The organism is Methyloversatilis universalis EHg5, assembly GCF_000378945.1.
GTDB classification, from domain to species: domain Bacteria; phylum Pseudomonadota; class Gammaproteobacteria; order Burkholderiales; family Rhodocyclaceae; genus Methyloversatilis; species Methyloversatilis universalis_A.
Genome location: NZ_KB900539.1, coordinates 78168 through 134777, shown reverse-complemented (window position 1 = coordinate 134777; position 56610 = coordinate 78168). Strand labels below are relative to the sequence as shown.

General features: G+C 67.3%; 54 protein-coding genes (1 of these 54 cut by a window edge). 33 read left to right on the top strand and 21 right to left on the bottom strand.

All coding sequences use genetic code 11. The annotated features are described in order from the left end of the window. Positions 1–315, top strand: the 3' end of a protein-coding gene (locus METUNV2_RS0100620; RefSeq protein WP_018227580.1) for a cryptochrome/photolyase family protein. The gene continues 1137 nt to the left of window position 1, outside the view; 315 of the gene's 1452 nt are visible here — the last part of the coding sequence; its start codon lies beyond the left edge, outside the window; the stop codon is at positions 313–315. On the opposite strand, the gene METUNV2_RS0100615 is transcribed toward METUNV2_RS0100620, so the two are convergent. Further along, a complete protein-coding gene (locus METUNV2_RS0100615; protein ID WP_018227579.1) occupies positions 316–1110 on the bottom strand; it encodes a BPSS1780 family membrane protein in 795 nt (264 codons plus the stop codon). It abuts the gene before it with no gap. A 171-nt stretch (positions 1111–1281) separates the two neighbouring features. On the opposite strand from METUNV2_RS0100615, the gene METUNV2_RS0100610 reads away from it, so the two are divergent. From METUNV2_RS0100610 to METUNV2_RS0100600, 3 genes are all read left to right on the top strand, one after another. Beyond that, complete coding sequence (locus METUNV2_RS0100610) at positions 1282–1644, top strand: hypothetical protein (protein WP_018227578.1); 363 nt, start codon at positions 1282–1284, stop codon at positions 1642–1644. A gap of 46 nt (positions 1645–1690) precedes the next feature. Next, positions 1691–2200, top strand: a complete 510-nt coding sequence (locus METUNV2_RS0100605) for an acyl-CoA thioesterase (RefSeq protein WP_026187748.1) — start codon at positions 1691–1693, stop codon at positions 2198–2200. A gap of 78 nt (positions 2201–2278) precedes the next feature. After that, the gene (locus tag METUNV2_RS0100600) at positions 2279–3217 is read left to right on the top strand and encodes an MBL fold metallo-hydrolase (protein WP_018227576.1); all 939 of its coding nucleotides are present in this window, start codon (positions 2279–2281) and stop codon (positions 3215–3217) included. A gap of 112 nt (positions 3218–3329) precedes the next feature. On the opposite strand, the gene METUNV2_RS0100595 is transcribed toward METUNV2_RS0100600, so the two are convergent. From METUNV2_RS0100595 to METUNV2_RS0100580, 4 genes are all read right to left on the bottom strand, one after another. Beyond that, the gene (locus tag METUNV2_RS0100595; protein ID WP_018227575.1) at positions 3330–5951 is read right to left on the bottom strand and encodes a DNA topoisomerase III; all 2622 of its coding nucleotides are present in this window, start codon (positions 5949–5951) and stop codon (positions 3330–3332) included. A 187-nt stretch (positions 5952–6138) separates the two neighbouring features. Next, complete coding sequence (locus METUNV2_RS0100590) at positions 6139–6600, bottom strand: DUF494 family protein (RefSeq protein WP_018227574.1); 462 nt, start codon at positions 6598–6600, stop codon at positions 6139–6141. A gap of 82 nt (positions 6601–6682) precedes the next feature. Next, positions 6683–7774 carry a DNA-processing protein DprA gene (gene dprA, locus METUNV2_RS0100585; protein WP_018227573.1) on the bottom strand — a complete coding sequence of 364 codons (1092 nt, stop codon included), beginning with the start codon at positions 7772–7774 and terminating at the stop codon, positions 6683–6685. A gap of 22 nt (positions 7775–7796) precedes the next feature. After that, the gene (locus METUNV2_RS0100580) at positions 7797–8813 is read right to left on the bottom strand and encodes a LysM peptidoglycan-binding domain-containing protein (RefSeq protein ID WP_026187747.1); all 1017 of its coding nucleotides are present in this window, start codon (positions 8811–8813) and stop codon (positions 7797–7799) included. 256 nt (positions 8814–9069) lie between these two features. Between METUNV2_RS0100580 and def the strand changes: the two genes are divergently transcribed. From def to METUNV2_RS0100535, 9 genes are all read left to right on the top strand, one after another. Further along, positions 9070–9573 (top strand): peptide deformylase, encoded by a 504-nt coding sequence (gene def, locus METUNV2_RS0100575; RefSeq protein ID WP_018227571.1) that lies wholly within the window; start codon positions 9070–9072, stop codon positions 9571–9573. Continuing rightward, positions 9573–10529, top strand: a complete 957-nt coding sequence (gene fmt, locus METUNV2_RS0100570; protein ID WP_018227570.1) for a methionyl-tRNA formyltransferase — start codon at positions 9573–9575, stop codon at positions 10527–10529. Before def ends, fmt begins: the two co-directional genes overlap by 1 nt. Positions 10530–10614: 85 nt before the next feature. Further along, complete coding sequence (gene htpX, locus METUNV2_RS0100565) at positions 10615–11466, top strand: zinc metalloprotease HtpX (RefSeq protein ID WP_018227569.1); 852 nt, start codon at positions 10615–10617, stop codon at positions 11464–11466. A gap of 108 nt (positions 11467–11574) precedes the next feature. Then, on the top strand, positions 11575–11964 hold the full coding sequence (locus METUNV2_RS0100560; protein ID WP_026187746.1) for a DUF2237 family protein: 390 nt from the start codon (positions 11575–11577) through the stop codon (positions 11962–11964). Between the two features lie 167 nt (positions 11965–12131). After that, positions 12132–13364, top strand: a complete 1233-nt coding sequence (gene rsmB, locus METUNV2_RS0100555) for a 16S rRNA (cytosine(967)-C(5))-methyltransferase RsmB (protein ID WP_018227567.1) — start codon at positions 12132–12134, stop codon at positions 13362–13364. Then, the gene (locus METUNV2_RS0100550) at positions 13315–13926 is read left to right on the top strand and encodes a DUF4390 domain-containing protein (protein ID WP_018227566.1); all 612 of its coding nucleotides are present in this window, start codon (positions 13315–13317) and stop codon (positions 13924–13926) included. The genes rsmB and METUNV2_RS0100550 overlap by 50 nt, the downstream gene beginning before the upstream one ends. Beyond that, positions 13923–16025: a sensor histidine kinase gene (locus METUNV2_RS0100545; RefSeq protein WP_018227565.1), complete on the top strand. Its 2103-nt coding sequence runs from the start codon at positions 13923–13925 to the stop codon at positions 16023–16025. Before METUNV2_RS0100550 ends, METUNV2_RS0100545 begins: the two co-directional genes overlap by 4 nt. Before the next feature lie 15 nt (positions 16026–16040). After that, a complete protein-coding gene (locus METUNV2_RS0100540; protein ID WP_018227564.1) occupies positions 16041–17288 on the top strand; it encodes a sigma-54-dependent transcriptional regulator in 1248 nt (415 codons plus the stop codon). Positions 17289–17513: 225 nt separating this feature from the next. Beyond that, on the top strand, positions 17514–19013 hold the full coding sequence (locus METUNV2_RS0100535) for a YifB family Mg chelatase-like AAA ATPase (protein ID WP_018227563.1): 1500 nt from the start codon (positions 17514–17516) through the stop codon (positions 19011–19013). Positions 19014–19027: 14 nt separating this feature from the next. On the opposite strand, the gene METUNV2_RS0100530 is transcribed toward METUNV2_RS0100535, so the two are convergent. Together METUNV2_RS0100530 and pyrE are read right to left on the bottom strand one after the other, a co-directional pair. Beyond that, a complete protein-coding gene (locus METUNV2_RS0100530; RefSeq protein WP_018227562.1) occupies positions 19028–19654 on the bottom strand; it encodes a DUF4124 domain-containing protein in 627 nt (208 codons plus the stop codon). A 44-nt stretch (positions 19655–19698) separates the two neighbouring features. Next, positions 19699–20334, bottom strand: coding sequence for an orotate phosphoribosyltransferase (gene pyrE, locus METUNV2_RS0100525; RefSeq protein WP_018227561.1), 636 nt, complete (start codon positions 20332–20334; stop codon positions 19699–19701). 53 nt (positions 20335–20387) lie between these two features. Between pyrE and METUNV2_RS0100520 the strand changes: the two genes are divergently transcribed. The 7 genes from METUNV2_RS0100520 to METUNV2_RS0100490 all read left to right on the top strand — a co-directional run bounded on the left by METUNV2_RS0100520 (position 20388) and on the right by METUNV2_RS0100490 (position 25807). Beyond that, positions 20388–21182, top strand: a complete 795-nt coding sequence (locus tag METUNV2_RS0100520) for an exodeoxyribonuclease III (protein WP_018227560.1) — start codon at positions 20388–20390, stop codon at positions 21180–21182. Between the two features lie 32 nt (positions 21183–21214). Further along, positions 21215–22243: an SGNH/GDSL hydrolase family protein gene (locus tag METUNV2_RS0100515; RefSeq protein WP_018227559.1), complete on the top strand. Its 1029-nt coding sequence runs from the start codon at positions 21215–21217 to the stop codon at positions 22241–22243. A gap of 62 nt (positions 22244–22305) precedes the next feature. Further along, entirely contained in the window at positions 22306–22626 is a 321-nt protein-coding gene (locus METUNV2_RS0100510) for a DUF883 family protein (protein WP_018227558.1), read from the top strand. A 7-nt stretch (positions 22627–22633) separates the two neighbouring features. Beyond that, entirely contained in the window at positions 22634–23014 is a 381-nt protein-coding gene (locus METUNV2_RS0100505) for a phage holin family protein (protein ID WP_018227557.1), read from the top strand. Continuing rightward, complete coding sequence (locus METUNV2_RS0100500) at positions 23011–23298, top strand: YqjK family protein (protein ID WP_018227556.1); 288 nt, start codon at positions 23011–23013, stop codon at positions 23296–23298. Before METUNV2_RS0100505 ends, METUNV2_RS0100500 begins: the two co-directional genes overlap by 4 nt. A 195-nt stretch (positions 23299–23493) precedes the next feature. After that, complete coding sequence (locus METUNV2_RS0100495) at positions 23494–24348, top strand: HDOD domain-containing protein (RefSeq protein ID WP_018227555.1); 855 nt, start codon at positions 23494–23496, stop codon at positions 24346–24348. A 76-nt stretch (positions 24349–24424) separates the two neighbouring features. Continuing rightward, on the top strand, positions 24425–25807 hold the full coding sequence (locus METUNV2_RS0100490) for an AmpG family muropeptide MFS transporter (RefSeq protein ID WP_018227554.1): 1383 nt from the start codon (positions 24425–24427) through the stop codon (positions 25805–25807). A gap of 43 nt (positions 25808–25850) precedes the next feature. On the opposite strand, the gene metW is transcribed toward METUNV2_RS0100490, so the two are convergent. The 4 genes from metW to METUNV2_RS0100470 all read right to left on the bottom strand — a co-directional run bounded on the left by metW (position 25851) and on the right by METUNV2_RS0100470 (position 28858). Continuing rightward, entirely contained in the window at positions 25851–26453 is a 603-nt protein-coding gene (gene metW / locus METUNV2_RS0100485) for a methionine biosynthesis protein MetW (protein WP_018227553.1), read from the bottom strand. A 7-nt stretch (positions 26454–26460) separates the two neighbouring features. Continuing rightward, complete coding sequence (metX, locus tag METUNV2_RS0100480; RefSeq protein WP_018227552.1) at positions 26461–27603, bottom strand: homoserine O-succinyltransferase MetX; 1143 nt, start codon at positions 27601–27603, stop codon at positions 26461–26463. A gap of 187 nt (positions 27604–27790) precedes the next feature. Beyond that, positions 27791–28108, bottom strand: coding sequence for a heavy metal-binding domain-containing protein (locus tag METUNV2_RS0100475; RefSeq protein WP_018227551.1), 318 nt, complete (start codon positions 28106–28108; stop codon positions 27791–27793). Between the two features lie 18 nt (positions 28109–28126). After that, on the bottom strand, positions 28127–28858 hold the full coding sequence (locus METUNV2_RS0100470) for a YebC/PmpR family DNA-binding transcriptional regulator (protein WP_018227550.1): 732 nt from the start codon (positions 28856–28858) through the stop codon (positions 28127–28129). 136 nt (positions 28859–28994) lie between these two features. On the opposite strand from METUNV2_RS0100470, the gene METUNV2_RS0100465 reads away from it, so the two are divergent. From METUNV2_RS0100465 to METUNV2_RS0100440, 6 genes are all read left to right on the top strand, one after another. Continuing rightward, complete coding sequence (locus tag METUNV2_RS0100465) at positions 28995–30212, top strand: signal protein (protein ID WP_232415573.1); 1218 nt, start codon at positions 28995–28997, stop codon at positions 30210–30212. Positions 30213–30220: 8 nt separating this feature from the next. Then, complete coding sequence (locus METUNV2_RS0100460; protein ID WP_036271237.1) at positions 30221–30646, top strand: hypothetical protein; 426 nt, start codon at positions 30221–30223, stop codon at positions 30644–30646. Between the two features lie 64 nt (positions 30647–30710). Beyond that, positions 30711–32261 carry a sensor domain-containing diguanylate cyclase gene (locus tag METUNV2_RS0100455; protein WP_018227547.1) on the top strand — a complete coding sequence of 517 codons (1551 nt, stop codon included), beginning with the start codon at positions 30711–30713 and terminating at the stop codon, positions 32259–32261. Between the two features lie 84 nt (positions 32262–32345). Next, positions 32346–33887 (top strand): helicase HerA-like C-terminal domain-containing protein, encoded by a 1542-nt coding sequence (locus METUNV2_RS0100450; RefSeq protein WP_018227546.1) that lies wholly within the window; start codon positions 32346–32348, stop codon positions 33885–33887. Further along, positions 33887–34786, top strand: a complete 900-nt coding sequence (locus METUNV2_RS0100445) for a DMT family transporter (RefSeq protein ID WP_018227545.1) — start codon at positions 33887–33889, stop codon at positions 34784–34786. The genes METUNV2_RS0100450 and METUNV2_RS0100445 overlap by 1 nt, the downstream gene beginning before the upstream one ends. Positions 34787–34856: 70 nt before the next feature. Continuing rightward, positions 34857–36758: a M48 family metallopeptidase gene (locus METUNV2_RS0100440; protein ID WP_018227544.1), complete on the top strand. Its 1902-nt coding sequence runs from the start codon at positions 34857–34859 to the stop codon at positions 36756–36758. A gap of 6 nt (positions 36759–36764) precedes the next feature. On the opposite strand, the gene METUNV2_RS0100435 is transcribed toward METUNV2_RS0100440, so the two are convergent. From METUNV2_RS0100435 to METUNV2_RS0100395, 9 genes are all read right to left on the bottom strand, one after another. Next, the gene (locus METUNV2_RS0100435) at positions 36765–38351 is read right to left on the bottom strand and encodes a sensor histidine kinase (RefSeq protein WP_018227543.1); all 1587 of its coding nucleotides are present in this window, start codon (positions 38349–38351) and stop codon (positions 36765–36767) included. Continuing rightward, entirely contained in the window at positions 38351–38719 is a 369-nt protein-coding gene (locus METUNV2_RS0100430) for a response regulator (protein ID WP_018227542.1), read from the bottom strand. Before METUNV2_RS0100430 ends, METUNV2_RS0100435 begins: the two co-directional genes overlap by 1 nt. After that, the gene (locus METUNV2_RS0100425) at positions 38716–41685 is read right to left on the bottom strand and encodes an ATP-binding protein (RefSeq protein ID WP_018227541.1); all 2970 of its coding nucleotides are present in this window, start codon (positions 41683–41685) and stop codon (positions 38716–38718) included. Before METUNV2_RS0100425 ends, METUNV2_RS0100430 begins: the two co-directional genes overlap by 4 nt. Before the next feature lie 83 nt (positions 41686–41768). Continuing rightward, positions 41769–42773 carry a septal ring lytic transglycosylase RlpA family protein gene (locus METUNV2_RS0100420; RefSeq protein ID WP_018227540.1) on the bottom strand — a complete coding sequence of 335 codons (1005 nt, stop codon included), beginning with the start codon at positions 42771–42773 and terminating at the stop codon, positions 41769–41771. A gap of 1 nt (position 42774) precedes the next feature. Beyond that, the gene (gene rodA, locus METUNV2_RS0100415) at positions 42775–43935 is read right to left on the bottom strand and encodes a rod shape-determining protein RodA (protein WP_026188289.1); all 1161 of its coding nucleotides are present in this window, start codon (positions 43933–43935) and stop codon (positions 42775–42777) included. Beyond that, on the bottom strand, positions 43916–45805 hold the full coding sequence (gene mrdA / locus METUNV2_RS0100410; RefSeq protein WP_018227538.1) for a penicillin-binding protein 2: 1890 nt from the start codon (positions 45803–45805) through the stop codon (positions 43916–43918). The genes rodA and mrdA overlap by 20 nt, the downstream gene beginning before the upstream one ends. 24 nt (positions 45806–45829) lie before the next feature. Continuing rightward, positions 45830–46354 carry a rod shape-determining protein MreD gene (mreD, locus tag METUNV2_RS0100405; protein ID WP_018227537.1) on the bottom strand — a complete coding sequence of 175 codons (525 nt, stop codon included), beginning with the start codon at positions 46352–46354 and terminating at the stop codon, positions 45830–45832. Beyond that, positions 46351–47271: a rod shape-determining protein MreC gene (gene mreC, locus METUNV2_RS0100400; protein WP_018227536.1), complete on the bottom strand. Its 921-nt coding sequence runs from the start codon at positions 47269–47271 to the stop codon at positions 46351–46353. Before mreC ends, mreD begins: the two co-directional genes overlap by 4 nt. Positions 47272–47374: 103 nt before the next feature. Next, a complete protein-coding gene (locus tag METUNV2_RS0100395) occupies positions 47375–48418 on the bottom strand; it encodes a rod shape-determining protein (protein ID WP_008063379.1) in 1044 nt (347 codons plus the stop codon). 265 nt (positions 48419–48683) lie between these two features. On the opposite strand from METUNV2_RS0100395, the gene gatC reads away from it, so the two are divergent. Genes gatC through gatB form a run of 4 tightly spaced genes read left to right on the top strand, consistent with a single transcriptional unit; the run spans position 48684 to position 52411 of the window. Beyond that, a complete protein-coding gene (gene gatC / locus METUNV2_RS0100390; RefSeq protein WP_018227535.1) occupies positions 48684–48971 on the top strand; it encodes an Asp-tRNA(Asn)/Glu-tRNA(Gln) amidotransferase subunit GatC in 288 nt (95 codons plus the stop codon). Continuing rightward, positions 48968–50425: an Asp-tRNA(Asn)/Glu-tRNA(Gln) amidotransferase subunit GatA gene (gatA, locus tag METUNV2_RS0100385; RefSeq protein ID WP_018227534.1), complete on the top strand. Its 1458-nt coding sequence runs from the start codon at positions 48968–48970 to the stop codon at positions 50423–50425. Before gatC ends, gatA begins: the two co-directional genes overlap by 4 nt. Next, entirely contained in the window at positions 50425–50934 is a 510-nt protein-coding gene (locus tag METUNV2_RS0100380) for a hypothetical protein (protein WP_018227533.1), read from the top strand. Before gatA ends, METUNV2_RS0100380 begins: the two co-directional genes overlap by 1 nt. Positions 50935–50953: 19 nt before the next feature. Continuing rightward, positions 50954–52411, top strand: coding sequence for an Asp-tRNA(Asn)/Glu-tRNA(Gln) amidotransferase subunit GatB (gatB, locus tag METUNV2_RS0100375; protein ID WP_018227532.1), 1458 nt, complete (start codon positions 50954–50956; stop codon positions 52409–52411). 47 nt (positions 52412–52458) lie between these two features. On the opposite strand, the gene METUNV2_RS0100370 is transcribed toward gatB, so the two are convergent. Continuing rightward, positions 52459–53466 carry an integron integrase gene (locus METUNV2_RS0100370; RefSeq protein WP_026187743.1) on the bottom strand — a complete coding sequence of 336 codons (1008 nt, stop codon included), beginning with the start codon at positions 53464–53466 and terminating at the stop codon, positions 52459–52461. A 145-nt stretch (positions 53467–53611) separates the two neighbouring features. On the opposite strand from METUNV2_RS0100370, the gene METUNV2_RS20290 reads away from it, so the two are divergent. From METUNV2_RS20290 to METUNV2_RS18745, 3 genes are all read left to right on the top strand, one after another. After that, positions 53612–53833: a DUF6980 family protein gene (locus METUNV2_RS20290; protein ID WP_081618488.1), complete on the top strand. Its 222-nt coding sequence runs from the start codon at positions 53612–53614 to the stop codon at positions 53831–53833. Between the two features lie 580 nt (positions 53834–54413). Next, the gene (locus METUNV2_RS0100365) at positions 54414–55952 is read left to right on the top strand and encodes a transposase (RefSeq protein ID WP_018227530.1); all 1539 of its coding nucleotides are present in this window, start codon (positions 54414–54416) and stop codon (positions 55950–55952) included. A 188-nt stretch (positions 55953–56140) separates the two neighbouring features. Then, on the top strand, positions 56141–56563 hold the full coding sequence (locus METUNV2_RS18745) for an Imm50 family immunity protein (RefSeq protein WP_157281235.1): 423 nt from the start codon (positions 56141–56143) through the stop codon (positions 56561–56563). The last annotated feature ends 47 nt before the right edge of the window (positions 56564–56610 follow it).

The window sequence follows — 56610 nt, the reverse complement described above, 5'->3', positions numbered from 1 at the left end:
GCCAACAACGGTGGCTGGCAGTGGGCCGCGTCGACCGGCTGCGACGCCCAACCGTGGTTCCGCATCTTCAATCCGGTCACGCAGTCGGAAAAGTTCGACGCCGACGGTCAGTTCATCCGCCGCTACTGCCCGGAACTGGCGAAATTCGACAAGAAACGCATCCACGCGCCCTGGCTGGCCACGCCGCTGGAACAGAAGATGGCCGGCTGCGTGATCGGCAGCGACTACCCGGCGCCCATCGTGGACCACGCAGCGGCGCGCGAAGCGACGCTGGCGCGCTTCAAGGTGGTGAAGGGCGCCGCGGAAGAAGGCTGATCAGGACGGGCTGAACACGTCGCGGTAGCTGGCGTACATCGCGCCGAAAGTGACCGGCAGCAGCACCAGCCAGCCCAGCATGGCCGGCACCGAAGCCAGCACCACCAGCACCACGTAGAGCAGCGAAAACACGACGAAGGCGGGCGCATTGCGCAGGCTGGCGAAGAAGCTCAGCTTCATCGCGTCCAGCGCCTTCATGTCGTGGAACACCACCAGCGCCGGCGCGAACCATACCGCCATCAGCACCGGCGCCATCAGCATGATGGCGACGATGAACATGGCCGGAATCGCCGCCATCAGCATGGCCAGCCCAGCCACCGCTGCCAGCCCGGCCAGACCTGCGCCGATGGCCGACAGCAGCACCACCAGCATGCCGATGGCCAGCGAAGCAAGCAGGTAGAGACCGCCCAGCAGCAGCAGCGGATTGATCTGCTCGCCGAAACCGGCCCACAGATGATGCACGCCGAACGGTTCGCCACGCGACAGCGCCCGGCAGCCGGTCATGAGACCACCCACCGTCACCATCGCGAGCAGCGTGGCGGCGATCATGCCGAACAGCGGCACCAGATTCAGCACCACCACTGCGGTCACCCACAGCAGCGTGATCACCACCCACACGCCGGGCGCGGCGGTGAAGGCCTGCCAGCCCTGGCGCAGCCATTCCAGGCCCTGGCCGGCATCTACCGTGCGGGAGTCGGGTTCGCCGGCGACCGGCCGGACGCCGGACTCGTCGGCAGGCGCCGGGCGCGCGGTGTCCGGGGCGGATTCGAAAGGATTGCGGTCATCAGGATTCATGGGCGCATCATTCCACAAGCCGGCGCATCCATCACGGGGGCGGCGCAGGCTGTGGCGCGCAATCCACACTCCGTGCCAGCGATCGCGGCCGTGTCGGGCTGCGCAGGGCCGGCACCGCCTTTGGCACTACACTTGAATCATCCAGTCGTGCCACCGGACCGGGAGGTCGCCATGAACATCCACAGCCTGCTCGCAGCCACACTGCTGACCGTTTCACCGCTGATTTCCGCCGCCGGCGGCAGCGGCCATGTGCCGGTCACCCCGCTCGGGCCGGAGGGCTACGGACAGGGCATGACCGGCGCCAGCCCGGGCGGCATGATAGGGCAGCACCCGCGCGAGCTGATCCGGCCGAACGCGCGCAGCCGCACCACGGACATCTACCCGACCGTGCGCGGCACCCAGATCCGGGACTACTCGAAACCGGGCGTACGCATCGAAGAGGATGCAAACGGCACCCGCGTCTATCAGATGCGGCCGTACAGCAACGTCCGCGACTACGACCAGCCGGGCTTGCGCATCGAACGGCGCGAGTGACGGCACCGGGTTGCGGGCACCGATCGACATCCACGCTCTGAACGCGATGAACGAACTGCCCAAACACCAGCTCACCATGACGGTGCTGATGACGCCCGACATGGCCAACTTTTCCGGCAACGTGCATGGCGGCGCCCTGCTCAAGCTGCTCGACCAGGTCGCCTATGCCTGTGCCGCGCGCTATGCGCAGTCCTATGTGGTCACGCTGTCGGTGGACCAGGTCATCTTCCGCTGCCCCATCCATGTCGGCGAACTGGTCACCTTCTTCGCCTCGGTCAACTTCACCGGCACCAGTTCGATGGAAGTGGGCGTCAAGGTGGTGACCGAGAACATCCGCGAACACACCACCCGCCACACCAACACCTGCTACCTCACCATGGTGGCGATGGACGAGGACCGCCGGCCGCACCCGGTGCCGCCGCTCATCCCGCATTCGCCCGACGAACAGCGCCGTCATACCGCGGCCCAGGTCCGGCGCCAGCTGCGCAAGGAATTCGACGCCCGCTTCCAGGAACTGATGGAAGAGGAACAGGCCAAGGCCGGCCGCGGCTCCTGAGACGACGGCACAGCGGACCGACGAAGCCGGCCGGACAGTGATTCATACTGTCCACCGGTTTTCACCGGAGTCCGCTGCATGATCGATTACGACCACGACATTTCGGCCATCGACGCCGACCTGATCCGCCACGGCATGGCGTCCATCCATCTCGTCCGCGCCGGTGAGCAGGCGGCGCTGGTCGATTGCGGCACCGGCCACTCGCTGCCCAGGGTGCAGGCCGCGCTGGCGCAGAAAGGCATCGCGCCCGCGGCGCTGCGCTACATCATCCTGACCCACGTGCATCTGGACCACGCCAGCGGCGCTGGCGCCATGATGCGCGCCTTCCCGAACGCGCAGCTGGTGGTGCATCCGCGCGGCGCGCGCCACATGATCGACCCGTCGAAACTGATCGCCGGCGCCACCGCGGTCTATGGCGAACAGGCGATGGCCGACATGTACGGCGACATCCTGCCGGTGGACGCCGCGCGGGTGATCGAAACGCATGACGGTTTCGTGCTCGACTTCAACGGCCGGCCGCTGGAATTCATCGACACCCCGGGCCACGCCCGCCACCACCACTGCATCTGGGACGCCCGCTCGCAAGGCTGGTTCACCGGCGACACCTTCGGCCTGGCCTACCCCGAATGCACGGTCGATGGCCGCGCCTTCATCTTCCCGACCAGTTCGCCGGTGCAGTTCGAACCGGCAGCCATGCAGGCCTCGGTCGAACGCATGCTGGCGCGCGATCCGCAGGCGATGTACCTGACCCACTACGGCAAGGTGACCGGTGTGCCCGCGCTGGGTCGCGCGCTGCTGGCGCGCATCGCGGCCCACGTGGCGATCGCGAAGGCCTGTGCCGGCGCAGGCGAAGGCCGCAAGCAGGCGCTGCTGGACGGTCTGGAAAAGCTGCTGCTCGACGAACTGCGCGCGCACGGCAGCACGCTCAGCCGCGATCAGGCGATGGCGGTGTGGGGACTGGACATCGAATTGAATGCCCAGGGGCTGGAGGTGTGGCTGGACAGCGCGGCGGCGTAGGCCCGACACAGGCCGCAGGGCCGGTCATGGATGGCCCCACCGCCGGCGCCTGAAGGGCCGGCCGACGTCGGGCGCAGCCGCCTTTCGCGGCGGGCGCCCGTGACCGGCCGGTTCAGGCCGACTTCTTGCGCGCCGTGGCCTTGGTGGCCGGCTTCTTGGCCGCCGCGGTGGTTTTCTTCGCCGCAGTCTTCTTCACCGGCGCTTCGGCTTCAGCCTCGGGCGCCGCGTCGGCGGCCGCAGCCTTGGTCTTGGCACCGGCCTTCGGCTTGGCCGCGCGCGGCTCGAATTCGAAACCGACCTTGCCATCCGCCTGACGCACCAGGAAGGCCGAGAACTTGCGCTTGGTGCGCGAGGACACGAAGCCCTTCAGCAGATCGGTGCGGCCGGCGGTCAGCAGCTTCTGCATCTGTTCCGGCTCGATCGGCTGCTGCAGGATGATCTTGCCCGAGCGGAAGTCGCAGCTCTTTTCCGGGCCGACCGACTTTTCGCAGAGGTAGGACATCGGCTGTTCGAACACGCTGGCCGCACACTTCGGGCAGGGGCCGAGCGGCGTCTGCTGCGAGAAATCGACCGGCTCGGCGTTCTCGTCCTCGCGCGGCTGGCCGAAATCGAATTCCGGCTCCAGCGAATCGTTCAGCTTGATCACCGCGTTGAACGGACGACCCATCTTGTTGCGGAAGCCGGTCAGCGGGCCGATCTGACGGTCGCGCAGCAGCGTGTCGATCTCGTGCGTTTCGAACTGGCGGCTGGCGACAATCTTCCACAGCGAAAAGTCGCAGCTCTGGCACTGGAATTTCTTGTAGTTCTCCTTCACCACGCCGCCGCAGCGCGGGCACTTCTCGTGCAGCGTCGCGAAGTCGCCCGGGATGGTGTCGCTTTCGTAGCTCTTCGCCTGATGCACGATGTGCTGCGTCATGTCGGCGATTTCGCGCATGAAGGCGTCACGCGACAGTTCGCCGCGCTCGATCCGCGACAGCTTGTATTCCCACTCGCCGGTCAGTTCCGGCGAGCTCAGTTCGTCGATCTTCAGGCCGCGCAGCGCAATCATGAGCTGGAAGCCCTTGGCCGTCGGAATCAGTTCGCGGCCTTCGCGCAGCATGTAGTTCTCGAGGATGAGGTTCTCGATGATCTGCGCGCGCGTGGCCGGCGTGCCGAGACCGCGCCCGGCCATGGCGGCGCGCAGTTCCTCGTCGTCTATGGTCTTGCCGGCACCTTCCATCGCGGTCAGCAGCGTGGCTTCGGAATAGCGCGCCGGCGGCTTGGTCTGCAGCGCCTTCAGCAGCATGTCCTCGACCCGCGCGCTTTCGCCCGGCTTGACCGGCACCAGACTGGCGGCGGCGGTTTCGCCGCCCTTGCCGTCTTCTTCCAGCTGCGCTTCCTTGCCATACACCGCCAGCCAGCCGGCATTGACCAGCACCTTGCCTTCGGTCTTGAACGCTTCGCCTTCCACCCGCGTGATGCGGGTGGTCACGCGGTACTCGGCGGCCGGGAAGAACACCGCCAGGAAGCGGCGGGTGACCATGTCGTAGATCTTCGCTTCCGCCTCGGACAGCGACTTCGGCTCGGTGCCGGTCGGAATGATGGCGAAGTGGTCGGAAATCTTGGCGTTGTTGAAGATGCGCTTGTTCGGGCGCACCCAGCCCTGCTTGACGATCTCGTTCGCGTGCGGCGCGTAGGTGTGCGGCAGCCGGGCCAGCACGTCGTTCACCGTCGGCAGATAGTCCTCCGGCAGCGCGCGCGCGTCGGTACGCGGGTAGGTCAATACCTTGTGCTTTTCGTACAGCGCCTGCGCGATCTGCAGCGTCACGCGGGCGGAGAAGCCGAAGCGGCCGTTGGCTTCACGCTGCAGCGAGGTGAGGTCGTACAGCAGCGGCGACAGCTGGGTCGAGGGCTTGGCTTCTTCCTCGACCGTGCCGGTCTTGCCAGCGCACTTGGCCTGGATGGCTTTCGCCTTCGCCTCGTCCCACAGCCGTTCGGCGCGGGCGTGCTCGTCGCCTTCCGGCTTCTTGAACTTCTCGTCGAACCAGCGGCCGGCGTATTCGCCGGCGGCAACGCCGAAGCGGCCTTCGATTTCCCAGTAGTCACGCGACTTGAAGCGGCGGATCTCTTCCTCGCGCCGCACCACGATGGCCAGCGTCGGCGTCTGCACGCGACCGACCGTGGTCAGGTGGAAACCGCCGGTCTTCGAGTTGAACGCGGTCATCGCCCGCGTGCCGTTGATGCCGATCAGCCAGTCGCTCTCGGCGCGCGACATCGCCGCCTGGCGCAGGCCTTCGACCTCCTGCGCCGAGCGCAGGCCGGCAAAGCCGTCGCGGATGGCGGTCGCCGTCATCGACTGCAGCCACAGCCGCTCGATCGGCTTGTTCGTCTTGCTGTGCTCGACGATGTAATTGAAGATGAGCTCGCCCTCGCGCCCCGCGTCACAGGCGTTCACCAGGCCATCGACGTCCTTGCGCTTGATCAGCCGGGTGAGCAGACGCAGCCGCTCAGCGGTCTTGTCGATCGGGTTCAGCGTGAAGCGGGGCGGAATGACCGGCAGGTGCGCGAACGACCACTTGCCGCGCTTGACCTCGTATTCCTCCGGCACTGCCAGTTCGAGCAGGTGGCCGACCGCCGAGGACAGCACATAGTCCTCGCTCTCGAAATAGTCGCCCTCGCGCGTGAAACCGCCCATGGCGCGCGCAATGTCCTGCGCGACCGACGGCTTTTCCGCGATGATCAGTTTCTTGCCCATGCCTGCCCGATACCTGCCGCCGGCTTGTGCGCGCAGGATGCGCGCCGGTTCAAGCGACGTGAAAGCGGCGCATGATAGGGACAAAAAATCGGAACAGGCAAGACACGTCGCAACGACGCCATATTTATTGCATGACGTGATTCACCCGGCGACACGGCCTGTGCCGCCGGCGCAACGGCGTCCGGACTCAGTGCGGCGCGCGTGGTTCGTCGTCGTCGGACAGCAGTTCTTCCAGTACCAGCGTGTCGGTGGTGACCTGCTGGTTCCACAGCACCATCAGCACGATCACCTTCAGCTGGGACAGGGACACATCCTCGTCCTCGAGCGCCAGCGCGCGTTCGACCACGATTTCACGGGTGAGCGCATTGATCGCGCCCGCCTCTTCGAGGAAGGCGAGGAAGCCGCGGCACTCGGTGTCGAGACGCGACATCTCTTCCGGCGAATACAGACGGATGGAGCGGCTTTCGGCCTCGATCAGCGGCTTGTCCGCGCCGCCGGCACTTTCCAGGCCGGACAGCCAGCCCATGGCTTCTTCGATTTCGTCCTGCTCGAAACCGGCGGCCGACAGCTTGCGGGCAAGCTGGTTGGGCTCGGGATAACTGTCCAGATGCGCGTAAGTTTCGAAAAGATAGACCAGAACGTCGATCATGATTCGGCTCCGCGCGAGCCGGTCGGCGGGGAAGCCCACCGGCGGGTTTGTCACCCGGCGATGCGCAGTGCGCGTCGCCGTGCTACTTCAATCGCTGGAACCGCCCGTCAGGCAGCGTAGCCACCCGATCTTCGAGTTCCAGTGAGAGCAGCATGGCGGAGAGGGTGTCCGCCGTCAAGCCGGTATGTTGCGACAGCAAATCGATTCCGACCGGGTCGAAACCCATCGCGTCGAGCACGGCACGCTGTGCGTCGCCGGCCGGTGCCGCGGCCGGCGGCTCCGCTGGCGCGGGCGATGCCGGCTGCAGTTCCGACAGGATGTCGCGCGCGTCATCGACCAGCTTGGCGCCCTGGCGGATCAGCTGATGGCAGCCCTTGGACAGCGGCGAGTGGATGGAGCCGGGAATGGCGAACACCTCGCGCCCCTGTTCACCGGCCAGCCGCGCGGTAATCAGCGTGCCGCTGCGTGCGGCCGCCTCGACCACCAGCACGCCGCGCGCCAGGCCGGAAATGATGCGGTTGCGGCGCGGAAAGTTGTCGCGCAGCGCCGGCGTGCCGAGCGGAAATTCGGTCACGACCGCGCCCTGTTCGGCGATCCGGCGGGCGAGTTCCTGATTGCGTGATGGATAGATACGGTCGGCGCCGGTGCCAATCACCGCAATCGTGCTGCCGGCCCCCTCCAATGCTCCGGCGTGGGCCGCCGCGTCGCAGCCCAGCGCGAGCCCGCTGACGATGGTGAGCCCACCGCGCGACAGCTCTCGGGCGAACTGTTCGGCGTTCGATGCCCCCTGCGCTGTGGCGTTGCGCGCGCCGACGATGGCCAGCGCACGGGCATTCAGCAGTTCGACCCGGCCCTTCACGTAGAGCAGCGTGGGCGGATCGGCAATTTCCAGCAGGGCCTGCGGGTAGGTAGGATCGGCCAGCGTGACGAGGTGGTTACCCGGCTGGGCAGCCCAGTCCAGCGTGCGGGCGATCTGATCGTCGCCGTCGAAGCTGGCCAGCGCGCGCGCGATGCGGTCTCCGACCACCGCGCGCACCGCGGTGCCCGTGGCGGCGAAGAGGCGTTCCGGCGGGCCGAAGGCGGACAGCAGGCGACGCTGCGATTCCAGCCCGACACCGCGGGTCAGCGTGAGCCGCAGCCAGGCTGCGGCGGAGGCCGGTTGCTCTATCGGCACGCGGTCGCGCGTCGGAACCGGATCAGGGCTTGCGGAAGCGGTCGCCGACCGTGATCGGACGCTTGGCGTCCATCACCAGCGCGTAGGAAATGGTGTCGTACACCCGGAACACGAACACCAGGCCGGAACGTTCGTCCGGCAGCTGGTAGGTGTCGACCTTCTGTTCTTCGCGGATATCGACCTTGGCACCGGCCAGGAAGGCGGCGAACACGTGGCCCACCTCGACGCCATCGGCCGCGCCGCGGTTCAGCAGCACCACGTTGTGGCGGCCGGACGATGCGACGCCGCCGACGATGCGCGCCACGCTGCCCTGGATGTCCTTCTCCGGCGCACGCGGCGCGTAAGCCACCAGTTCCGGCGGACGCGCCGGCACCAGCCGGTCGCCCTTTCCGATCTCGTACTGCGAGGACACGACCTGGAAAGTGGCCGGTTCGCCCTCGCGCACCAGCTTCAGTTCGCCAAGGTATTCCGCCTCGTAACCGATCACCTGCGTGGATTCCGGATCGCGTATCGGCGCCGCCGGGCGGTATACGTGCCAGTTCAGCGCCTTGTCGGTCACGCCGCTCACGTAGGCGGTATCGCCGGTGCTCAGATAGACCCGGCCCTCTTCGGTACCGACGATACGCGGCGCGGTGTCGTTGAAGCTCGCTTCGACCGCGATCGGCTTGGCCAGGAAAGGCTCGATCGCCTTGTGCGGAATCGACGCGATCGGCTCCTTGACCGCCTCTTCATAGGTCTTCGGGCTCAGCTTTACCGGCTGGGCCACGCGCAGCCGCGGCGACCCGCCGAAATCCTCGAGATAGACGATCTGGCCCGGATAGATCAGGTGGGGGTTGCGGATCTGGTCCTTGTTCAGCCGCCACACCTCGGGCCAGCGCCACGGCTCCTTCAGGAACAGACCGGCGATGCCCCACAGCGTGTCGCCCGGCTTGACGACGTGGCGATCGGGCGCGTTATTGGCCAGGGCCGGCGCTGCCGACTGGGCGAAAGCGGTCGCGCTTGAAAGGGCGACCAGCAGGGAGCATATAATCTTGCGCATGGTGTGGCCTCGCACGGACGGGCCGGAAACCGCGCACATGCGCGCCTCCGGAACCTGCCTCGGGTTTGCCTTTCAATATGGTCGTTACGAACCTGATGTTACGTACTGGCCCAGCCTGACCTGAAGGGCCGCGTGCATGCGTTATGCACACCGGCCACCGTCACGCCAAGCGCATGCCGAAGTGTAGCAAGCAGCGTCATCTAATGACAGTCTGCATGAAAATACCCCGCTAATCCATTAAATCAGCACGACTTTTATGGCCCTGCTTCCGATTCTGAAGTTTCCCGACCCCCGCCTGCGCAAGAAGGCTGCGCCGGTCACTGCGGTGGATGACGCCCTCCGCAGGCTCGCCGCCGACATGGCCGAAACCATGTACGCCGCGCCGGGCATCGGGCTGGCGGCCACCCAGGTGGATGTACACAGACAGTTGATCGTGATCGACATCACCGAAGACAAGTCCGGGCTGATCACGCTGATCAACCCGCGCATCGTCGAGCGCGACGGCGAACAGGTATACGAAGAGGGCTGCCTGTCGGTGCCCGGCATCTACGACAAGGTGACCCGTTCCGAACACGTGAAGGTACGCACGCTGACGCTGGACGGCAGCGAAACCGACATCGACGCGCACGGCCTGCTGGCAGTGTGCATCCAGCACGAAATGGATCACCTGCAGGGCAAGGTGTTCGTCGACCACCTGTCGCAGCTGAAGCAGACCCGGATCAAGACCAAGCTCGCGAAGCAGGCGCGCGAGAGCGCCTGATGCCAGCGAGTGCCACCGCCCGGCCGCGCATCGCGTTCGCCGGCACGCCCGAATTCGCCGCCCGCGCGCTCGACGCGCTGGCCACCTTCGATTGCGACATCCCGCTGGTGCTGACCCAGCCGGACCGGCCGGCCGGCCGCGGCATGAAGCTCATGCCCAGCCCGGTGAAGCAGCGCGCACTGGCCCACGGCTTCGCGGTCGCCCAGCCGGACACGCTGAAAACGCCGGAACTGCGCGCGCCGCTGATCGACGCCGCGCCCGATCTGCTGGTGGTGGTGGCCTACGGCCTGCTGCTGCCGCGTGCGGTACTCAACATCCCGCGCCTGGGCTGCATCAACATCCACGCCTCGCTGCTGCCACGCTGGCGCGGCGCCGCGCCCATACACCGCGCGATCGAGGCGGGCGACGCCCGCACCGGCATCACGCTGATGCAGATGGACGAAGGCCTGGACACCGGCCCGATGCTGGCCGAGCGCACGATCGACATCGCGCCGGACGACAGCACCGGCTCGCTGCACGACAGGCTGGCCGCCACCGGCGCGCAACTGTTGCTCGATACGCTGCCCGCGCTGCTGGCCGGCCGCATCACGGCAGTGCCGCAGCCGGCGGAGGGCGCCTGCTACGCCGCCAAGATCGGCAAGGCCGAAGCGGCGCTGGATTTCCGCCGGCCGGCAAGCGAACTGGCCTGTGCCATCCGCGCCTTCGACCCCTTTCCCGGCGCGCTGATGACGGTGGACGGCACACCGGTCAAACTGTGGCGCGCCGCGCTTGAGGCGCAGGACGGCGAGCCCGGCCGGATACTGGACGCCAGCGACCGCGGCGTACTGATCGCCTGCGGCCGGGGCAGCCTGCGCGTGACCGAACTGCAGAAGGCCGGGGGCAAGCGCCTGCCAGCGGCCGAATTCCTGCGCGGCCACCCGCTGCAGGCCGGCCAGCGGGCACAGCTGGCCGACTGAGGACCTGATCGAAGCCGATCGCTTGAATTTTCTGCTTCGCGCGCAATCTATATTGCGTTCTCACCTTCACTGAAAGGCATTCCGCATGTTCGGCAACTGGCTCAAAACCTCGATCCTGATGGCGGGCATCGTCGCGCTGTTCGGCGTCGTCGGTGCGGCCCTCGGCGGCAAGCAGGGCATGCTGCTCGCCCTGCTGTTCGGTGGCGCCACCAATCTCTGGGCCTACTGGTTTTCGGACAAGATGGTGCTGCGCATGTACAACGCGCGCGAAGTCGACGCTGCCAGCTCGCCCTATCTGTACAACATGGTGGCCGAGCTGGCGCAGCGCGCCCAGCTGCCGATGCCGCGCGTCTATCTGATCGACGAAGCCCAGCCCAACGCCTTCGCCACCGGCCGCAACCCGGAAAACGCGGCGGTCGCGGCCACCACCGGCATCATCCAGATGCTGTCGGCGCGCGAGCTGCGCGGCGTGATGGCGCACGAACTGGCACACGTGAAGAACCGCGACATCCTGATCTCGACCATTTCGGCCACGGTGTCCGGTGCCATTTCGGCGCTGGCGCAGTTCGGCATGTTCTTCGGCGGTCGCGATTCGGAAGGGCGCCCGACCAATCCAGTCATGGGCATCATCGTCGCCATCCTGGCGCCGATCGCCGCCATGCTGATCCAGATGGCGATCTCGCGTACCCGCGAATTCGGTGCCGACCGCGGCGGCGCGGAAATTTCCGGCGACCCGGAAGCGCTGGCCAGCGCACTGGCCAAAATCGATGCCTACGCCCGCGGCATTCCGATGCCGACCGCCGAAGCGCATCCGGAAACCGGCCAGATGATGATCATGAACCCGCTGTCCGGCGGCGGCCTGCGCGGCCTGTTCAGCACCCACCCGGCGACCGAGGAACGCATCGCGCGGCTGCGCGAACTGGTGCGCGGTCGCTGAGCCGCGCGACACCTCCGCCTCATTGCGGCATCATTCCGCAGTGCGCGCTGCCCTGACCGGCGGCACGCACTGCGGTTTTTCTTTGTACCCACACAGGACGGCATGGCCATGGACAGAGGCTGGAACGGCGGCGGCGGTGCCCGCAACGTACTGGGCGGACCGCTCGAACCCTGCTCGTTCAAGCCGATCACCGGCTTTTTCCGCGACGGCTGCTGCAATACCGACGAGAACGATTTCGGCTCGCACACGGTGTGCGCGGTCATGACCGACGAATTCCTCGCGTTCTCTCGCGGCCGCGGCAACGACCTGTCCACGCCGCGGCCGGAATACGATTTTCCCGGCCTGCGCGCAGGCGACCGCTGGTGCCTGTGCGCCGCACGCTGGCGCGAAGCCTACGAAGCCGGCCACGCCCCACAGGTCATTCTGGTCGCCACGCACGAATCGGCCTTGCGCTACGCACCGCTCGACGCACTCAAGGCCCACGCCTGGACCGGCTGAGCCACCTACAATCCGCCTCCCGCACTCACACCTTCCGCGTCTTGAATTCCGATCACCGCCCCTCCGGACGTCCGTCACCGGGCCCGTCCGCCCACCAGCCCTCACGCCTGCCTGCCCGTCTGCCTGCAGACTCGCTGGCCGCCGCCCTGGTTGACGCCGCCCACGCAGTGGCCGCGGTCAGCACCGGCGAAACGCTGGACGACGCTCTGGCACGCATGCAGGACGGCCTGTCCGACAACGGTGCGGCGGTGCGCGACCTCGCCTACCAGTGCCTGCGCGCGCACGCCGGCATCGACCGGCGACTGGCGGTGCTGGTACCCAAACCGCTGCGCGAAACCGACCGGCAGGCGCTGCTGCGGGTTGCACTGTGCCGGCTGGAAGCGCGGCCGGACGGCGCGCACACCACGGTGAGCCAGGCGGTGGACGCCGCCCGCGCACTCGGCGGCGACCGCTTCGGCGGACTGATGAATGCGGTGCTGCGCAACGCGCAGCGCCGTCACGCCGAACTGGATGCTGCAGTCGCGGCCGACGAGCCGGCGCGCCTGCAGCACCCGGCCTGGTGGCTGGAGCGGCTGCGCGCCGACCACCCGGACGACTGGGCCGGCATCGCCGCCCAGGGCAACAGCCATCCGCCGATGGCGCTGCGGGTGAACCGCCGGCGCAGCACGGTAGCCGCCGCACAGGCCGCACTGGCCGACGCCGGCATCGGCGCCCGCGCGCACGGCGATGATGGCCTGCTGCTGGACAGGCCCTGTCCGGTGTCGCGCCTGCCCGGCTTCGCCGAAGGCGTGCTTTCGGTGCAGGACCTGGGCGCGCAGCAGGCGGCCGCGCTGCTCGACACAGCCACCGGCCAGCGGGTGCTGGACGCCTGCGCCGCCCCCGGCGGCAAGGCCTGCCATCTGCTGGAAAGTGCCGACCTCGATCTGCTGGCACTGGACCACAGCGCGACGCGGGCACAGCGCATCGCCGACAATTTCGCCCGCCTGGGCCTCGCCGGCCGCATCGCCACCGGTGACGCAGAACGGCCGGAAGACTGGTGGGACGGCCGTCCCTTCGACCGCATCCTGGCCGACGTGCCGTGCAGCGCCTCAGGCGTGGTGCGCCGCCATCCGGATGCGAAATGGCTGCGCCGCCCGAAGGACATCGCTCAATTCGCGTCACAGCAGCGTGCCATCCTGGACGCGCTTTGGCGCGTGCTGGCACCGGGTGGTAAATTGCTCTATGCCACCTGTTCGGTGTTCCGCACCGAAAATCAGGATCAGGTGGCCGCCTTCGCTGCCCGCCATCCCGACTGCCGACGCCTGACCCTTTCCGGTGCGCCCGACCTGTCCCTGTTGCCGACCGCCGAGCATGACGGCTTCTACTACGCCCTGCTGCAGAAAGCCGCGGACGCTGCGTGAAGCGGCGCGCGCGCTGTTCGGCGCCCTGCTGCTGGCCGCGCTGACCGCGCACGCGCTGGCGGCCGGCGTGCTGATGCGCGACGTGCGGCTGGACCACGGCGATGACGGCTACCAGCTGTCGACCGACATCGGCGTCACGCTGACGCCGCGGCTGGCCGACGCGGTCATGCGCGGCGTGCCGCTGTATTTCGTGCTGGAGTTCGAAATCAGCCGGCCGCGCTGGTACTGGCTGGACGAGGACGTGATCGAGCGCAGCCAGACCTATCGCCTCAGCTACCACGCACTGACCCGGCAGTACCGGGTGTCCACCGGCGCACTGCACCAGAGCTTCGAAACGCTGGACGAAGCACTCAAGCTGATCGGCCGGCTGCGCAGCTGGACCGTGGTCGACTATGGCCGGCTCAAGGCGGGTGAAAGCTATGTCGCCGCGCTGCGGCTGCGGCTGGACGTGACCCAGCTGCCGAAGCCCTTCCAGCTCAGCGCCATCGGCAACCGTGACTGGACGCTGGAATCCGACTGGCAGCGCTGGGGCTTCACCGCCCAGCCGCAGGAGCCGCGATGAGAGCTTTCATCATCGCCACCACCGCGATCAGCGGCGTGCTGCTGCTGCTGCTGTCGCTGGCCAGCGAGAACACCCAGCTGTTCGCGCGCAACTATCCGCTGCTGCTGGGACTGAACATCACGGTGGCGGTCGGCCTGATCGGCCTGGTCGCGTGGCTGGTGACCCAGCTGCTGCGCGAACATCGGGCCGCGGTGTTCGGCTCCCGGCTCAAGCTGCGGCTGTTCGCCGCCTTCGCCGCACTGGCGGTGGCGCCGGGCGCGCTGATCTATGTGCTGTCGGTGAACTTCGTATCGCGCTCGGTCGATTCCTGGTTCAACGTGCGCATCGAGGCAGCGCTCGAAGGCGGTCTCAACCTCGGCCGCAATACGCTGGACTACGTGTCCGCCGATCTGCTGGAAAAGGCCCGCGCGATGGCACGCGAACTGGCCGACACCCCGCTGATCCGGCGCGACGCCCGGATGGACCTGCTGCGTGAACAGGCCGGTGCCGCCAGCGCCACGCTGTTTTCGTCCGCCGGCCGCGTGCTGTCGACCAGTTCCGCCGCCACCCGCCTGGTGCCGCCGCTGCCGTCGCCGTCACAGCTGCGCCAGGCGCGCCAGGGCGCCGGCTTCGCCACGGTAGACCCCGACAGCGGTGATGGCCTCACGGTGCGCGCGCTGGTATTCGTCGGCAGTGCCTCGCTCGCCTCGGACGCACCGGTGCTGCAGCTCACCCAGCCGCTGCCGGCTTCGCTGGCGCAGAACGCCGAGGCGGTGCAGAGCGCCTACCGCGACTACGAAGAACTGTCGCTGGCGCGTGCCGGCCTGAAGCGCATCTTCGCGCTGACCCTGACCCTGGCCCTGCTGCTGGCGCTGCTGTCGGCGCTGGCGGTGGCCTTCGTGATCAGCCGCCGCATGTCGGCGCCGCTGTCCATCCTGGCACGCGGTACCGACGCGGTGATGCAGGGCGACTTCAGCCCCATCCCTGCCGTTGCGTCGCGCGACGAGCTGGGCACGCTCACCCAGTCCTTCCGCCGCATGACGCAGCAGCTGGAAGACGCCCGCGCGCAGGCCGAACGCAGCCGGGCGGAAACAGAGGCCGCACGCACCTATCTGGAAGGCGTGCTCGGCAACCTGTCGGCCGGCGTGCTGGCGTTCAGCCCGTCCACCAAGCTGCGCGCAGCCAACCAGGGCGCGATGGCCATCCTTGCCGACACGCTGGACGGCTGGGAAACGCTGACGCTGTCCCAGTGGCCGCGCCACCCGGAACTGCGCGACACCATCGTGGCGGCGATCGACGAGGGGCAGGAATCGTGGAGCCGGCAGATCGACATTCCCGACCCCTTCGGCCCGGCCAAAACCCTGCTCATCCGTGGATCGCAGCTGCCGGCAGCCGGCGGCGGCGGCTTCGTGGTGGTGTTCGACGACATCACCCAGCTCATTTCCGCCCAGCGCAGCGCCGCCTGGGGCGAAGTGGCGCGCCGGCTGGCGCACGAGATCAAGAATCCGCTGACGCCGATACAGCTGTCGGCCGAGCGGCTGCAGTTCAAGCTGTCGGACAGGCTAGACGCCGATGGGCAGAAGCTGCTCGCGCGTGCCACCACCACCATCGTCGACCAGGTCGAGGCGATGAAGAACATGGTGAACGCCTTCCGCGACTACGCGCGACTGCCATCGCCAGCGCTGGCGCCGCTGGACCTCAATCATCTGGTGGATGAAGTGCTCGGCCTGTACGAAACGTCGGCCGCACGCATCGAGCGCCAGCTCGCCAGCGACCTGCCCGATGTGGCGGGCGATGCCGGCCAGCTGCGCCAGGTCATCCACAACCTGCTGCAGAACGCGCAGGACGCGCTGGCGGAAGCCGACACGCCCTGCATACAGATACAGACCCGGCGCCGGGGGGGGCGTGCGGAACTGTCGGTGCGCGACAACGGCAGCGGCTTCCCGCCGCAGGTGCTGGCGCGCGCCTTCGAGCCCTATGTCACGTCCAAGGCGCGTGGCACCGGGCTGGGCCTGGCCATCGTGAAGAAGATCGTCGATGAACACGAAGGCCGCATAGAAATAGAGAACGTCGCGCCGCATGGCGCGGAAATCCGCATATCACTGCCGCTGGCGGCATGAAGGAAGCAGGCAACAATGGCTCGCATACTGGTCGTAGATGATGAGATGGGGATCCGGGAGCTGCTGTCGGAAATCCTCAGCGACGAAGGACACGACGTGACGCTGGCGGAGAACGCCGCCGCGGCACGCAGCGCACGCGCCGCGCAGAAGCCGGATCTGGTGCTGCTGGACATCTGGATGCCCGACACCGACGGCATTTCGCTGCTGAAGGAATGGGCCTCGGGCGGCCAGCTCACGATGCCGGTCATCATGATGTCCGGCCACGGCACCATCGATTCGGCGGTCGAAGCCACCCGCATCGGCGCCATGGACTTCCTGGAGAAGCCGATCGCGCTCGCGAAGCTGCTGGCTGCGGTCAAGCGCGCGCTGGCGCGCGGCAGTTCGCCGGAACAGCGCCCGGCCGCGCCTTCGCTGGCGGCGGTCGGACGCAGCGGCCAGCTGCGTGACCTGCGCCGCAAGGTGGAACAGATGGCGGCGCGCTCGCGCGTGCTGCTGCTGCGCTGCGGGCCGTCCAGCTTCGGCGAACTGGCGGCGCGCACGCTGGCCGCGCCCGGCCGGCGCTGGCTGGAACTGGCCAGCCTGAGCGGTCCGATCACCCAGGAACAGCTCGATGCCGCGCGCGGCGGCGTCATCCACACCGGCGATCTCGGCCACCTGTCGCGCATGCAGCAAAAGAACCTCGCCTTCGCGCTGGACCGGCTGGACCGGCTGGACGCCCGACTGATCGCCAGTTCTGCGCTCGGCCCGGCCGAGCTGCAGGCGGCCGGCTGGGAAGACGCACTGCTGGCCCGACTGTTCGAAATCGTGCTGCCGCTGCCGCCACTGGCCGAGCTGCGCGACGAGATCGGCGACCTGGCCGAAGACGTGCTGAAACATCTGGTCGACGCGGGCGAGGTACCGCCCCGTCGGCTGCCGGAGTCGGTCAGGCCGCTGCTGCGCCAGCACGCCTGGCCCGGCGGCTATGTCGAACTGGTGGCGGCGCTGCGCTCGGCCGCGCTTGCCGCGCTCGACGACGAACTGGACGCCGCCTCGCTGCGCACGCTGCTGCGCCCGGGCAGCGCACCGGCACTGCCCGGTCTGGATCAACCGCTGCGCGAAGCGCGCGAGGCGTTCGAGCGCATGTACTTCGAGCACCACATGGAACGGGAAGGCGGCAACATGACCCGGCTGGCGGAGCGCTCCGGTCTGGAACGCACCCACCTGTACCGCAAGCTCAAGCAGCTGGGCCTGCCGGTCGGCCGCCGCGGCGAGCACCACGACTAGGTCTTTCGTGCGGCGCCCGGTCTGATCAGACCGGCCAGCGGCAGGCCGACGTCGTGGGAGCGGCGCCCCCGCCGCGATACGACCCTGAAACGGAAACCGCGCGTACTCGCAGGCGCCATCGCGGCAGGCGCATTGTCTGCCAGCCTGCCATCCCCGGACAATCCGCAGCGCCATGCCTTCGGCATTTACAGCTAGACTTCCGCCGTCACATTCCATGACGGAAGAATGTCACTCGCCATCCTGCGCAGCCGCGCCCTGGCCGGCATGCACGCCCCGGAAGTCGCGGTCGAGGTTCATGTCGGCAACGGCCTGCCCGCCTTTTCACTTGTCGGCCTGCCGGATGTCGAGGTGCGCGAGGCGCGCGACCGGGTCCGCGCGGCCATCCTCAGCTCGGGCTTCGACTTCCCGGCCCGGCGCATCACGGTCAATCTGGCGCCGGCCGACCTGCCCAAGGAATCCGGCCGTTTCGACCTGCCGATCGCGCTCGGCATCCTGATCGCGGCCGGCGCCCTCGACGCCCCCGATTGCGACCGCTATGAATTCGCCGGTGAGCTGTCACTGAACGGGGCACTGCGCCCGGTACGCGGCGCACTGCCGATGGCGCTGGGCGCCCGCGCGGCCAGCCGCGCCTTCGTGCTGCCCGCCGCTTCCGCCGCCGAAGCGGTGATGGCCGGCGGGCTCACGGTGCTGGCGGCCGGATCGCTGCTCGAGGTGTGCGCCCACCTGTGTGGCCAGTCGGCCCTGTCACCGGCACAGCCGGCAGCGATGGCGCCGGTTGGCGACGGCCCCGATCTGGCCGACGTGCGCGGACAGCTGGAAGCGCGACGCGCACTCGAAGTGGCCGCGGCCGGCCAGCATTCGCTGCTGCTGTCCGGCCCGCCCGGCACCGGCAAATCCATGCTGGCCGCGCGCATCAGCGGCCTGCTGCCGCGGCTGTCCGAAGCGGAGGCACTGGACACCGCGGCGGTGCTGTCGGGCGCCGGCCTGTTCGACCCGACGCAGCTGGGCCGACGGCCCTTCCGCGCACCGCATCATTCCGCCAGCGCCGCTGCGCTGGTGGGCGGCGGCGCGGTGCCGCGACCGGGCGAAATCTCGCTGGCACACAACGGCGTGCTGTTTCTCGACGAGCTGCCGGAATTTGACCGCCGGGTGCTGGAGGCGCTGCGCGAGCCGCTGGAAACCGGTCACGTGACGATTTCACGCGCCGCGCACCGGGCCGAGTTTCCGGCCCGCTTCCAGCTGGTGGCGGCGATGAATCCCTGCCCCTGCGGCCATCTGGGCCACCCGTCCGGCCGCTGCCGCTGCACGCCTGACCAGGTGGCCCGCTACCGCGCCCGGCTGTCCGGCCCGCTGCTCGACCGCATCGACCTGCAGGTGACGGTACCGCCGCTGCCGGAACAGGCGCTGACCGGCGGCCCGGGCGAACCCAGCGCCGCGGTACGCGCCCGGGTGGAGGCCGCCTACGAACGTCAGCAGGTGCGCCAGGGCAAGGCAAACCGGCAGCTTGAGGCGGCGGACATCGATCTGCACTGCCCGCTGACCGACGCCGCGCGCACGCTGCTGGGCCAGGCGATGGCGCGCTTCAGCCTGTCGGCCCGCGCCTATCACCGCTGCCTGAAAGTGGCGCGGACGATTGCCGATCTGAATGGACGGGAGGTGATCGCCGACGGCGACGTGGCCGAGGCGGTGAGATACCGGCGGCCGCTGGATGCGGCGGCCGGCTGACGCTCATCGAAAGTTCAGCGGCTGCCGGCCAGTTCGCGGAAACGCATGCGGTCTTCCTCGAAGCGCTTGCGCGTGTCCACCATGTCGCGCTCCTTGGCGGCGATGTTCTCGGCGATCAGGCGCAGATCTTCGGTCGTGGTGTCCAGCCTGTCCTTGATATGCGAGGGCACGCGCTTGTTCTTGCCGGCGAAGGCGGCGGCATCGGTTTCCAGCTTCTTCTGGCGGTCGGTCAGCGTCTGCTTCTGCTCGCGCAGACGGGTCAGCAGTTCTTCGATGTCGGCCACCCGGCGATCGCGTGCCACGTCGATCTCGCGCTCGCTGGTATAGGTGTTGAGCAGCGTGGTGTCCCGCCGGCGCTGTTCCTGCCGCACGCGCTCTTCCTCGGCTGCCTTCTTCGAGTCGGCGTCGCGCTTGGCACGCTGGGCGTCGCTCATCGGCGCATCGATCTGCTTGACCGTGGCACCCTGGCTGTTCAGCTCGCGGTAGCTGCGGTCGGCGCAAGAGGCCGGCAGCACGTCGCCGCACACCTGCTGGCCGCGCGCATCCTTGCAGCAATAGACGCGCGCCTCGGCAGCACCGGCCGGCAGCAGGCCGACCGCGCAGAGGACAAGAGCAAGGTGACGCGACGTTCCGGATTTCATGTTCGGCAACCGTTCCTGAATCGATACTGCTCGGCCTGCCACGCTCAGCTCACACCGTACCGGCTGCGATAGGCGCGCACCGCCTCGAGATTGTCCTGCAGTGACGGGCTGTCCTGCAGTGACGGGCTGTCCTGCAGATAGCCCAGCAGGTCTTCCAGCGTCGCGCAGGCCACCACCGGCATGCCGTACGAACGCTCCACTTCCTGAACCGCCGACAATTGTCCGGTACCGCGCTCCATGCGGTCGAGGGCAATCGCCACACCTGCCGGTTCAGCACCGGCCGCCCGGATCAGCTCGACCGACTCGCGCACCGAGGTGCCGGCACTGATCACGTCGTCGATGATGAGCACCCGGCCCTTCAGCGGTGCGCCGATCAGCGTGCCGCCCTCGCCGTGGTCCTTGGCTTCCTTGCGGTTGAACGCAAACGGCAGGTCACGACCGCGCTGTGCGATCTGCATGGCGGTACCGGCCGCCAGCACGATGCCCTTGTAGGCCGGACCGAACAGCATGTCGAACTGCGGCGCCCGATCCATGATCGTATCGGCATAGAAGCTGCACAGCTTGAGCACCGAGGCGCCGCTGTTGAACAGACCGGCGTTGAAGAAGTACGGCGACTCGCGCCCCGCCTTGGTGGTGAAGCTGCCGAAACGCAGCACACCGGTTTCGACGGCGAACTTCACGAATTCACGTCTAGAATCCACGGGCTTTTCCAATCAGAACGGACAAACCGGCCATGTTACGTATCGTGTCGCTCAACCTCAACGGTATCCGCTCGGCCACCACCAAGGGTGTGTGGGACTGGGTGGCGAGCGAATCGCCCGACATGCTGTGCGTGCAGGAACTGAAGGCGCAGGCGGCCGACCTCGACGCCACGATGCGCGCACCGGCCGCGATGGGCGGGGCCGACGGCCACTTCCATTACGCGCTGAAGAAGGGCTACAGCGGCGTGGGCCTGTACGCCCGCCGCACGCCGGCACGGGTCATCACCGGTTTCGGCGTGCAGGAATTCGACGACGAAGGCCGCTACGTGGAGGCGGACTTCGGCGACCTGACCGTAATTTCGCTCTACCTGCCGTCCGGCTCCAGCGCACCCGAACGGCAGGAAGCCAAGTTCCGCTTCCTCGACCGCTTCCGGCCCCACCTCGCCGCACTGCGTGCAAGCGGGCGGGAAATCGTGGTGTGCGGCGACTGGAACATCGCACACCAGGAAATCGACCTGAAGAACTGGAAGGGCAATCTGAAGAACTCAGGTTTCCTGCCGGAAGAACGCGCGTGGATGACCGCGCTGCTGGGCGAGGGCGGCTGGGTGGACGTGTATCGCACCCTGCATCCGGACGCGACCGAGGACTGCTACACCTGGTGGAGCAACCGCGGCCAGGCACGCGCGAAGAACGTGGGCTGGCGCATCGACTACCAGATCGCCACCCCCGGCATCGCAGCAAAGGCCCGCGTGGCGCGGGTCTACAAGGAGGTGCGCTTCAGCGACCATGCTCCGCTCATTGTCGACTACGATGTCGACATTGCCTGAAGTCCGCTGACCGTACCCCCGAAAGGACTGCCATGAAAGCACTGCGCCGCCTTGCCTTCGCTGCCGCCGTCGTCACCTCGCTGCCGGTTTCGGCGGCCTACAGCGAACTGGTCGTGTTCGGCGACAGTCTGTCGGACAACGGCAACTTCCTGGCGCTGACCGGCGGACAGTTTCCGTCGCCGGCTTTCGGCTACGCGACCGGACGCTTCTCGAACGGACCGGTCGCCGTCGAGTATCTGGCGACCAGCCTCGGGCTGACGCTGCACAACTTCGCCGTCGGCGGCGCCCGCACCGGTACGCCGTTCGGCGGCGGTTCGGACAACTACGTCGATGCAAGCGGTCAGGGCACGGAGCTCGGCCTGCCGTCGGATTACTTCAACGGCACCGGCGTGCTGGCGCAGATCAGCCAGCGCGTAGCGGCCGGACCGCTCGACCCGAACGCGCTGTATCTGGTGTGGGCGGGGCCGAACGATTACTTTCTGCCCGAATCGCTGCTGTCGCCTGACACGGTGCCGAACGCGATCGGCCATCTGGGCAGCGGCCTCACCCAGCTGTACAACGCGGGCGCGCGCAATTTCCTGGTGCCCAATATGGCCAATCTCGGCCTGACTCCGGCGATGCAGGCCGAAGGTCCGCTGGCCGCCGGGCTGGCCACTCTGCGCTCGGCCGAACACAACACTGCGCTGGCCCAGCTGCTGGGCTCGCTGGACCAGACGCTGACTCTGGCCGATTTCCGCACCGTCGATGTGTTCGGCCTGCTCAACAGCGCAGCACTTAATCCGGATCAATACGGACTGACCAATACGGATACACCGTGTCAGACGACACCGGGCTGCGCCGGGGATCCTGCCGGCTATCTGTTCTGGGACGGCGTGCACATCACGACAGCGGGCCATCAGGTAGTCGGGGCCGCCTTCGCCGCGGCGCTGGTGCCGGAAGCCGACGGCTGGGCCATGCTGGTCGCAGGTCTGGGCGTGCTGGGCGTAGCCCGCCGCCTACAGGCAGCCGGCGCACGGCGCGATAGGCTTGCCGGGTGTCATGCAGCGCAAGAAGGCACTTGACGATTCATCTTGCCGACCGGCGGCTTCACCGCCGGCCTGGCCACTCAACAAGGAGAAATGACATGTCCGACCTGATCGATCAGAACACCGTCACCAAGGAAAAGCTGGTCACCGACCTCAAGGTGGTGATCGCCGACGCCGAGGAACTGCTGCGCGTGACCGCCAACCAGGCCGGCGAAAAGGTGGGCGAACTGCGTGTGCGCATGCAGGAGAACCTGACTTCCGCCCGCCACAAGCTGGCCGACGCGGAAGCCGCACTGAAGGAAAAATCGCGCGAAGTGGCGCGTGCCACCGACGACTACGTGCACGAGCATCCGTGGAAGTCGATCGGTGTGGCCGCCGGCGTCGGCCTGCTGGTCGGTCTGCTGATCGGCCGCCGCTGAGCACCCGATGGCCGCTACGCCCCGGCCCGAGCGGCTCGGCGCATCGCTGAAGGGCTTCGTTTCCAGCCTGATCGAGATCGTTCACGTCAGGCTGGAACTGATCACCGTCGAAGCACGCGACGAGGCGCTGCGCCTGACCGAACTGCTGGTCTATGGCGCACTGGCCATCGCCTTTCTGACCTTCGGCATCGCCTTTCTGGCGGTGCTGCTCACCGTATTGCTGTGGGACAGCCACCGGCTGCTCGTGCTCACGCTGTTTTCCACGCTGTTCATCACGCTGGGCGCGGTGGCAGCGGTGATCGCGCGCGCGCGGATGGCGGAAGGCACCCGGCTGTTCGCCTCGACGCTGGATGAACTGAAGCGCGATCGCGACGCGCTGAACCGATGAACGAACGCCGCCTGCGTCTGGCGCTGGCGCGCGAGCGCCTGGTCGAGCGCTCGCGCCGGCTGCGGCGGGAGACAGCCGACCAGTCGGCGGTACTCGATCCGCTGTTCAACACGGTGGACGCGGTGCGCGACGGCGCCGCCTGGGTACGCGCTCACCCGCAGGTACTGGCCGCAGCCGTGGTCGGCTTTGCGCTGGTCCGCCCACGCCGGGTATGGCGCTGGGGCATGCGGCTGTGGGGCGCATGGCGGGTGCTGGGCGCCGTGCAGCAGCGACTGCAGCGCTGACACCCGGCCCTGACCGGACAGACCGTCTCCGTACACTGGCGGTTCAGACCTGCCGAACCTACCCTTACGTCATGGCAAAAGGCCAGCGCAGGCGTCGCACAAGGAATGGGAGAAAATCCCACTTCTAAAAGACCCCTCAAGTTTTCAGGCAGGCGGCCGAATTCAGCAGGACACGCACCCGCACCCGACACGACCATGACCCATTCCGCGCAGGACCTGGCGCAGCGCACGACCGAACTGGTCACGCTTCCCGCCATCTATCACCGCGTGAAGCAGGTGATTGACGACCCGGACGGCTCGGTCATCGAGCTGGCCAAGGTGGTAGCTGCCGACCCGGGCATCACGATGCGGGTGCTGCGGGTGGTCAACAGCGTTTTCTACGGCTTCCCCGGCAAGATCGAAACCATGTCGCGCGCGGTCAGCGTGCTCGGCATGCAGCAGGTGCACGACATCGTGCTGGCCACCACGGTGACCGCGGTATTTGCCGGCATGCGGCCGGAACGCATGGACGTGCACCGTTTCTGGCGCGCCTCGGCCATGCGCGGCCTGCTGGCGCGCGCCGCAGCGAAGAGCTGCGGCCTGCTGGACGCAGAACGGCTGTTCGTCGGCGGCATGCTGGCCGACATCGGCCACATGGTCATGTACATGCACGTGCCGCAGGAAGCGGAACAGGCACTGGTCGAGCACCGTACTTCGGGGGCTGCGATCGACGAGCTGGAGCGCGACATGATCGGCTGCGACTACGCCGCGGTGGGTGAAGCGCTGCTGACCGAATGGCGGCTGCCGCGCAGTTTTGCGGTGGCCATCGGCGCCCAGATCGATCCGGCCCGCGGCGCACCGCACGAATTCGAAGCGTCTCTGCTGCACCTCGCCCGCCATGCGGTCAACTACGACGCCCAGCTCGATGAATCGGCACGCATTGTCGCCAACGCCTCGCCCGCCGCCTGGCAGATCACCCGGCTCGAGCCGCAGGCCTTCGAAGGCGCCTGCGCCGAAGCCTCCAGCTCGCTGGCGGCGGTGATGGGCCTGTTCTTCCCGGAATACGCCTGATCCGGTCGGGCCGGGCCGCCGCAGCGGCGCCCCGGCTGGTATCTTCGCGGGCACGATCGATCTTTGCCCGCCTCCGATGTCCGCTTCTTCCGGCTGGTTCGCCAGCCTCAAGGTGTACGCGCACCCGCGCGTCGCCGGCATGTTCTTTCTCGGCTTCTCGGCCGGCCTGCCGCTCATCCTGGTACTGGGAACACTGTCGTACTGGCTGCGCGAAGCGGGCGTCGATCGCTCGACCATCGGCTATTTCAGCTGGATAGGTCTGGCCTATGGCTTCAAGTGGGTGTGGTCGCCGCTGGTGGACCGGCTGCCGCTGCCGCTGCTCACCCGCCTGTTCGGCCGCCGCCGCGCCTGGCTGCTGCTGTCGCAGCTGGCAATCGCGGCCGCGCTGGTCGGCATGGCCGGCACCGACCCGGCCCAGGCGCTGGAACGCATGGCCTGGTGCGCGCTGGCAGTGGCCTTCGCCTCTGCCACACAGGACATCGCGCTCGACGCCTACCGCATCGAGGCGGTGGAACAGAGGCTGCAGGGTGCGATGGCCGCCACCTATCAGGGCGGCTACCGCATCGCCATGATCGTCGCTTCCGCCGGCGTGCTGTGGCTGGCAGCGTCGGTGGACCTGACCGACACCGCCTACGAGCACGGGCCGTGGCGCTTTGCCTATCTGGTGATGGCCGCCTTCATGGGCGTCGGCGTGCTGACCACGCTGCTGATACGCGAACCGGACGCGCCGGTGTCGGAGGACACGGTGCGGCGCGAAGCCCGCACCCGCGAATGGCTGGCGCGCGAAGGTCTGCACGGCCCGCTGCTGGCGCTGGCCGCCTGGGTGCATGGCGCAGTGGTGTCGCCCTTCGTCGATTTCGTACGCCGCTATCGCTGGCAGGCAGTGCTGCTGCTGGCGCTGATCGGCAGCTACCGCATTTCCGATGTGGTGATGGGCATCATGGCCAACACCTTCTATGTCGACATGGGCTACACCAAGGACGAGGTGGCCAGCGTGGCCAAGGTATACGGCGTGGGCATGACCATCGCAGGTGCGGCGATCGGCGGCGTGCTCACCGCGCGCATGGGCGTCATGAAGACGCTGTTCCTCGGCGCCCTGCTGTCGTCGGCCACCAATCTGCTGTTCGTCTGGCTGGCCGGCCGCGGCCATGACGTGAACGGCCTCATCTTCGCGGTGTCGGCCGACAACCTGTCGGCCGGCATCGCCTCATCGGCCTTCGTGGCCTATCTGTCCGGCCTGACCAATGTGGCCTACTCGGCCACCCAGTACGCGCTGTTCAGCTCGCTCATGCTGCTGCTGCCGAAATTCGTGGCCGGCTTTTCCGGCGTCTATGTCGATGCCCACGGCTACGAAGCCTTCTTCACCGGCACGGCGCTGATCGGCCTGCCGGTGCTGGTGCTGGTGCTGCTTGCCGCACGGGCGAGGGGCAGGGACCAGGGAGGAGGGGCCAGGGGCTAGCGAATTCCGGGCGGCAAAGCCGCCCGCATGCTTTCCCCGACCCCTAGCCCCTAGCCCCTCCCAATCTGTACAGCGCAAAACTGCCGAGAAAGTTCGGCTCGTCGCGCACCGGCTGGCCGGCGTCGTCCAGCACCAGGCGCTCGCGGATGGCGATGCCCAGCTTGTCGCACAGCGCCTCGAAGTCCGCGATGGTGAAGAAGCGCACGTTGGGCGTGTCGTACCACTGGTAGGGCAGGCGGTCGGACACCGGCATGCGGCCGTCCATGATGGCGACGCGGTGCTTCCAGTAGGCAAAGTTGGGGAAGCTCACCACCGCCTCGCGGCCGACCCGCAGCATTTCGGTCAGCAGTTTTTCGGTGCGGTGCAGGGTCTGCAGCGCATTGGAAATGATGACCAGGTCGAAGCTCTGATCGACGAAGTCGTACAGCCCCTTTTCCAGGTCGATCTGCAGCACGTTGATGCCGTTCTTCATGCCGGCGATCACCCGCTCGATGTCGATCTCGACCCCGTAGCCGGTGGCGCCGCGGCTTTCCTGCAGATGGCGCAGCAGTGCGCCGTCGCCGCAGCCGAGATCAAGCACGCGCGCGCCCGGGCTCACCCAGCCGGCGATCACGTCGTAGTCGATGCGTCCGTCCAGTGCAGTCATGTCGGCCTCACACCGTGATGTTGTCGAAATACGCGCGCAGGACCGAATGGTAGTGCGGCTCGTCGAGCAGGAAGGAGTCGTGGCCGGCCGACGATTCGATCTCGGCATAGCTCACCTTGCGGCCGTTGCGCATCAGCGCATCGACGATTTCCCGCGAGCGCGACGGCGCGAAGCGCCAGTCGGTCGAGAAGGACACCAGCAGGAAATCGGCGGTGGCCGGCGCGAACGCCGCCGCCAGATCGCCGCCGGCGTCGTGAGCCGGGTCGAAGTAGTCCAGCGCGCGAGTGGCCAGCAGATAGGTATTGGCGTCGAAGCTGCCGGCGAACTTGTCGCCCTGGTAGCGCAGATAGGACTCGACCTCGAATTCCACCTCGAAACTGAACTTGCGGCCGCCCTCGCGCAGCCGGCGACCGAATTTCTCGGCCATCAGATCGTCCGACTGATAGGTGATGTGGCCCAGCATGCGCGCCAGCCGCAGCCCGCGGCGCGGCAGCGTGTTGTGCTCGTAGAAGTGGCCGCCGTGGAAATCGGGGTCGGTGATGATGGCCTGACGGGCCACTTCGTTGAACGCGATGTTCTGCGCGGTGAGCTTGGGCGCGGAGGCGATCACCAGCGCGTTGCGCACCCGCGACGGGTGATGGATGGACCAGCTCATCGCCTGCATGCCACCCAGGCTGCCACCGATGATGGCGGCCCAGCAATCGATGCCCAGGCGGTCGGCCAGCAGCGCCTGCGCGGCGACCCAATCTTCCACCGTCACCACCGGGAAGTCGGCGCCCCAGGGCTTGCCGGTGTCCGGGTTGATGCTCATCGGGCCGGTCGAGCCATGACAGCCGCCGAGGTTGTTCACCGCGATGACGAAGAACCTGCGGGTATCCAGCGGCTTGCCCGGGCCGATCAGGTTGTCCCACCAGCCGGTGTTCTTCGGCGCGTCGGCGTGGATGCCGGCCGCGTGGTGATGGCCGGACAGGGCCGGACACACCAGCACCGCGTTGGAGCGGGTCGCGTTCAGTGCGCCATAGGTTTCGTACATCAGTTCGAAACCCGGCAGCACCGCGCCGCTCTTCAGCGTCAGCGGCGTATCGAAGCGCGCACACAGCGGGCTGACGATGCCTACGCTGTCTTCAGGAATTGCAATGTCGTTGGCCATGAAAAAACCCGGTTGACCAAAGCCAGGACCGGGTTCGCCCTCGCTTTAGCCGCATTTGTAAGGGAGTCCGGCAACACTGCTGCCGTAGAAACCCGGGCGCCCGCAAGCTGAGACAAATCGGCGCCGTGAAACCCTGAAACTGCGCCCCATTCTCGCGAATCGGGCGGGAAAGTCAATCTGCGCCGCGTCAGACCGTGACCGCGGTGCCGCTGACACAGACCATGAGCATGCCGTTGTCGGCGCCCAGCACCTCGTAGTCGATGTCGATGCCGACGATGGCGTTGGCGCCCAGCTTCGCCGCCGCCTCGCTCATGTCCTCCATCGCCGCGCTGCGGGCGTCGGCCAGCGTGCTTTCGTAGGCACCGGCACGGCCGCCCACCACGTTGCGTATGCTGGCGAACAGATCCTTGAAGATGTTGGCGCCGATGATGGCTTCGCCGGTCACCACGCCGTGATACTGGCGGATCGGGCGTCCTTCGAGCGTGGGCGTGGTGGCAAGCAGCATCGGCGTTCTCCGGGTGGATTACTCGGCGTCGTCCATGACGGCGGTGGTATAGACCTCCTGCACGTCATCCAGACTGTCCAGCACGTCGAGAAGTTTCTGCATACGGACCGCATCGTCGCCGGCCAGCGGGCTTTCGTTCAGCGGCTTCATCGTCACTTCGGCGAATTCGGCGGTGAAACCCGCCTTTTCCAGCGCATCCTTCACCGTGACGAAATCGGCCTGCGAACTGAGCACTTCGATCGAGCCGTCTTCGTTGGTCTGCACGTCCTCGGCGCCGGCTTCCAGCGCCGCATCCATCAGCGCGTCCTCGGAGGTGCCGGGCGCAAAGATGAACTGGCCGCAGTGCTTGAACATGAAGGCGACCGAGCCGTCAGTGCCGAGGTTGCCACCGTACTTGGAAAAGGCGTGGCGCACATCAGCCACAGTACGGGTGCGGTTGTCGGTCAGGCAGTCCACCATGACCGCCGCGCCGCCGATGCCATAGCCCTCGTAGCGCACTTCCTCGTAGCTCACGCCTTCGAGTTCACCGGTGCCCTTCTTGATCGCGTTGTCGATCTTGTCCTTGGGCATGTTGACCGCCTTGGCCTTGTCGATGGCCATGCGCAGACGCGGATTGAAACCGGGGTCGCCCCCGCCCATCTTGGCAGCGACGGTGACTTCCTTCGCCAGCTTGGAAAAGGCGGCACCGCGCTTCTCGTCCTGACGGCCCTTGCGGTGCTGGATGTTGGCCCATTTGGAGTGACCGGCCATGGAGTACTTCCGTTAGAAATGTGTGAAACCCGATTTTAATCGAGAGCGCTGATGACGGGCTCAAGTGCGTTGCGCACCGCTCCGTTAATTCCGAATGGGATTTTTCCGGCAGTTTTTAGGGCAGGTGGATGCATTCATGACAAACAGAATTTTCTTGAGCCTTCTTCTTACGCTTTACGCGGGTACCACGACAGCGGCGAGCGACGACGCAGCCGAACCTCTGTGGAACTTCGGCGGGTTCGGCACGCTGGGAGCCGGCTACCACAACCGGGAAAATGTCATTTACAGGCGCGACCTGGAACAGGCCGGCGGCATCGAAGGTCACAAGCTCGGGGTTCGGATGGATTCGCGCATCGGGCTTCAGGCGAGCGCAAGCTTCACGCCGCGATGGTCGACCACGATACAGGCGGTCAGTCGCCTGAGCGCCGATGGCGACTGGAAACCCATGCTGAGCTGGGGTTTCCTGCGCTATGCACCGACGGACTGGCTGGAACTGCGCGCGGGCCGGCTGGGCGCGGATATCTATCTTGAGGGTGATTCGCGCCATGTCGGCTACGCCTACACGGCAGTGCGGCCGCCTGCGGAAGTGTACGGTGTGGTGACTCAGGACCGCTTTGACGGCGCCGACCTGACGGTACGCACACCGGTCGCCGGCGGCCTGGGTAGCCTGAAAATGTATGGCGGACAATCTCGCGGAGACTTCTACCTGTATGGTCAGCGGGTTACGCAGGACGATGCGACCACGCTCGGCGCGACCCTGGAATGGGCGAACGACACCCTGACGCTCAAAGCGGCCTGGGCAGACATCCACGCGCGCAACGACGTGTCTCTGTTGCGACTGCGCGACGCGCTCACCTCGATACCTCTGGCTCAGGCGCAGTACCGCGCGTCCCAGATAGAGACCTCGCACCACATCACCTTCGCTGGCGTCAGCGCGCGCTACGAAAGTGGTCCATGGTCGCTGCAGGGCATTCTCGCCCGGGAGTCCTTCTCGCAGTTTCCTCGCTATACCGGCTGGGGTTCGAGCGTGGTCGCGGGCTATCGCATCGGTGCATGGAAGCCCTATCTGACCTGGGGACGCATCTCTTTTGAACCGGATGAGAGCGCGCTCGCACTGCCGCCTCCCGCCGCTGCATTGCAAACGGTATACGATCAGGTGGTGGACCGGCTCACCATGAATCAGCGCTCCTTGGGCGCCGGCGTGCGCTATGACTTTGCCACCAACTACGCGTTGAAGATGCAGGTGGAGAAGGTGCGCGCCTCCTCCTCTTCCATCCTGATCACCCCCGCTGGCATGCCGGTCCGCGACACCAGCCTGACACTTTTCTCGGTCGTGCTGGACTTCGTGTTCTGATGACGCGGATGCGTTTCTTCCACTGCCTTGCCCTCGTCGCCGTCTGGCTGACGCTGGCAAGCGGCTGCGCCCGTGCCGCAACTCTGGCGGTTATCGTGCACCCATCGAGTGGCGTGGACAGCCTGAGCCGTGAAGAAACGAGTCATCTTTTTCTCGGCCGCATCAAACACCTGCCGTCCGGCACACCTGCCGTCGTGCTGGACACCACATCATTGCGAGCCGATTTCTACCGGGCACTGGTCAATCGCGAAATGAACGAGATCAATGCGTACTGGGCGCGGTTGAAATTCTCAGGGCGAACCCAGCCGCCCGAACAGATTGAAGATGCGGAATCCGTACTGCGACGGGTAGCCAGCGAACGTGGCACGATTGGCTATATCGACGCCACACGGGTCGACAAGCGCGTCCGAGTGGTACTGCTACTTGAATACTGAACGCACATCCAATCCGGTCGCCCCTGATCTCAGAACACCATCGCCCCGCCGGATCCGGACCAGCATGGTGTGGCGAACCACGCTGCTGATGCTCTTCTTCGGCGCACTGGTTGGCGCGCTGGTCGCGCTGGCCAGCACCGTCATGGTCGGGCGTGAAGAACGGAACCGCATGCAGCAGCACCTCGCGGAGCTGATGGCCACCGTCGAGCGTACGGCCAGCATTGCGGCTTTCGCACGCGACGAACAGCTGGCCACCGAAGTCGCACGCGGCCTGCTGCTCAACGATGCCGTCAGCCGCGTCGTCATCACGGAGGGCAATCATGTGCTCGCCATTCTCGGCGACGAAGATACCGACACGTCAGGCGTCATGCGACTGCCGGTACTCACCCGCCCACTGAATTCGCCCTTCGCGCCGGAACAGCAGGTTGGCGAACTCAGGGTATGGCCGGCCGGTTCGAAGATCGCGCAGGACGCGGGCGCCTACTCGCGCTTCATCGCCGTCATCCTGCTGGTCGAGCTGATGTTCGTTGTACTGTCGGTAGCCTGGGTGGTATTCAATGTATTCACCCGGCCGGTCAAGAAGCTGTCTGACGACCTTCACCATCTGGAGATCGGCGAAGGCGCACATGTCGCCGTGCCGAACGGCCACGCCGACGACGAAATCGGCCGGCTGGCAGGAGATATCAACGCACTGATCACGCGAATGGACCGCGTGCTGGATGCCGAGCGCGATGCACGTGCGCAGTTCGAGTCATCCGAACGCAAGTTCCGGCTGATTTTCGAAGGCGCCGAAACCGGCATCTTCACGGTTGATAGTGGTGGCCGCCTGCACGACTGGAATCCCTGGCTGGCCGCAAAACTGAGGCTGCCCGAGCGTGAAGGCCATGAGCGGAACTATCTGCTCGGGGATCTGCTGGGCGACACCTCGTCGCGGCTGGATACGCTGATGGTGCGCGCATTGAGTGACCAGAGACCGACATCGGCCGACTTCGGCGTGCAGCAACACGACGAATCGAACGTGCTCTGGTTGCACGTCGTGCTCAATCCACTCCCGGACGGGCTGCTGCAGGGCATTGCCAACGACGTCACCGAACGCAAGCGCGCCGAGGCACGCGCACTCGCCATGGCCGAACGTGACGCGTTGACCGGCCTGCTGAACCGCCGAGGCATGGAACACCGGCTGAACAACGCCATCGACGCGCTGAATGGCCACGGACTGGCGTTGATGCTGCTCGATCTGGATGGATTCAAGCAGGTCAATGACACTTTCGGCCACGAAGCAGGCGATCGCGTGCTGAGCAGCGTTGCGCGCCAACTCGAATCGGTGGTGCGGCGTACCGACCTGGTGACCCGCCTGGGCGGCGACGAATTCGTCATCGTGCTGTGCGCGCTTGAAAGCCCGGACACCGCCCGTTTCATCGCCACAAAAATCGTAGGCACGCTTGCGCGATCGATCGATGTCGGCGACGGCCAGTCCGTGCAGATCGGTGCCAGCATCGGCATCGCCTATACCGAGGCCCCCGGCACAAGGCCGGATGCGCTGATGCGCCGCGCCGACGAAGCCATGTACGCCGCCAAGCGCGCCGGCAAGTCGCAGTACCGCTTCGCCCCCTGAGCCGTACACCCCACGGTTGTCCACACTGCCTGCCTGCGGCGACGCTGGTAGCATCGGCGCATCTCCGCTCACAGGACAGACGCCATGGCCGAACCGCTCTACGTCGCCCGCGCCGGCGACCTCTCGCTCGCCCTGCTGCCCAATATGGCCAACCGCCACGGCCTCATCACCGGCGCCACCGGCACCGGCAAGACGGTGACGCTGCAGTCGCTGGCCGAGCGCTTCTCCTATATCGGTACACCCGTCTTCATGGCCGACGTGAAGGGCGATCTGTCCGGCATGGGCGCGGCCGGCACGGTCAGCCCCAAGCTGCAGCAGCGGCTGGACCAGCTGGGCATCACCGATTTCGTGCCCTACCCGAGCCCGGTCTGCTTCTGGGACGTGTTCGGCGAATCCGGTCACCCGATCCGCGCCACCGTCAGCGACATGGGCCCGCTGCTGCTGGCCCGCCTGCTCGGCCTGAACGAAACGCAGGCCGGCGTGCTCACCATCGTGTTCAAGGTGGCCGACGACCACGGCCTGCTGCTGCTCGACATGAAGGATCTGCGCGCCCTGGTGCAGCACGTCGGCGACAACGCGGCGCAGTTCAAGACCCAGTACGGCAACATTTCCACCGCCTCGATCGGCGCCATACAGCGCGGCCTGCTGCAGCTGGAGGAACAGGGTGCGGACCGCTTCTTCGGCGAGCCCATGCTGGACATCGCCGACCTGATGACCTTCGACGAGCACGGCCGCGGCACCATCAACATCCTGGCCGCCGACCGCCTGTACAACTCGCCCAAGCTTTACTCCACCTTCCTGCTGTGGCTGCTGGCGGAGCTGTTCGAACAGCTGCCGGAAGTGGGTGACGTTGAAAAGCCCAAGCTGGTGTTCTTCTTCGACGAGGCCCACCTGCTGTTCAACGAGGCGCCGCCGGCGCTGCTGGAAAAGATCGAACAGGTGGTGCGGCTGATCCGCTCCAAGGGCGTGGGCGTGTATTTCGTGACCCAGAACCCGCTGGACGTGCCGGATTCCGTGCTGGCCCAGCTCGGCAACCGGGTGCAGCACGCGCTGCGCGCATTCACGCCGCGCGACCAGAAGGCGGTCAAGACCGCGGCGCAAACCATGCGGCAGAACCCGAAATTCGACGCCGAACAGGCCATTCTGGAGCTGGGCACCGGCGAGGCGCTCATTTCCTTCCTCGACGAGAAAGGCCGCCCGTCCATGGTCGAACGCGCCTTCGTGCTGCCGCCCGCCTCCCGCCTCGGCCCGCTGACCGCCGACGAGCGCAGGGCCATGATCCAGCACTCGCCGCTGCAGGGCCGTTACGAACAGGTGCTGGACCGCGAATCGGCCTACGAGGTGCTGACCGCCTCGACCGCCGCCAGCCCGCAGGCCACGGGTCGCCCGGTGCCCGGGGCATCGGTGCCGGGCAGTGCGAGCCCCGGCGGTGCGCCGGCCGGCGATGGCGGCCTGCTGGGCGGACTGCAGGATCTGGTGTTCGGCTCCACCGGCCCGCGTGGCGGCCAGCGCGACGGCCTGGCCCAGACCGCCGCGAAGACGGTGGCACGCACCATTGCCAGTTCGGTCGGCCGCGAAATCGTGCGCGGCGTGCTCGGCTCCATCCTCGGCGGACGACGACGGTAGTGGCTGCACCGAACGGCAGCAGCGACGCCCGCTTCGGCGTCTGGCTGGCGGTCATCGCGTCGGCCGGCTTTTCGCTGAAGGCGATTCTGGCCAAGCTGGCCTACCCGCACGGCGTCGACCCGGTCACCCTGGTCGCGCTGCGCATGCTGCTGGCCGCGCCGGTCTTCGCGGTGGTGGCCTGGCACGAGGCACGGCGCGGCCAGCCGCTCACCGCGCGCGACTGGGCCACCGTCACCGTGCTCGGCCTGTTCGGCTACTACGGCGCCAGCATGCTGGATTTCTACGGCCTGCAGTACATTTCGGCCGGGCTGGAGCGGCTGGTGCTGTTCACCTACCCGACCCTCACGCTGCTGATCGGCTGGATCGCCCACGGCCGGCGCATCAGCCGGCGTGAAACCGTGGCCAGCCTGCTGTGCTACAGCGGCATCGCGCTGGCGGTGGTGCACGACATCGAAGTGAGCGGCGACGGCGCGCTGATCGCGCTCGGCTGCGCGCTGGTGTTCGGCTCGTCGCTCAGCTTCGCCCTCTACCTGACCGGCGCCGCGGCGCCGATACGCAAGCTGGGCGCCACCCGCTTCTCGGCGCTCGCCACGCTGGTATCCACCGTCGCGGTCATGCTGCATTTCGTCGCGGTACGCCCGTTTGACGCGCTGGCCCAGCCTGCACCGGTGCTGTGGCTGGCGGTGGCAATGGCCGTGTTCTCGACCGTGCTGCCGGTCTTCCTGCAGTCGGCGGCGATCCGCCGCATGGGGGCGCAGACCGCGGCGCTGGTCGGCAGCACCGGGCCGGTCATCACCGTGTTCCTCGCCTGGTGGATGCTGGCCGAGCCGGTGTCCGCGCTGCAGATCGCCGGCACCGTGCTGGTGATCGGCGGCGTGATGTGGGTGGGCAAGCGCTGACCGGGCCGTCACGGCACCGGAATGCATACGTGATATTTTCACCGCCTTTCCCGGCCTCCGGAGACAGGGCATGGATGTATCGCGTTTCGAACAGCTGATCCACCGTCTCGAAGCGGTGGCCGCGCGCAATCCATCGGGCTACCGCAGACGCGTGGCAGCGGTCGCGCTGCTCGGTTTCGTCATTCTCGCCGCCGTGCTCGGCATGGCGGTACTGACGATGGGCGCGCTCGCCGGCATCGTGCTGATGCTGTTCAAGGGCGGCGGTGCGATGGCACTGATCGCCTTCAAGCTCGGCAAGATGGTCGTCCTGCTCGCGCTGCCGCTGTGGATGCTGCTGAAAACCTCCTTCCGCATGCTGCTGGCCCGCTTTCCGGCGCCACAGGGTCTGGAGATCACGCGCGCCGACGCACCGCGGCTGTTCGGGCGCCTGGACGACATGCAGCGGCGCATGCAGGGCCCCGCCTTCCACCATGTGCTGCTGGTCGACCAGCTCAATGCGGCGGTGGTGCAGCATCCGCGGCTCGGCCTGTTCGGCTGGAACCGGCACTACCTGATACTCGGCCTGCCGCTGCTGCAGACGCTGGATGAGGACGAGGCGCTGGCGGTGGTCGCCCACGAATACGGCCACCTGGCCGGCAATCACGGCCGCTTCGGCGCCTTCATCTACCGGCTGCGCAGCGCCTGGGGGCAGATGCAGTCGCTGGCGCAGGGCTGGGACGACTGGGGCAGCCGCCTGGTGGCCCGGCTGTTCGGCTGGTACGCACCGTACTTCAACGCCTATTCCTTCGTGATGGCGCGTGCCGACGAATACCAGGCCGACCGGTCGTCGGCCGAACTGGTCGGCGCCGATGCGGCCGCCCGCGCACTGCAGCGGGTCGGCGTCGCCGCACGCTTCCAGGCGCAGGCGTTCTGGCCCGGCATCGACCGGCTGGCCGGCACCCAGGCCGAGCCGCCGGCTGCGCTGAGCAGCGAGTGGCGACGTGCGGTGTCCGCGCTCGATGCGGCACAGGCGCTGCGCCATCGTGACGACGCGCTGCAGGAGACGACCGGCTACGGCGACACCCACCCCAGCCTGAACGACCGGCTGCGCGCGCTGGGCGAAGCGCCGGCCGAGGCGCTGCCGGCACCGGCGGTCACCGCAGCCGAAAGCTGGCTGGGCGACGCGCTGCCACGGCTCGCCGGCCAGCTGGACGGGCAATGGTCTGACGGCGTGCGCGAACGCTGGCAGGAACGCAACAGCTATCTGACTCAGCGCCGCCAGACACTGCAGGCGCTGCGCGAACAGCCTGAACCGCGCAGCACCGACGACGAATGGGCCCTGCTGCAGTTGGTAGCGGAACTGGAGCCGGAAGCCGACCGGCGGCCGGCGATCGAGGCGCTGCTCGCCCGCGCACCGGATCATCTGGCGGCGCGCTTCGCGCTCGGCGATCTGAAGCTCACTGCGGACGACGAAAGCGGCATCGCCGATATCGAGGCCGTGATGCAGGCCGACCCGGACGCCATCATCGCCGGCTGCGAAACGATCTGGCGCTGGCTGAACCCGCGCGATCCGGTACGCGCCGAGCTGTACCGCGCACGCTGGGAAAAGCGGCAGGCGCATCTGGCGACGGTACGGCAGGAGCTGGATACGCTGGAGCCGAAGTGCGAACTGGGGCTGCACGATCTGTCAGCCGAACAGGAGGCCGCCATCGCGGCGACGATCCAGCCCCATGCCGGCCGGATCGCCGCGGTCTATCTGCTGCGGCGGCCGATTGCTGCCGACCCGCGGGCCCGCGCCTACGTACTGGCATTCGAAATGACCCGCCGCTGGCTGCGCAGTGCGGACGCACAGGTCAAACTGGCCCGCACCCTCGCCGCGGAAGACTATCCGGTCGGTCTGCACGTGGTACCGCTGGGCGCCAAAGCCTTCCGACCCTGGCGCAAGCGCATACGTGCACTCGGCGTTGTGCCGCTGCCGCCGGGCGAGCGCTGAAGAAGCTCAGGCGGCGATCGACGGCTGTTCGGCTTCGCTGTCACCCAGCGTGAAGCAGAAGGTGGCGCCCTTGCCCGGTTCGGCACGCGCCCACACCCGGCCGTTGTGGCGGCGTATCACCCGCTGCACCAGCGCCAGGCCGATGCCGGTGCCGTCGAATTCGCCTTCGCGGTGCAGCCGGATGAAGGGATTGAACAGCTTGTCGGCGTGCGCCATGTCGAAGCCGACGCCGTTGTCGCGCACATAGATCACCGCCTGCTGGCCGCGACCTTCGGCACCCACCTCGATACTAGCGTGCGGCACCGGCGCCGAGAACTTCCATGCATTGCGCAGCAGGTTGTCGAGCGCGATGCGCAGCAGGCCGACGTCGCCGGCCACCAGCATGCCCGGCTGTATCACCACCAGACAGTCGCGGCCGGGGTCGCCTGCGCGCAGCGTATCGACGATGTCCTGCGCCAGCACGCTGAGGTCCACCGGCTGGCGCTGCAGCGGCAGCCGGGTCACGCGCGACAGCTCCAGCAGGTCATCGACCAGGTGTTCCATGCGCAGCGCGGCGCGCAGGATGCGCGACAGCGCATCGAAAGCCGGCGCGCCCAGACCATGCACGTCCGGCCGGATCAGTTCCGATTCGAGCACGCTGGCGAAGCCGTGGATGGCACGCAGCGGGCCGCGCAGATCGTGCGACACCGAATAGCTGAAACTTTCCAGTTCCTCGAACGCGGCTTTCAGGCTGGAGGTGCGGCTGCGCACCCGTTCGTCCAGTTCGTGATTGAGCGCGCGCAGATCCTCTTCCGCCCGCACCTGCCGGCTCACGTCGCGCGCGCTGCCGCGGTAGCCGCAGATGCGACCTGAGGCGTCGCGCCAGGGCCGGCCGGACAGCGCCATGATGCGCACGCCGCCGTCCTGCTGCCGCCAGTCGATCACCACGTCGCGGAAACTGCGGAATTCGCGGGTGAGCAGGGCCAGATCGTCATGCCGCTGCGGGCCGGGCCGGCGCATCGCGAACAGCGCGGTCAGCGTGAGGCCGCGCAGCGGCCAGGCTCCGTCCGAGGTGTAGACGATGACGCCGTCGCCATCGCTTTCCCAGAACCAGTCCGCGGCCGCCTCGGCGAAGTCGCGCAGCCGGGCACGCTCGCCCTCGAGTTCGGAAATTTTCTTGTCCAGCTTGTCGCGCAGCCGCTCGGCGTACAGCGCGTCATTGCCGCCCAGCGGCGCCGGGGTCGTGGCGCGGCGGCCGGCCAGCGCTTCAAGTTCGCTGATCAGGGTGGTGATTTCGCAGGGCTTGACCAGAAAGCGGTCGGCGCCGAGCTGGTAGGCCAGTTCTTCGTCGCGCCGGTCGGTGAAGGTGGCGGTGTAGAAGGCGAAGGGCGTGGTGGCCAGCTGAGGGTGGGCGCGCACCGCGCGGCACAGGCCATAGCCATCGAGCTCGGGCATCAGGATGTCGGACACGATGAGGTCGGGCGGCTGTGCCTTGGCCAGGTCCAGCGCCGCCCGGCCGTCGGGCGCGGCGCGTACCGCATGGCCGCGTGCCTCCAGCGCGGCGCTGAGCATCAGGCGCGAGTTCTCGTCGTCTTCCGCGATCAGGATATCCATCAGGCTTGGGCCAGTACGTCTTCGATCTGGGTCATCACCCGCAGCGGGTCGATGGGCTTTTCGATGTAACCGTTGCAGCCTGCCACCAGCACCCGCTCGCGGTCGCCGGCCATGGCGAACGAGGTGATGGCGATGATGGGCACCGGCGGCCAGCCTTCGGCGGCGCGGATGCGCCGGGCCACCTCGATGCCGTCGATGTCCGGCAGCTGGATGTCGAGCAGGATGAAATCAGGCCGGTCGCGCAGCGCCTCGGCCACGCCGTCCAGCCCGGTCACCGCACTGCGGGTGGCGTAGCCGCGCGCGTGCAGGATGAAGCTGATCAGTTCGAGGTTGTTGTCGTTGTCCTCGATCACCAGTGCGGTCTTCACGGCCGGGGGCCCTCCGTCGCCCGGCCCGAGCCCTCGCGCGGCACGCTCAGCGTGAAGCGGCTGCCTGCGCCCTCGGTGCTCTGCACGTCCACGGTGCCGGCCAGCAGTTCGGTCGCGATCTTGCGGGTGAGGTAGAGGCCGAGGCCGGTGCCCGGCGTCTTGACCCGCAACTTGGAATCGATGCGCTCGAAGGGCTGGAATAGGCGGGCCAGACCGGCTTCATCCATGCCGATCCCGGTGTCCTCGACGGTAATGTCGAGCCAGCTGCCACGCACGCTCGCCTCCACGGTAATGGTCCCTTCGACCGTGTACTTTACCGCGTTGCTCATGAAATTCAGTATGCATTGGAGCAGGCGGCGGCGGTCCGCATGCACCAGCAGACCCGGCGGCTGATGCACCTGGATGAACAGATCCTTCTCGCGCGCGGCCTGCGACACCGACTGCACCGCTTCGTCGATCACCGACGCCACCTCGAAGCGCTCCTCGAACACGTCGATGAAACCGGCTTCGATCTTGGAAATGTCGATCACGTCGGTGATCAGCGCCAGCAGGTGGCGGGCCGAGCCATAGACCCGGGTGAGCTGATCGTGCTGGCGGGTGTTCAGCTCGCCGGCCATGCCGGCCAGCACCACGCCGGTAAAGCCGATGATGGAATTGAGCGGGGTGCGCAGTTCGTGCGACATCGAGGCGATGAACATCGATTTCAGCCGGTCGAGATCCTTCAGGCGCTCATTGACCCGGGCCAGTTCCGCGGTGCGCTCCTCGACCCGCAGTTCCAGCGTTTCATTGGCTTCGCGCAGCGCCAGTTCGGTGCGCTTGATGCCGCTGATGTCGCGCAGCACGCTGGATATGTACTGCACCTCGCCATCGGCGTCGCGGTGCGCCACGCGCACTGCCGACATCGGGGTGCTGCCGCCGTCGGGCGTGCGCAGCGCGGTTTCGCCGATCCAGATGCCGTCGCGCAGCACCGCCGGCAGTTCCACTTTCATGTAGTGACTGTAGGCCTCGGGCGGATACAGATCGCCGACCAGCAGGTCCGGCGGCAGCGCCGGGCCGGACAGGCCGACCGTGCGCCGGGCGGCCAGATTCAGGTAGGTGATGCGCAGATCGGTGTCTACCGTGGACACGTAGTCCGGCGTCGCGTCGAGAATGGCCGACAGCCGGGCCTGCGCCGCCTGCGCCCGGCGGCGTTCGAGCGCCACCAGATAGCGGCCGATCAGCGTCGCCAGTTCGCCGGCAAAACGCTGTTCGTCGTGCAGCCAGTCGCGCCGGCCTTCGGTGTGTTCGAGACAGATGACGCCGGCCAGCCGGCCATCGAGGAAAACCGGCGCATCCAGCATGGCGGTCACGCCCTGGCTGTCCAGATAGCCGCGCCGGAATTCGTGCGCCTGGGCGTCGCTGCGCGCGTCGGCCACCGCCAGCGCGCGCCCGCTGCGCATCAGCGCGAGGTAGTGCGGGAAGTCCTGCGGGTCGATTTCGTCGCCGGCGGCGTGGCCGCGTCCGGATTCGAGCCGGCGCGCGTCATACAGATCGAGGCAGCGCAGCCGGCCCTGTTCGGACTCCAGCCGCCACACGCTGACCCGCGGCAGCGACAGCGCACCGGCCACCACCTCGGTCACCGTCGCCAGCGCAGCGTCCTCGCCGGCCGACAGCGCCTGATCCACGCCCAGCCGCATGATGGCCGACAGCTGCTTTTCCTGCCGCTCCAGCCGGCCGCGCTGCTCGTGCCGGGCGCGCAGATCGTCGGTCACGTCGATGAAGGTGGCCTGGATCGCGTTGGCGCCGTCCCACTGCACCTGGCGGATGACCGAATCCAGCGTACGGCGCTCGCCGTCGGCGCGCAGCACGTCGGCCTGCATCGGCAGCACCCGACCGGCCGCCAGCAGGCGGCGGTTGCTGTCGCTGGCGATCACCGGCATGTCGTCCGCCACCACCATGGAGGCGAGCGAGCGCTGCGCCATCAGGTCGGCCACCGACGGGAAGCCGAGCAGTTCGGCCGCGCGCCGGTTGGCGTACAGCGGTTTGAACTCGCGATGAATCAGGATGCCCTGGATGGAGCCATCGAACAGATCCAGCAGCTGCGCCTCGCGTATCCGCGCCTTGCGCGATGCGGCAGCGCGCTCGTTCAGCGTGATGGCCAGCGCGTAGGGCGCGATCGAGAAAGTGACGATGAAGGCCTGCAGCAGCATCAGCGCGGCCAGCGGCGGCTCGTTGCCGAAAGGCCCCAGCCGGGCGTGCGTGCCGTACAGCGCGATCGCGTGTATCAGCAGCAGCAGCAGGCTCATCCAGCGCACCTTGAGCCGGATCGCCGACCACACCAGCACCGCCGGCAGCAGCAGCATCCACGGTTCCGGCCCGTCGAGCACCCGCAGGAAGGGCTCAGCGGTCATCAGCAGCGTGAGCAGCAGCCAGGGCAGCGCCTGGCCGAGATCGCCCGGCAGGCTGCGCCAGTTCAGATGGCCAGTCCAGCCGGCAATCAGCTGCACCATGAGCAGCGTGCCGGCGAAGCGGCCGGCGGCATGCAGCGTCCAGTCCGACACGTAGAAGGGCGCCTGCGGCGTCCAGGCCTCGGCCGCGCCGCTACCGACCGCCACAGCCAGCGCGGCGGCGATGAACCAGCCGTAATGATCGGCCCGCATGCGCGGAAAGGGCTGCAGCGGAAAGGTGCGCAACACCTGCACCGCCAGACAGACCAGCAGCGCATCAAGCCCGGCCTGAAGCAGCGCCGGCAGCGGCGCCACGCCCTGCAGCACGGCCGCCACTACCGCCACCAGCAGTGCCGGCACCGCATGCAGGTAGCCGAACATCAGCACGCAGGCGAACAGCACGCCGGGCGCCAGCTGCAGCACCGGCGGCTGACCGTCGGACAGGCTCAGCAGCGGGTCGAGCCCCGACGCTGCCGCGCAGCCGGCAGCGGTCAGAAGCAGGGAGAACGGTTGCAGCCGGGTGTGCGGGGAAGCGGACACGGTGTGCTGCGGACAAGTGGACGTGCCCGCATCTTAGCCGCAGCCGGTGGCCCGGAGGTATCGGCCCTTGGTCGGATGCGCGCTCAGCGCGCGATCAGCAGCGCGTCCAGCCCCAGCCGGTCGCGCAACTGGCGGGCCGCGCTTTCGGCGGCGTCGCGGCTGGCGAAGGGGCCGGCCTGTACGCGGTGGCGGCTGCCTTCGCTGTTCACCCGGACACGGTCGGCGAGTTCGGCCAGCGTGTCGGCCACACGCCGGCTCAGCGCCTGCGCGTTGTCGAGCGCGCTGAAGGCACCCAGCTGCAGCCAGTGGCCCGGCTCGGCGGTGGCTGCAGGCGCGGGCGCAGGGTCGGTGGCCAGCGCCGCAATCGGATCATCAGCCGCGGGGCGGGGAGCCGGGCGCTGCAGTTCCGGCCGGCCGGCGGCGCGGCGGGCCAGCAGATCGCCGGCACTGCCTTCGGCGAACACCGCCTCGACCTCGACCTCGGCGCTGCCGTCGTTCACATAGCCCAGCTTGGCGGCGGCGGTCCACGACAGGTCGATCACCCGGCCCGGTTTGAACGGACCGCGGTCATTCACCCGCACCACCACCGACCGGCCGCTGGCCAGATGGGTCACCCGGGCGTAGCTCGGAATGGGCAGCGTGGCGTGGGCGGCGGTCATGCCGTACATGTCGTATACCTCGCCGCTGGAGGTTTTCTGGCCGTGAAACTTGCGGCCATACCAGCTGCCCCGACCACGCTGGCGGAAAGGCTTCGCTTCGGTCATCGGCACGAACTGCATGCCGAGCGCGCTGTAGGGGCGGTTGGCGAAGCGGTGCAGCGGCTCGTCGCGCGGCACCGCGTCCGGGATGGCGGCAAGCGCAGCCGCGTCTGGCGCGCTGTCACCCGGGCCGTCGTCCAGATAGAAGCCCCCGCCGCGCTTCGTGACCGGCGGGCGGGCAGGCTCAGGTGCCACCGGCGGCGCGGTGCGCGTGACCGGCGGTGGATCGGGCTCCACTTCGGTCACCGTCGGTGCGCCGGCGCAGCCGGCGAGCAGGGCCACGACCAGCCACAGCGCGGGCGTGAAACGGGGCAGGCCGGCGCTGTGCACGCTACCTCTGCCGGCGCCGGCGCTGCGCCTCGATCGACATGAGCAGGCCGAGGCCGATGCACAGCGTCACCAGCGCGGTGCCGCCATAGCTCACGAAAGGCAGCGGCACGCCCACCACCGGCAGCACGCCGGTCACCATGCCCATGTTCACGAAGGCGTAGGTGAAGAAGGACAGCGAAATCGCGCCCGCCAGCAGGCGGCCGAACAGCATGGGCGAGCGGGCGGCGATCATCAGCCCGCGGCCTATCATCGCTATATATATGCAGAGCAGCACGATCGCACCGGCCAGCCCGAATTCCTCGGCCATCACCGCGAAGATGAAGTCGGTGTGCCGCTCGGGCACGAATTCCAGATGGGTCTGGGTGCCTTCGCGCCAGCCCTTGCCGAACACGCCGCCGGAGCCGATGGCGATGCTGGACTGGATGATGTGAAAGCCGCTGCCGCGCGGGTCGGTGGTCGGGTCGAGCAGGGTGCACACCCGCTGCCGCTGGTAGGCCTTGAAGCCCGGCCACTCCACGCCTTCGGCGCACATGGCGTCGCCTTCCGCCGCCAGCGTGCCGATGGCGATGACGCCGACCGCCAGCACCGGAATGATGAGCTTCCACGACAGCCCGGCGAAGAAGATGACGAACACGCCGGCCGCCAGCACCAGGATGGCGGTGCCGAGATCCGGCTGGTGGAAGATGAGCAGCACCGGAATGAGCAGGATGACCGCCGCCACCAGAAAGTCGCGCACCCGGAGCTGGGCCTCGTGCCGGTGGAAATACCAGGCCAGCATCAGCGGCACCGAAATCTTCAGCATTTCCGACGGCTGGATGCGGGTGAAGCCGATATTGAGCCAGCGCTGGGCGCCCTTGGACGTTTCGCCGAACAGCTCGACGCCGATCAGCAGCACCACGCCCACCGCGTAGAAGGGCAGCGCCAGCTGCATCAGCCGCAGCGGCGGAATCTGCGCCACCACCAGCATGACGCTGAGCGCCACCGCGAGGTTCACCAGATGGGCTTCGAAGCGGTGCATGAAGTCGGCGGTGGCACTGCCCATGACCAGCGTGGCCAGCGACAGCAGCAGCACGGCGATGGCCAGCAGCGGCGGGTCGAGCGCCGACAGCACGCCGCCGATGCGCTCGCGCACCGCCGACCACTTACTCGCTGTCAGTTGCATCGCTGTCCTCCGGTGCCGGGCCGGCCGGCTTGTTGCCGAGCAGATAGTAGTCGAACACCTGGCGGGCGATCGGCGCCGCCGACTGCGCACCGAAACCGGCATTCTCGACGATGACTGCAAGCGCGATCTTGGGGTCGTCCGCCGGCGCGAAGGCCACGAACAGCGCGTGGTCGCGCAGCTTTTCGGCCAGCTTGCCGCCGCGATACTGCGCGCCGCGCAGCGAGAAGGCCTGCGCGGTACCGGTCTTGCCGGCCGCCACATAGGGTGCGCCGGCGAAGGCGCGGGCGCCGGTACCGGCCTTGTTCACATCCACCATGGCCTGCTTGATCACCGCGATGTGCTCCGGCTTCAGGTCCACGGTGCGGACGGGCTTGGCCTCGACCTGCCTGGAGGCGCCGGTGCGCACGTTCTCGATCTGTTTCACCAGATGCGGCTTGAACACCACGCCGTCGTTGGCGAGGATGGCCACCGCCTGCGCCATCTGCATCATGGTGTAGGCGTTGTAGCCCTGACCGATGCCCACCGAAATCGTTTCGCCGGCATACCACTTTTGCTGTTCCGGCCGCTTGAAGCGCTTCTTCTTCCACTCGGGCGACGGCAGCACGCCGGTCGATTCGCCCTCGATATCGATGCCGGAGCGGCTGCCCAGCCCCATCTGCGACATGAAACCGGCGATGCCGTCTATGCCCCAGTCCGCCGCCAGCCGGTAGTAATAGGTGTTGCACGACACCACGATGGACTTGTGCATGTCCACCGAGCCGTGGCCGCCCACCTTGTCGTCGCGGAACAGGTGGCCGCCGTACTCGAAGTGGCCCGGATCGGCGATGGCAAACGAGGGCGTGCGCTTGCCGGCGGTGAGCGCACCCAGCGCCATGAAGGGCTTGAAGGTGGAGCCCGGCGGATAGGCTGAATAGATGGCGCGGTTCAGCAGCGGGTGATCGGCCGAGGTGTTCAGCGCCTCCCAGCTCGCGGCGTCGATGCCATCGACGAACAGGTTGGGATCGAAGGTGGGCTTGCTCACCAGCGCCAGCACGCCACCGGTCGACGGCTCGATGGCCACCAGCGCACCGCGCCGTTCGCCGAAGGCCTGCTCCACCACGCGCTGCAGGCCGGCGTCCAGCGTGAGCCGCAGATTGTTGCCGTTCTGCGGCGCGGTGTGCGACAGCACCCGCACCGCGCGACCGGCCGCGGTCACCTCGACCTGTTCGAAGCCGGTCACGCCGTGCAGTTCGTCCTCGTAGAACTGCTCCAGGCCCGACTTGCCGATGTGGTCGGTGCCGCGGTAGTTGTCGGCCACGCCGGCTTCGTCGATGCGCGCCGCATCCCTGCGGTTGATGCGGCCCATGTAACCGAGCACGTGCGACGCCAGTTCGGTGTTCGGATACTGCCGGAACAGCCGCGCGCGCACCTCGACCCCGGGGAAGCGGTAGCGCTGGCCGATGAAGCGGGCGACTTCATCGTCGGTCAGCCGGGTGCGGATGGGCAGGGTGTCGAAATTGCGCGACTCCTCCATCAGCTTGCGGAAGCGCTTGCGGTCACGCGCCTCGATATTCACCAGCCTGGCCAGCTCGTCTATGGTGTGTTCGAGATTGCTCACCCGCGACGGCTGGATTTCCAGCGTGTAGGCCGAGTAATTGCGCGCCAGCACCTCGCCGTTGCGGTCCAGGATGAGGCCGCGGTTGGGCGTCACCGGCAGCAGCGCGATGCGGTTGTCTTCGGCGCGGGTGGCGTAATAGTCGTGCCGCACCACCTGCAGCCAGAAGAAGCGCGCAAACAGCAGCGAAAAGCACACCAGCACCACCGCCCCCGCGAAATACACGCGACGGCGGAAGCGGATGAGCTGGATTTCCGGGCTGTGCAGATCGGTCATGGCGTAGCGTTGTGGAGACCGACCTTAAATGGGGCGGTTCTCGTCCTTCTCTTCCGGCCGGTACTGCGGCAGCATCAGCAGGATGCCCACCGGATACCACAGCAGCGTGGCGATCAGCGCGCCGGCGAAGTAGATGAGGCCGGGAAATTCGGCGTCGGCCACCATGCGCACCAGCAGCATGACGGTCTGCGCACCGACCAGCATGGGCAGCACGTGCAGCGACTGGCGCAGCGGGCCGAACCACAGGATGCGGCGGGAGAAGGTGGTGGCGGCGTAGGCGAGCAGCACGTAGGCCAGCGCGTGCTGGCCCATCAGGCTGCCGTAGCCCGTATCCATCACGATGCCCAGCGCGAAGGCGGTGCCCATGCCGACGCGCAGCGGCTCGCGCACGCACCAGAAGCACAGCACCAGCGCCAGCCAGTCCGGCAGCCAGAAGGCGCGGCCCAGCGGCATCAGGTTCACCAGCAGCGCGCACAGCAGCGAAAAGCCGATGAACCAGGGGCTGACCGGGCGCAGGATGCGGCGAGAACTGAAGGAGGGCTGGTTCATTTCTTCGCCGCCTTGTCGGCCGGTTTTTCAGCGGCCGGCGCTGCGCTGGCCGCCGCGGTATCCGGATCCACCGGCTTGCCCGGCTTCAGGATGAGCACGGTCGAATGCGCCTCGACCCCGGCCACCGGCACACACAGAATGCGCACGAAACCGCCCACGCCGTCGCGGTCCACCGACTTCACCGCGGCCACCGGCAGGCCGGGCGGGAACACGCCGTCCAGACCGGAGGTGACGATGCGGTCGCCTTCGCGCAGATCGACGTCAGCCGCCAGATAGCGCAGCTCCAGCATGCCGCTGCCGGCGCCGAACATGACCGCCCGCACGCCGGTGCGCGCCACCTGCACCGGCAGCGCCTGGTCCTTGTCGGAAATGAGGGTGACTTCGGCGTTCAGCGGATAGACCCGGGTGACCTGGCCGATGATGCCGAGGTCGTCGGTGACCGGGCTGCCCGGCTCCACGCCGTGGGTCAGGCCCTTGTCGATCACCACCCGGCGCGAGAAGGGGTCGCGCACCGCGTAGATCACTTCGGCCACGCGGGCGTCGATCTGCACCCGCTCGCGCATGTCGAGCAGCGCGCGCAGGCGGGCGTTTTCCTGGTCCAGCTGTTCCTGGCGCAGCCGTATCGTTGCCAGTTCGGTCTGTTCGCGCCGCATCTGCGCGTTCTCCGCCTGCAGCCGGGCAAGGTCGGCGAAGTACTCGCCGGCCGAGCGCACGCCCTTCACCGGCATGCCGGCGGCGACCTGCAGCGGCGTGGTCATGACCGACAGGCCCTGGCGCACCAGTTCGAGATAGTGCAGCCGGTGGTCGACCACGATGAGGGTGAGCGAAGCGCTCACCAGCAGCACCAGGCGCACGAGCGGCGCCGGGCCGCGCCGGAAGAACGGCGGAGGTTGATGACCGGCGACCGGTGAAACCATGAATCAGTAAATCGTCAGGCAGCGGCCGCGCACGGGGCACGGCGGGCGCCCCGCCGCGCGGGCCTTGAGCGGTTCGCGGGCGGGCGGGGCGGCACGGGGTGGATCACTCGTTGGCGAAGATGTTGCCGAGCTGGTCCATCTTTTCCAGCGCGGTGCCGGAGCCGCGCACCACGCAGGTGAGCGGGTCGTCGGCCACCACCACCGGCAGGCCGGTCTCTTCCATCAGCAGACGGTACAGGTCGCGCAGCAGCGCGCCGCCACCGGTCAGCACCATGCCGCGCTCGGCGATGTCGGCGCCCAGTTCCGGCGGGGTCTGTTCCAGGCCGCTCTTCACCGCCGACACGATCTGGTTCAGCGGCTCGGTGAGCGCTTCCAGGATTTCGTTCGACGAAATGGTGAAGCTGCGCGGAATGCCTTCGGCCAGGTTGCGGCCCTTCACTTCCATCTCCTTCACTTCGGAGCCCGGGAAGGCGGAGCCGATTTCCTTCTTAATCGCCTCGGCGGTGGTTTCGCCGATCAGCATGCCGTAGTTGCGGCGGATGTAATTGATGATGGCTTCGTCGAACTTGTCGCCACCGACCCGCACGCTGCCGGCGTACACCATGCCGCCGAGCGAGATCACGCCCACTTCGGTGGTGCCGCCACCGATATCAACCACCATGGAGCCGGTCGCTTCCGACACCGGCAGGCCGGCGCCGATCGCCGCGGCCATCGGTTCCTCGATCAGGTAGACCTGGCTGGCACCGGCGCCCAGGGCCGATTCGCGGATGGCGCGGCGCTCGACCTGGGTGGAGCCGCAGGGCACGCAGATGATGATGCGCGGGCTGGGCGAGAACAGGCGCGAGTCATGCACCTTCTTGATGAACTGCTTGAGCATCTGCTCGGTGACGGTGAAGTCGGCGATCACGCCGTCCTTCATCGGGCGGATGGCAGTGATGTTGCCCGGCGTCTTGCCCAGCATGAGCTTGGCCTGCAGGCCCACCGCCTGGATGGTCTTCTTGGCGTTGGGGCCGCCTTCGGTGCGGATGGCCACCACCGAGGGCTCGTCCAGCACGATGCCCTGGCCGCGCACGTAGATCAGCGTGTTGGCGGTGCCGAGGTCGATGGCCAGATCATTGGAAAAATAGGAACGCAGGAAACCGAACATGGAATGTCTTTACGCAAGCGGCCGCCTCGGGCGGCCGGAACAGGAAACGGGTCGGGTGTAATCAGGGTCGGACTGCGGGCGGCCCGGCGGCAGCTTGCGCCGGACCCGGGCCGCCAGAGGCAGCTGGCGGCCGGACGTGCGGGCCGGCTGCCGGGCGGGCAGCCTGAATGGTTCATAATGATAACCCATGCAGGCATTAGCCTCTTGAACCGAAACATCTTTGTACGCAGGCGCTGCCGCGCCTGACACCCCGGATCGTCATTCCATGTCCCTGACCGACCAAGAAGTGCGCCATGTCGCGAAGCTGGCGCGCATCGAGCTGCCGGACGCCGAAATCGAGCGTACCCGCAGCCACCTCAATGCCATGCTGGGCCTGATCGAACAACTGCAGGCCATCGACACCACCGGCGTCGAGCCGATGGCACACGCCACCGAGCTGGTGCTGCGCCTGCGCGAAGACCGCGTGACCGAGCCGGACCGCCGCGACGCCTGTCAGGCGGTCGCCCCGGCGGTCGAGAACGGCCTCTATCTCGTCCCGAAAGTGATCGAATGAGTGCCCCTGAAACCGTAAAGTCGCTGGCCGCGAAGCTGGCGGCGGGCGAAGCGTCGGCGGTCGAGCTGGCGCAGGACTATCTGGCGAAGATCCGCGCCGCCAATCCGGCAATCAACGCCTACGTCGAAACCAGTGAAGACACCACGCTGGCCGAAGCGCGCGCCGCCGACGCGCTGCGCGCCGAAGGCCGGGCCGGCCCGCTGACCGGCGTGCCGCTGGCACACAAGGACATCTTCTGCCAGACCGGCTGGCACGCGCGCTGCGGCTCGAAAATGCTGGAAAGCTTCGCTGCGCCCTACGATGCCAGCCTGATCGAGCGCTCGCGCGCCGCCGGCCTGGTGACGCTGGGCCGCACGAACATGGACGAGTTCGCAATGGGCTCGACCAATGAATCGAGCTACTACGGCGCGGTGCGCAACCCGTGGAACACCGGCCACGTGCCCGGCGGCTCCAGCGGCGGTTCGGCCGCAGCCATCGCCGCCGGCCTGGCGCCGGCCGCCAGCGGCACCGACACCGGCGGTTCGATCCGCCAGCCGGCCGCCTTCTGCGGCATCAGCGGCATCAAGCCCACCTACGGCGTCGTGTCGCGCTGGGGCATGATCGCCTACGCCTCCAGCCTGGACCAGGGCGGCCCGATGGCCCGCACCGCCGAAGACTGTGCGCTGCTGCTGAACACCTTCGCCGGCTTCGACGAACGCGACTCCACCAGCCTGCAGCGCCCGGCCGAGGACTACACCCGCGCGCTGGCTCAGCCGCTGGCCGGCCTGCGCATCGGCCTGCCGAAGGAGTTCTTCGGCGACGGCATGGCCGACGACGTGCGCGCCGCGGTCGAGGCGGCACTGGCCACCTTCCGCTCGCTGGGCGCGGTCACGGTCGACGTGAGCCTGCCGCGTGCCGGCTATGCGGTGCCCGCCTACTACGTGATCGCCCCGGCCGAAGCCAGCTCCAACCTCAGCCGCTACGACGGCGTGCGCTACGGCTATCGCGCCCCCGAGTACGGCAACCTGGACGACATGTACGCCAAGACGCGCGCCCAGGGCTTCGGCGCCGAGGTGAAGCGGCGCATCCTGATCGGCGCCTATGTGCTGTCGCACGGCTATTACGACGCCTACTACCTGCAGGCTCAGAAGGTGCGCCGGCTGATCGCGCAGGACTACGAAGCCGCCTTCACGCAGTGCGACCTCATCATGGGGCCGACCACGCCGAACACCGCCTACCGCATCGGCCAGAACGACGAAGACCCGATGGCGATGTATCTGGGCGACATCTACACCACCTCGGTGAACCTGGCCGGCCTGCCCGGCATGAGCATTCCGGCCGGCTTCGGTGCCGGCGGCCTGCCGGTCGGCCTGCAGATCGTCGGCCGCTGGTTCGACGAAGCCCGCATGCTGGGCGCGGCGCACCAGTTCCAGCAGGCGACCGACTGGCACCTGCGCACACCGCCGGCCGCCTGATGCGCACACGGGTCGCGACCGCGCTCGGGCTGGTGCTGCTGGCCGGCTGCGCGCCGATGAAGCCGCAGCCGCCGGGCGAACCGGCGGCCGGCGCTTTTCCGCCCGCCACCCGGCCGGAAGCCGCACGGCCCGCACCGTCGAAGAAGGCGGGCAAGCCGCTGCCGATTCCGGCGCGCGCGCTGCAGGCGAAAGCCGACTGCAGCTATCGCGACGACATCGGCACCGAAGGCCGGCTGGTGCTGGACGTGAAGGATTCGAAGGTCGAGCGCTTCGCGTCGGACATCGACATGGGCCGCCGCGGCCGCTGCAGCTTCGACCTGGCCGCCTTCACCCAGACCCGCTTCGACCACACGCCCACCCTGGTCGCCGGCGCCTGCACGGTCAGCCTGTGGGAACAGAAGGACGAAGTGACCGTGTCCTACCGCAACTGCGCCGCGCACTGCACGCCCGGCGCACACGATTACCTGTGGCCCACGCTGGTGAGCCGCAAGACCGGCAACTGCCGGTAAAGCCGAGAGAGAACGCAACATGAGCAGAGCGAACTGGGAAGTCGTGATCGGGCTGGAAACCCATGCCCAGCTGAACACGGCCTCGAAAATCTTTTCCGGTGCATCGACCGCCTTCGGCGCGGCGCCCAACGTGCAGGCCAGCCCGGTGGACCTCGCGCTGCCCGGCGTGCTGCCGGTCATGAACCGCGCCGCGGTCGAGCGCGCCATCCGCTTCGGTCTGGCCATTGGCGCCACCGTGGCGCCGCGCTCGGTGTTCGCGCGCAAGAACTACTTCTACCCCGACCTCCCGAAGGGCTACCAGATCAGCCAGTTCGAACTGCCGGTGGTGCAGGGCGGCACCCTCACCATCCGCGTGGGCGAAGGCGAAAAGGCCTATGAAAAGGTGGTGCGCCTCACCCGCGCCCACCTGGAAGAAGATGCCGGCAAGAGCCTGCACGAAGACTTTCATGGCATGTCCGGCATCGACCTGAACCGCGCCGGCACGCCGCTGCTGGAAATCGTCAGCGAGCCGGACATGTCGTCCAGCGCCGAAGCGGTGGCCTATGCGCGCGCGCTGCACGCGCTGGTGCGCTGGGTCGACATCTGCGACGGCAACATGCAGGAAGGCAGCTTCCGCTGCGACGCCAACGTGAGCGTGCGCCGCCCGGGCGAGCCGCTGGGCACCCGCCGCGAAATCAAGAACCTGAACAGCTTCCGCTTCCTGCAGCAGGCCATCGACTACGAAATCCAGTGGCAGATCGAACAGATCGAAGACGGCCACAAGATCCAGCAGGCCACCGTGCTGTTCGACCCGGACACCGGCGAAACCCGCATGATGCGCAGCAAGGAAGACGCGCACGACTACCGCTACTTCCCCGACCCCGACCTGCCGCCGCTGGTGATCGCTAACGAGTGGATGGACGAAGTGCGTCGCGCCATGCCCGAACTGCCGGGCGCGCTGGCCGCACGGCTGCAGAATGACTACGGCCTGTCGGCCTACGACGCCGCTGGCCTCACCGCCAGCCGCGAAACCGCCCGCTACTTCACCGACGCGCTGGCTGTAGTCGGTACCGCTCAGGCCAAACCGCTCGCCAACTGGGTCATGGGCGAACTGGCCGCACGGCTGAACCGCGAAGAACGCGACCTCGCCGACAGCCCGGTCAGCCCGACCCAGCTCGCCGGACTGGTCGCCCGCATCGCCGACAACACCATTTCGAACAGCATCGCGAAGAAGGTGTTCGACGCGCTGTGGAACGGCGAAGGCGCGGACGCCGACGCCATCATCGAAGCGCAGGGCCTGAAGCAGGTGACCGATGCCTCGGCCATCGAACCCATCATCGACGAAGTCCTGGCCGCCAACCCGAAATCGGTCGAGGAATACCGTGCCGGCAAGGAAAAGGCCTTCAACGCCCTGGTCGGTCAGGTGATGAAAGCCAGCAAGGGCAAGGCCAGCCCGGCGCAGGTGAACGAGCTGCTGAAGAAGAAGCTGGGCGGCTGACACCGGGTGTGTCAAGGCGCGCAAAGCGCGCGCCGCTGCCAGCCCGGTCAGGCGGAAGGAGCCAGCAGCGCGTCCAGAGGGCTGCGCACGCCGCCGCCCCCGACCTTGAGCACATGCGTGTAGATCATGGTGGTCGACACGTCCGCATGGCCGAGCAGATCCTGAACCGTGCGGATGTCGTAGCCGGACTGCAGCAGGGCCGTGGCGAAGGAATGCCTCAGGGTGTGCGGCGTCGCCGGTTTGTGCAGCCCCGACCGTTGCGCCGCGCGCTGAAAGGCCCGCTGGAAGGTCTGGTCATACATGTGGTGACGGCGGACCACGCCACTGCGCGGATCCACCGCGTAGTTCGCCTGAGGAAACACCCAGAACCAGGCCCAGGACGCATCGGCGCGCGGATACTTGCGGGCAATCGCGTCCGGCATATCGACACCGGCGCGCCCGGAGCGTCTATCGTCGTCCCACAGCAGCCGGGCACGAGCCATCTGGTCATGCAGCGGCTTCACCAGCGACTGCGGCAGCATCAGTGCGCGGTCCTTGCGCCCCTTGCCTTCACGCACGATGAGCGTGAGGCGCTCGAAATCGACATCCTTTACCCGGAGCCGCAGACCTTCGGTCAGCCGCATTCCGGTTCCGTAAAGCAGTTGTGCGAACAGTCGGTGCTCTCCGTCCAGCCGCTCGAAAATGCGTTTCACCTCTTCGGGCGACAGCACGACTGGCAGGCGGCGCGTCGTGCGCGGCCGACCGATCTCGCTCATCCACGGAAGATCGATGCCAAGCACCTGCTTGTAAAGAAAGAGCAGCGCCGACAGCGCCTGCTTGTGAGTCGACACCGCAACGCTGCGCTCACTGGCCAGCCACGACAAAAATGCCTCGATCTCCGCCCGCCCCATCGAGGACGGGTGACGCAGCCCATGAAACCGGACAAAGGCCTTCACCCAATGCACATAGGTCTTCTCGGTGCTTATGGTGTAATGCAGATAGCGTATCCGTTCGCGCAGCTGATCGAGCAGGCGAACCGATTTCAAGGGTGGAAGTGAAGGGGTGAGGTTTTTCATCGCCGTTTAATGCTGTATGAATATACAGCATAGGCAGCTGAAAGCCTGATGGCAAGGTCGTCTCCGGACCATCACCCCAGCCTGTTTATCCGGCAGCTTCCGTAGTTATGGCGCAAAACTGCGCCAGAAAACAAAGTTAAAGCTCATGGCACAGCATTGCTGCGACACGATGAGGTATTGGGCCAACTATGTTTGCGAGAAGCATCCGAACCCGTTTGACTGCCCGGACAACTTGGTCACTTACGACGCTGCAGATCGTTCATACGGCCTCATTGTTCACGACGGTGGCTCTTCGTCTATTTCAATTCAGTTTTGTCCTTGGTGCGGGGCCAATATCACCGCAACGGCTTCGACCCATGAGCTTTAACAGGGCGTTCGTGTGGGACGGCTGCGCCGCCCCACAACTTCGGCGTTAGGCCCCATGGTCGAATCTCACGCGTCCCAACTTGAGCCTTGGCTGCTCCGGGTTGTTCCAGCATCACTACCCACCGGTGTCGTCGCTTTCGCCTTTAATCTCACGGAGTCTGAGCAGTGGCTCGTTGACCTGGTCGGTGCATCGACTTACAACACGTCCGATGAAGATTGGGCATGCCCACCTGAGGCTTGGACAAGCGCGCCAGACCGCTTGGCTCTTTCCCGCGCACTCGCTGGCCAAAACTGGGAAGCCGCTCAACTGTATATCGTTACTAGCGTTCATCGCTTCCTTTGCGACTCTTCCAGCGCCCAAGCGGCTACTCTTCGGAGTGCGCAGGCTGTCTGCGCCGGTTTCGTTGATGGCAACCTACAGAAGGTGTGGCCCGTTGATGAGGCCTAACAATTCGTCCAAGCCGACGCCGCTTCGCGGCGCGGCTTAACTCAGGCGTTGAGGCTGTAGAAAAACCCCTCCCACCCCACCGCCGTCCACATGCCGTCGTTATGATTGCGCATCGCCTCCCCGGAGCCTTGCGATGCCGCGATTCAAGACGCCTGACTACGGCCTGAAGCTCATCCCGGTCGATTTCGCGCAGCAGGTGCTGCCCGGCACCTTCGAGTTCGCGCTCTGCCACCTGGTCGACAGCGAACTCGATCTCTCCACGCTCCGCGCCCGCTATGCCAACGATGCCGGGGGTGCCCCGGCCTTCGATCCGGCGGTGCTGCTCAAGATCGTGCTGCTCGGGTACTCGCGCGGGCTGATCAGTTCGCGCGCCATCGCCACCTCCTGCCGCCACAACGTGCTGTTCATGGCCGTCTCCGGCGACAGCGCGCCGCACTTCACCACCGTCGCCCACTTCATCAGCCATCTGGGCGATGAGGCCCGCGCGCTCTTCACCCAGGTACTGCTCGTGTGCGACCGCCAGGGGCTGATCGGGCGCGAGCTCTTCGCCATCGACGGCGTGAAGCTGCCGTCGAATGCATCCAAGGCCAAGAGCGGCACCCGTGCCGACTTCGAGCGCGAAGCCGCAAAGATGGAAGCGGCCGTGCAGCGCATGATCACCGAGCAGAAGGCCCGCGATGTCGCAGTGAGCGACGACGAGGCCGCCCGCGCACAGCGCACCCGCGAGCGCTTGAGCCACGAAGCAGCCAAGATCCGCGACTGGCTCACCCGCAATCCGGCTGACCGACGCGGCGCCAAGGGCGCGGTGCGCCTCTCCAACCGCACCGACAACGACTCGGCCAAGATGGCCACCGCCAAGGGCGTGGTCCAGGGCTATACCGGGGTGGCCACGGTCGATGCCGCCCACCAGATCGTGGTCGATGCGCAGGCGCACGGCACCGGGTCGGAACAGGAACTGCTGCTGCCGGTGATCGACGCCAGCAGCGCACAGCGCAGGCCCGACACCGCGATCTGCGCGGATGCGGGCTATCACTCCGAGAAGAACCTCGCCGGACTGGAGCGCCGGAACGTTCCCGCCTGGGTGTGCGACAACGGCTACCGGCAGCGCGACCCGAGATACGCCGACCAGGCCAGGCACAAGGCGAAACCCGATCCGCTGTGGGACAAGAGCGAGAAGGCAAAGGACGCGCGCACTGCTCGCAAGAACATGCGCTACGCCAACACCGACTTCACCGAAGCGGAAGACCGCAGCCACTGCCTCTGCCCGGCGGGCAAGCGGCTGTATCGCAACGGCGGCGAGTGCACGATCAACGGCTACGCCGCCACCAAGTACACCGGCGCCGCACGCGACTGCGTGCCGTGCGAGCAGCGCAGCCGCTGCCTGCGCACGCCGGAGAAGACCAAGGTGCGTCAGGTCGCCTTCTTCCGCGGCAAGCGCGACGGCGTCGAATCACACACCGAGCGGATGAAGCGGCGCATCGATTCCAGCGAGGGCAAGCGGATGATCGCCGCCCGCTTCGCCACGGTAGAGCCGGTGTTCGGCAACCTGCGGCACAACAAGCGGCTCGCCCGCTTCACGCTGCGTGGGCGCACAAAAGTGGATGGGCAGTGGAAGCTGTACTGCCTGGTGCACAACATCGAAAAGCTCGGGCACCACGGCTACGCAAATTAGGTAAGCTCGCGGTCGGGCCACGACGCCGGCATTGCGCCGATCAAGGGCCACGGCTGAGGTCAGGAGACGACGATGAAACGAAGATTGCGGAGCTGAAATGAGGATGAACGACTTCGGACCGTCTAAGGCCGGTAGCAACCGCTTGCCCCGAGATGGGGTATTTCTACAGCGTCGTTAGGCCACTGTTTATGGAAGCACATGAGTTCATCGTCGGTCATGAACGCGTCATCGCCCACTTTGGGCTTTGGCCGAGCTTTCATGATGCAGAGGTGTTCAAGCTATCTCTCGATAGGACGCAGGGCAAACCATCCCCGACACTTGACTTGCACTTGCGCGGATGGGTAATGACCTCCGAGATCACGCCAGAAGGCCACTACAAGTTGCATGGCGATGCAGTGCTTCATTTCCGGTTTGAGGGCGTCAGCGAAGTTCACGTCGAAGGCTTCAATGGCCAGAACGTCATCTCATCACTAAACCTGGAGCTAGCGCAGGACCGAGACAAGCAAGAGCAAGCCATCATCAAAGTTGAGCTAGAGCACTGCTATCTCTTTGAGGCTTCATTCACCGCCCAAACAGCTCAGCTCATCACCATCACGCCCTATGCGAAGTAAGCCTTGCCTCCGCCAAGCTATAAACACTGGCCTAACTGGTCGTATAT

Bases quoted from the DNA above. Each gene is read 5' to 3' on its own strand.
- htpX (WP_018227569.1), top strand. From the start codon at position 10,615: ATGTTCGGCAACTGGCTCAAAACCTCGATCCTGATGGCGGGCATCGTC.
- METUNV2_RS0100505 (WP_018227557.1), top strand. From the start codon at position 22,634: ATGGCCGCTACGCCCCGGCCCGAGCGGCTCGGCGCATCGCTGAAGGGC.
- rodA (WP_026188289.1), bottom strand. From the start codon at position 43,935: ATGCAACTGACAGCGAGTAAGTGGTCGGCGGTGCGCGAGCGCATCGGC.
- mrdA (WP_018227538.1), bottom strand. From the start codon at position 45,805: ATGACCGATCTGCACAGCCCGGAAATCCAGCTCATCCGCTTCCGCCGT.
- METUNV2_RS0100490 (WP_018227554.1), top strand. From the start codon at position 24,425: ATGTCCGCTTCTTCCGGCTGGTTCGCCAGCCTCAAGGTGTACGCGCAC.
- METUNV2_RS0100370 (WP_026187743.1), bottom strand. From the start codon at position 53,466: ATGAAAAACCTCACCCCTTCACTTCCACCCTTGAAATCGGTTCGCCTG.
- METUNV2_RS0100560 (WP_026187746.1), top strand. From the start codon at position 11,575: ATGGACAGAGGCTGGAACGGCGGCGGCGGTGCCCGCAACGTACTGGGC.
- mreD (WP_018227537.1), bottom strand. From the start codon at position 46,354: ATGAACCAGCCCTCCTTCAGTTCTCGCCGCATCCTGCGCCCGGTCAGC.
- gatC (WP_018227535.1), top strand. From the start codon at position 48,684: ATGTCCCTGACCGACCAAGAAGTGCGCCATGTCGCGAAGCTGGCGCGC.
- METUNV2_RS0100460 (WP_036271237.1), top strand. From the start codon at position 30,221: ATGCGTTTCTTCCACTGCCTTGCCCTCGTCGCCGTCTGGCTGACGCTG.
- METUNV2_RS0100550 (WP_018227566.1), top strand. From the start codon at position 13,315: ATGACGGCTTCTACTACGCCCTGCTGCAGAAAGCCGCGGACGCTGCGT.
- METUNV2_RS0100615 (WP_018227579.1), bottom strand. From the start codon at position 1,110: ATGAATCCTGATGACCGCAATCCTTTCGAATCCGCCCCGGACACCGCG.
- METUNV2_RS0100440 (WP_018227544.1), top strand. From the start codon at position 34,857: ATGGATGTATCGCGTTTCGAACAGCTGATCCACCGTCTCGAAGCGGTG.
- METUNV2_RS0100545 (WP_018227565.1), top strand. From the start codon at position 13,923: ATGAGAGCTTTCATCATCGCCACCACCGCGATCAGCGGCGTGCTGCTG.
- fmt (WP_018227570.1), top strand. From the start codon at position 9,573: ATGCCAGCGAGTGCCACCGCCCGGCCGCGCATCGCGTTCGCCGGCACG.
- METUNV2_RS0100600 (WP_018227576.1), top strand. From the start codon at position 2,279: ATGATCGATTACGACCACGACATTTCGGCCATCGACGCCGACCTGATC.
- METUNV2_RS0100510 (WP_018227558.1), top strand. From the start codon at position 22,306: ATGTCCGACCTGATCGATCAGAACACCGTCACCAAGGAAAAGCTGGTC.
- METUNV2_RS0100515 (WP_018227559.1), top strand. From the start codon at position 21,215: ATGAAAGCACTGCGCCGCCTTGCCTTCGCTGCCGCCGTCGTCACCTCG.
- METUNV2_RS0100365 (WP_018227530.1), top strand. From the start codon at position 54,414: ATGCCGCGATTCAAGACGCCTGACTACGGCCTGAAGCTCATCCCGGTC.
- METUNV2_RS18745 (WP_157281235.1), top strand. From the start codon at position 56,141: ATGGAAGCACATGAGTTCATCGTCGGTCATGAACGCGTCATCGCCCAC.
- METUNV2_RS0100500 (WP_018227556.1), top strand. From the start codon at position 23,011: ATGAACGAACGCCGCCTGCGTCTGGCGCTGGCGCGCGAGCGCCTGGTC.
- METUNV2_RS0100450 (WP_018227546.1), top strand. From the start codon at position 32,346: ATGGCCGAACCGCTCTACGTCGCCCGCGCCGGCGACCTCTCGCTCGCC.
- METUNV2_RS0100590 (WP_018227574.1), bottom strand. From the start codon at position 6,600: ATGATCGACGTTCTGGTCTATCTTTTCGAAACTTACGCGCATCTGGAC.
- metW (WP_018227553.1), bottom strand. From the start codon at position 26,453: ATGACTGCACTGGACGGACGCATCGACTACGACGTGATCGCCGGCTGG.
- METUNV2_RS0100530 (WP_018227562.1), bottom strand. From the start codon at position 19,654: ATGAAATCCGGAACGTCGCGTCACCTTGCTCTTGTCCTCTGCGCGGTC.
- METUNV2_RS0100540 (WP_018227564.1), top strand. From the start codon at position 16,041: ATGGCTCGCATACTGGTCGTAGATGATGAGATGGGGATCCGGGAGCTG.
- METUNV2_RS0100395 (WP_008063379.1), bottom strand. From the start codon at position 48,418: ATGTTCGGTTTCCTGCGTTCCTATTTTTCCAATGATCTGGCCATCGAC.
- METUNV2_RS0100610 (WP_018227578.1), top strand. From the start codon at position 1,282: ATGAACATCCACAGCCTGCTCGCAGCCACACTGCTGACCGTTTCACCG.
- METUNV2_RS0100495 (WP_018227555.1), top strand. From the start codon at position 23,494: ATGACCCATTCCGCGCAGGACCTGGCGCAGCGCACGACCGAACTGGTC.
- gatB (WP_018227532.1), top strand. From the start codon at position 50,954: ATGAGCAGAGCGAACTGGGAAGTCGTGATCGGGCTGGAAACCCATGCC.
- METUNV2_RS0100605 (WP_026187748.1), top strand. From the start codon at position 1,691: ATGAACGAACTGCCCAAACACCAGCTCACCATGACGGTGCTGATGACG.
- METUNV2_RS20290 (WP_081618488.1), top strand. From the start codon at position 53,612: ATGGCACAGCATTGCTGCGACACGATGAGGTATTGGGCCAACTATGTT.
- METUNV2_RS0100465 (WP_232415573.1), top strand. From the start codon at position 28,995: ATGACAAACAGAATTTTCTTGAGCCTTCTTCTTACGCTTTACGCGGGT.
- METUNV2_RS0100580 (WP_026187747.1), bottom strand. From the start codon at position 8,813: ATGCGCAAGATTATATGCTCCCTGCTGGTCGCCCTTTCAAGCGCGACC.
- METUNV2_RS0100470 (WP_018227550.1), bottom strand. From the start codon at position 28,858: ATGGCCGGTCACTCCAAATGGGCCAACATCCAGCACCGCAAGGGCCGT.
- gatA (WP_018227534.1), top strand. From the start codon at position 48,968: ATGAGTGCCCCTGAAACCGTAAAGTCGCTGGCCGCGAAGCTGGCGGCG.
- METUNV2_RS0100380 (WP_018227533.1), top strand. From the start codon at position 50,425: ATGCGCACACGGGTCGCGACCGCGCTCGGGCTGGTGCTGCTGGCCGGC.
- def (WP_018227571.1), top strand. From the start codon at position 9,070: ATGGCCCTGCTTCCGATTCTGAAGTTTCCCGACCCCCGCCTGCGCAAG.
- metX (WP_018227552.1), bottom strand. From the start codon at position 27,603: ATGGCCAACGACATTGCAATTCCTGAAGACAGCGTAGGCATCGTCAGC.
- METUNV2_RS0100475 (WP_018227551.1), bottom strand. From the start codon at position 28,108: ATGCTGCTTGCCACCACGCCCACGCTCGAAGGACGCCCGATCCGCCAG.
- METUNV2_RS0100595 (WP_018227575.1), bottom strand. From the start codon at position 5,951: ATGGGCAAGAAACTGATCATCGCGGAAAAGCCGTCGGTCGCGCAGGAC.
- METUNV2_RS0100520 (WP_018227560.1), top strand. From the start codon at position 20,388: ATGTTACGTATCGTGTCGCTCAACCTCAACGGTATCCGCTCGGCCACC.
- METUNV2_RS0100435 (WP_018227543.1), bottom strand. From the start codon at position 38,351: ATGGATATCCTGATCGCGGAAGACGACGAGAACTCGCGCCTGATGCTC.
- mreC (WP_018227536.1), bottom strand. From the start codon at position 47,271: ATGGTTTCACCGGTCGCCGGTCATCAACCTCCGCCGTTCTTCCGGCGC.
- METUNV2_RS0100535 (WP_018227563.1), top strand. From the start codon at position 17,514: ATGTCACTCGCCATCCTGCGCAGCCGCGCCCTGGCCGGCATGCACGCC.
- METUNV2_RS0100455 (WP_018227547.1), top strand. From the start codon at position 30,711: ATGGTGTGGCGAACCACGCTGCTGATGCTCTTCTTCGGCGCACTGGTT.